Raw genomic sequence first — 57,671 nt, forward strand, 5'->3', positions numbered from 1 at the left:
CCTGGCGGCTTTAGCGCGGTGGTCCCACCTGACCCCATGCCGAACTCAGAAGTGAAACGCCGTAGCGCCGATGGTAGTGTGGGGTCTCCCCATGTGAGAGTAGGGAACTGCCAGGCATCAAATAAGTAAAGAGGCCATCCGAAAGGATGGCCTCTTTGCGTTTATACGCTGCACAAACTAATCCCCCAACGCCCTGCTTATACGGTAAACTACCTGCGTTTTTGCATCAGGATAGCGTCTATGAACCACTCCCTTAAGCCCTGGAATACCTTTGGCATTCAACGCAATGCTAATCAAATTGTACGTGCCGATAGTGCACAGCAACTGCTGGATGCATGGCAAAGCGCAACAGAAAATAACGAACCCGTACTGATTCTGGGCGAAGGAAGTAATGTCCTGTTTCTCGATGATTTTGCGGGAACGGTGATCGTTAACCGCATCATGGGGATTGATGTTGAAGAGCGTGCCGATAGCTGGCACCTGCACGTGGGGGCCGGTGAAAACTGGCATCATCTGGTGCAATTCACCCTCGAAAAAGGGATGCCGGGCCTGGAAAACCTTGCGCTTATTCCAGGCTGCGCCGGATCGTCACCTATTCAAAACATCGGTGCCTACGGCATCGAACTGAAACATGTCTGCGAATATGTCGACTGCATCGAACTGGCGACCGGAACGGCTAAGCGTTTAACGGCGGAACAGTGCCGGTTTGGCTATCGTGACAGTATCTTCAAACATGAATATCAGGATCGCTACGTGATTGTCGCCGTGGGTCTGCGTCTGTCGAAGAACTGGCAGCCCGTGTTGACCTACGGGGATTTAACGCGTCTCGATCCGGCTACTGTAACCGCCCGCGACGTTTTTGACTCGGTTTGCCATATGCGGATGACCAAACTTCCCGATCCAAAAGTAAACGGAAACGCCGGCAGTTTCTTCAAAAACCCGGTTATCAGCAGCGAAAATGCAAAAGTCTTTCTTGAAGGATGGCCAGCAGCGCCACATTATCCTCAGGCGGATGGCAGCGTGAAGCTTGCTGCGGGATGGCTTATCGATCAATGCCAGCTAAAAGGCACTTCAGTAGGCGGTGCTGCCGTTCACCAGCAGCAGGCTCTGGTTCTGATTAATCAACGCGATGCGACCAGCGATGATGTTGTACAGCTGGCTCATTATGTTCGTCAGCGTGTGGGCGAAAAGTTTAACGTCTGGCTGGAGCCAGAAGTTCGCTTCATTGGCCGCACAGGTGAAGTCAATGCCGTGGAGGCTATCGCGTGAAAGACAATACTATCCCCTTAACGCTGATTAGCATCCTTGCTGACGGTGAGTTTCATTCTGGCGAGCAGCTGGGTGAACAGCTTGGCATGAGCCGTGCCGCCATTAACAAGCATATTCAGACGCTTCGCGACTGGGGTGTTGATGTGTTCACGGTTCCCGGAAAAGGCTACAGCCTGCCGGAGCCGATTCAATTGCTGAATGAAGAAGCGATCCGCAGCCAGATTGGACACGGCAATGTTGCGGTGCTGCCGGTGATTGATTCGACGAACCAGTATCTTCTGGATCGTCTGCCTGAGCTGAAATCCGGCGATGCCTGCGTTGCTGAATATCAACAGGCCGGTCGCGGGCGTCGCGGACGCAAATGGTTTTCGCCCTTTGGCGCCAACCTCTATCTGTCCATGTACTGGCGACTCGATCAGGGCCCGGCCGCGGCCATTGGCCTGAGTCTGGTCATCGGCATCGTCATGGCGGAAGTGCTGCACGATCTGGGAGCGGATAAAGTCCGTGTAAAATGGCCTAATGACCTGTACCTCAACGATCGTAAACTTGCGGGTATTCTTGTCGAACTGACGGGAAAAACGGGCGATGCGGCACAGATCGTCATTGGCGCAGGTCTCAATATGGTGATGCGCAATGTACAAAATGATGTGGTGAATCAGGCCTGGACTAACCTCCAGGAGGCGGGGATCGTCATCGATCGTAACACCCTTTCCGTGCGTATGATTAAAGAGTTGCGCAGCTCACTCACGCTTTTTGAGCAGGAAGGGCTGGCACCGTTCCTGTCTCGCTGGGAAAAGCTGGATAACTTCATCAACCGCCCGGTGAAACTGCTGATTGGTGATAAAGAGATCTACGGTACTTCCCGCGGTATTGACGCACAGGGCGCGCTGCTCCTGGAGCAGGATGGCGTGATTAAACCCTGGATGGGCGGTGAGATTTCACTGCGAAGTGCCGAATAACCGGATCGAGTTAATTATGCGAAAACCCGTGTGCGCAACGCTGGCCGTCATGATGAGTCTGTTGTTCTCGCCTCTCTCTCATGCGGATCGGGCCTGGGAGAGTTACAAGGCCCGCTTTTTCAAACCCGAAGGTCGCATTGTTGATACCGGTAATGGCGGCGTGTCGCATACGGAAGGTCAGGGTTTTGCCATGCTGATGGCGGTGGCCAACGACGATAAAGCCACGTTCGATAAGCTCTGGCAATGGACAGACAGTCAGCTGAAGAACAAAGAAAATGGTCTGTTTTACTGGCGCTATAATCCCGCAGAGTCCAACCCGGTCGCCGACAAAAACAACGCTGCAGATGGCGACGTGCTGATTGCCTGGGCGTTGCTGAAAGCCGACGCCCGCTGGCATGACAAGCGCTACAGCGCCGCTTCAGATGCCATTACAAAAGCACTGATTGACCACAGCGTGATCCGCTATGCTGGTTACCGCGTGATGCTGCCCGGCGTCCAGGGGTTTAAGCTTGAGGGTGAAGTGGTCCTTAATCCTTCCTATTTCGTGTTTCCGGCCTGGCAGGCCTTCTCCAGACGCAGTCATTTGCCGGTCTGGCGCGATTTGATTAAGGACGGGAAACGCCTGCTGGGGAAAATGGGCTCGGGTAAAGCGAATCTGCCCACTGACTGGGTTTCACTGGCATCAGGTGGCAAGCTGGCTCCTGCAAAAGGCTGGCCGCCGCGAATGAGCTATGACGCGATTCGTGTTCCGCTGTACGTTGCCTGGTCTGATAAGCAAAGCCCGCTGCTGACGCCGTGGAAGGCCTGGTTCGGACAGTTTCCCCGGGAACAAACTCCCGCCTGGGTTAACGTCACGACCAACGAATATGCGCCCTACATGATGGAAGGTGGCCTGCTGGCCGTACGTGATTTCACGATGGGGCAGTCTTCCGGTGAACCCGAAATCACCTCTAAAGACGACTACTATTCGGCAAGTCTGAAAATGCTGGTGTGGATCGCCCAGCAATAATGTCGACATTGTCCCTCTCCCCCGATGGGAAGAGGGACGTCATACCGTGTTACTGCGGATACGGTACCCAATCCCCGCCGTTCAGGCGAACGTAAGGTTTGTTTTGGTATTGAATGACGACCGCATTAGCGTTCTCTGAGACTTCTGCCGTTTGCGGCAGGTTGCTGGTGAGCTGATCCCAGTTCACGCTATCTTCCACAAACAGCTTCCCGTCAACGGCACGGGCAACCAGTTCTGAAATCGCCAGATAGCTGGTTGGCTGTGTAATCTCAATCGGTGCGCCCTGATGCGGTGCCTTCATACCAAAGAATTTAATGCCTGCAGGCACGTTAGTGATGGACGGGCTTGGGATATCACGCAGACCCGACACCTGCATTCTGTCACCTTTCAGCGCTCCACCGTGCTCAGGTACTACAACCACCATCACTTTACGGCCCGATTTTTCCAGCTCCGTGAAGAACGCGTCCAGCTCGTCAAAGAACTTCTGCGCACGCACTTTATAATCTGCCGTTTTGCTCACGCCCGGGAAATGGTTACCGTCGTGGAGCGGCAGGGTGTTAAAGAACGTCGCGCTGCGCGGATTACTGTCTTTTTCGATGGTTTGCAGCCAGCGTTGCAGGACGGCAGTATCGTCATAAACGGGCGAACCGTCGAAGCCCAGCAGAGAGACAGGAAGACCGGTTTGATCCATCAGCGGTGCCTGCATGCCGCCCTGTTCGCGCACCTCTTTCAGGAAGTTACCGAACTGGCCGTTATGCCCCAGCATCAGGTGCTGCGTAAAGCCCAGCTTTGCGAGGTTATCGAACAGATAACACTGGTTGCCAGCGGGTTGATACAGGTTTTTATGCGATGTCTGACCGCAGCTTGCACGCAGCAGGCGGATCGCCGCCGGGCCGCTGTACGAGGTGGCAGAGTTGAAATCTTTAAACTGAATATCGAAGTGTGACCACAGCGGATGAGACATCAAACCGGCGGCGTCCACGTCGGCCCAGGAGAGGGAGCAGATGTTGATCACCAGCAGTTCAAACGGCTGAGCATCCGCCGGCAGCGCATCCGGGAATTTAGTCTGTCGCTTGTCTTCCGCGGTATAGAAACTGGAGAGCCAGGCGTTCAGGTTGGTAGAGGTCGGCGGTGCAGTCTGGGTTGGGATATCGCCCACCACAGGCGTATCGCCTGCCGTTGTGACGGTTGCCGCCGCGCTTCCCCCTGTGGTGGTCACCGTGGCGGTCGGTTGACCGGCAGGCCACAGCGAAAAGTTCGGCCCAGCCAGCGTCAGCACGTTAAGCCAGATCATAATCGCGACGACAAACACCGTGACGCGGATCCACTGTGACAGGAACAGCCAGGCAACCAGCAGCACAAATACCGCGCCAATCATTTGCCAGTTAATAAAGCGCTCGGTCAGATCGAGGACATAGCTGGCGCTAAAGCCCGCCACCTGCGACCCCTGGCTCATAATGCTGTCCGGCCCCGGTAGCCAGGTATCATGCCAGAACAGCGCAAAGCCGACAGGTATAGCGACCCAGTGGCGTAAGCGATGTAGCCTGATATTCGGCAGCGGCATCAGCAGGAAGGCCATAAACACCAGGTTGAGAAGGGGATGGAAATTCAGATAGCCTGCCCACAGCAGGCCAAACTTCACCAGAAAGTAGAAGTTCCAGCCGGAAAGGCCGCGCCAGTATTGCCAGAGCGGCGAGGGTGACGAAGCGGTATAGGTAGAATTAGTCATGTTTTCGGTCTGCCTTGACGTGTGATGCCCGTGTCAGTGTTCCGGCTGGTTTTACATAGCGAGGTTTAATAAACAGCACTCTGGCCGTATCACGGATACGGCGTATGGAATGGCGCGCATAGTAGCCAAGCGGGAAAAAGATCAGCGCACAGAATATAACCAGTTGAATGATATCGCTGATGTTCATGATGATGCGTTCTCCGCGTTGTCTGTTAATAAGCGAAGGGGTTCCGGAACCCGACGCCAGACGTGTCCATCATGCCTGGCATTGAGGATCGGTTTGGCATCGCTCTTGATGGCGAGCGGTTTGGCCCATTGCTCAGGCTGGAGCGCACGCATCTGCACCAGCTCCGCGCTAATCGTATTATCTTCGAACCAAATCATACGGTTCGAGAAAATATCCCCTGTAGGCAGGGGGAAGATGTGGTTAAGCGCCGTATCGAGATCGTTTACCCGGCAGAAGGACAAAAACAGCACCAGGCGATTGTCGCCAATGGTCATGATGTCCCCTGTACGGTTCGGGCGACATAAGGTGAGTGCCTGTTCAACGCGAATACCCGGTACAGGACGCAGGGCAACCATGACCCCTTTTCCGTCAGCAGGAAGAAGCGTGTTGTTCATCATGTTGCCCACAGCGTCGCAGAAGGTATCCCATTTTTGGTACCCACGCAGCTTCATCGGCTGCGTCATGGAGAGCAGCGTGGAAATATCTTCCGGTACGTGGCGGCTAAACTGCTGGCCCTGAACGCTTTCGATAAGCGTCAGGCAGCGTGACAGCGGCGCATTCCATGGAATGACCATATTGGCGCCGCAGCCCAGAAGCAGGCGCTCATCGGTGGCGCGCAGGCTGGTATTATTTTCGCGCACGATGATTTTCAACGCACTTCCGCGCTGGCGGCGTAAGGTGTGGATTTGCCGTGCCAGCGTCTCAATCTGGTTATTCTGCATCAGCGAGAAAATAAGGGTTGCCGCCTGGGTTGTGCGGGCTTCATGGAAAAGGGCTTCGTTAGAATCAAACAGCGTCCAGTTTTCCGACAGGGCGGGTGCCCCCTCTAAAACCGCGATATGGCTCAGGATGCGTTTTTCATCACTGCGCGGTTGCACCACGGTTTCTTCCTGCTGCGCCAGGTGCCACTCGCCCTCGATATGTTTCAGCGTAAGCTGTTGCCTGGCGCTCACGCCTTTTTCGTTACACCAGAAGGCAATATCGTAGAGATAGCTGCCCGCCTGGTCACGAACGCTTGCCAGGCCGAACAGGGAGCGATATTCGCCCATTAAAAGTGAAAACAGCTTGTCATTATTACTGCCGGGATTGACTATCAATAGCGTGCAATTTTGAAATTTTGCCCATTTATTGATTTTTTCAAGCCAGGGCAGGAGTTTTTCAGCGGGCATATTTTGCAGGACGTTATTTGCACATTTCAGAATCACTAAATAGTGATCCGGATCAATAGAACACTGAACGTCGCGGGACAAAAAGTATAGACTATCGGCTTCCGATGTCATGGAAAATAATCGCACCGTCTGGGGGCCGCGACCACTTTCAAGCGTAATAATTTTCTTCGGATCTTCGCCCATGCTAATGACGGCCACGCGGGAATCCTTATCCTGAGCAGCAATTGTCTGGTTTACCAGACTGATAGCATCTTCATTACGGTCCGTATTAATCCACCAGACTCCTCCGACTGGCATGTGGCTCAATTCGTCCCATAATGACTGGATGCCAATAGAAAATATGGAGTCCACGGTGTCCCTCTTTTCGTCTAATTTATCTGTATCTCAGTTTACTAGCGAAAGCGTAGAAATAAACCTAACATTGAAATTAAAGAACATCAGATTTAGCATGTAAATGAAATTTGTCAGGGCAGGAAGCCTCGCAAGTTCTTTAGCGTGCGATTTTCCTTAAAGGGATGGAAAAAGAATGGATAATAACGAACCTGGAACCCCAGTCGACTCGACTCTGGGTTACACATTCCAAAACGATTTTCTGGCGCTGACGCAGGCCTTTTCTTTACCTGAAATAGATTACACCGATATTTCCCAGCGGGAACAGTTGGCCGCGGCTATTAAACGCTGGCCGTTATTAGCTGAATTCGCCCATCAACAATAAGGGAGCCATTGATGGCCATACTCGGATTACAGGGTGTCCGTGGCGGTGTGGGTACCACATCAGTTACCGCGGCGCTGGCGTGGTCATTACAGCTTTTAGGTGAATCGGTGCTGGTTATTGACGCCTGCGCCGATAATTTGTTGCGTATGTCGTTTAACGTCGACTTTTCTCGCGAAGAGGGCTGGGCCCGGGCACTGCTTGATGATAAAAACTGGCAGGATGCAGGGATGCGCTATACCTCCCAGCTTGATCTGCTGCCGTTTGGTCAACTGACCACCACGGAACGCGAGAATGAAGCCGCGTATCAGCGTCTGTTTTCGCAGTTCACGCTGGCGCTGCAAACCCTGAAAGAAAAGGGGCACTACAAGTGGATCCTGCTGGATCTGCCGCACGGCGCCGGCACGCTGACCCGACAGCTTATCGCCCAATGCGATCATATACTTTCCATCGTCAACGTCGATGCGAACTGCCATATCCGCCTGCATCAGCAGGGGCTGCCTCAGAACGCTCACCTTCTGATTAACGATTTGCGCATTGGCAGCCAGATTCAGGACGATCTGTATCAGGTCTGGCTGCAAAGCCAGCGCCGTCTGCTTCCCATTGTCATCCATCGTGATGAGGGGATGGCGGAATGCCTTGCGTCTAAGCAACCGCTCGGCGAATACCGCAGCGACTCACTGGCGGCAGAAGAGATCCTGACGCTGGCTAACTGGTGTCTGCTGAACTTTGCCAACAGGGCGGAGCATGCAGGGAGTTCTGTATGAGTCGTCTCGCCAGCTGGTTACTCATCCCGCCGGTCAGTTCGCGTTTGAGCGAACATTACCGGCATTTCCGCCGGCACGGAGCTTCGGCATTTAGCGCCGCGCTCGGCTGTTTCTGGATGATTCTGGCCTGGATGTTTATTCCACTTGAACACCCGCGCTGGCAGCGCATACGTGCCCGGCACAGTGAGCTATATCCGCACATTAATCCCAACCGGCCGCGTCCTTTGGATCCGGCACGCTATCTCATTCAGGCCATCTGGCTGGTGGTCACGTCATCCCGCTCAGAGAAAATAACGCCGCACTGGCGCAGCTTCTCCCGCGTCCAGCAGTTACGTGAGCGCTACCACCAGTGGCTGGACAGACTGCCCAACAGCGTAAGCGATAAGACCAGCCATCTGGATAACCATAAAGAGCTCGGGCATCTTCACCCGGGCCTGCGGCGTTTTATCCTCGGCGTGATCGTGGTGTTCTCGCTCATTCTGGCGCTGGTCTGTATTACGCAACCTTTCAACCCTCTGGCGCAGTTCACCTTCCTGATCCTGCTGTGGGGCGTGGCGCTGCTGGTCCGCCGTATTCCGGGCCGCTTCTCGGCGCTGATGCTGATCGTGTTGTCGTTGACCGTCTCCTGTCGCTACATCTGGTGGCGTTATACCTCAACCCTGAACTGGGACGATCCGGTCAGCCTGGTGTGCGGCCTGGTGCTGCTGTTTGCCGAAACCTACGCCTGGATCGTGCTGGTACTGGGCTATTTCCAGGTCATTTGGCCGCTCAACCGCCAGCCGGTTCCGCTGCCAAAAGACACCGCGCAGTGGCCGTCTGTTGATCTCTTTGTACCGACCTACAACGAAGATTTGAGCGTGGTGAAAAATACCATTTATGCCGCGCTGGGCATCGACTGGCCGAAAGACAAGCTCAAGGTCTGGATCCTGGATGACGGCAACCGTCCGGCGTTCCGCCAGTTCGCAGAGGAGGTCGGCGTCGAGTACATCGCCCGTCCGACTCACGAGCATGCGAAAGCCGGGAACATCAACAACGCGTTGAAGTATGCCACAGGGGAGTTTGTCTCGATCTTTGACTGTGACCACGTGCCGACGCGCTCGTTCCTGCAGATGACCATGGGCTGGTTCCTGAAGGAGAAAGAGCTGGCGATGATGCAGACGCCGCACCACTTCTTCTCGCCGGATCCGTTTGAACGTAACCTTGGCCGCTTCCGCAAAACCCCGAACGAAGGCACCCTGTTCTATGGCCTGGTGCAGGACGGGAACGACATGTGGGATGCCACCTTCTTCTGCGGCTCGTGTGCGGTTATCCGCCGTAAGCCGCTGGATGAAATTGGCGGTATCGCCGTCGAAACGGTCACTGAAGATGCGCACACCTCTTTGCGCCTGCACCGTCGTGGCTATACCTCGGCGTACATGCGTATACCGCAGGCTGCCGGTCTGGCAACGGAGTCACTGTCGGCGCACATTGGTCAGCGTATTCGCTGGGCGCGCGGCATGGTGCAGATTTTCCGTCTCGATAACCCATTGATAGGGAAAGGGCTCAAGCTGGCGCAACGTCTCTGCTACGTCAACGCCATGTTCCACTTCTTATCCGGTATCCCGCGGCTAATCTTCCTGACCGCGCCGCTGGCGTTCCTGCTTCTTCACGCTTATATCATTTACGCCCCGGCGCTGATGATTGCGCTGTTTGTTCTGCCGCACATGATCCACGCGAGCCTGACGAACTCGAAGATACAGGGTAAATATCGGCATTCCTTCTGGAGTGAAATCTACGAAACGGTGCTGGCCTGGTATATCGCGCCGCCGACGATGGTGGCGCTGATTAATCCGCACAAAGGGAAATTTAACGTCACCGCGAAGGGCGGTCTGGTGGAAGAAGAGTACGTCGACTGGGTGATCTCCCGTCCGTATATCTTCCTGGTACTGCTGAATATCGTTGGCGTCATCGCCGGTATCTGGCGTTACTTCTACGGCCCGGAAAACGAAATCCTGACCGTCTTTGTGAGTATGGCCTGGGTCTTCTACAACCTGATTATCCTCGGCGGCGCGGTAGCGGTGTCGGTGGAGAGTAAACAGGTTCGTCGTGCGCATCGCGTTGAAATCTGCATGCCTGCGGCGATCGCCCGTGAAGATGGACATCTCTTCTCCTGTACAGTGCACGACTTCTCTGACGGTGGTCTGGGGATCAAAATCAACGGCCAGGCGAAGGTGCTGGAAGGCCAGAAGGTTAACCTGCTGCTTAAGCGCGGTCAGCAGGAGTATGTCTTCCCGACGCAGGTTGTTCGCGTGGCGGGCAATGAAGTCGGTTTGCAGCTGATGCCGTTGACCAAAAAGCAACATATCGATTTTGTGCAGTGTACGTTTGCCCGCGCGGACACGTGGGCTCTCTGGCAGGACAGCTTCCCGGAAGATAAACCTCTGGAAAGCCTGCTGGATATTCTGAAGCTGGGGTTCCGTGGCTATCGTCACCTTGCAGAATTCGCCCCGTCGTCGGTGAAATTAATTTTCCGGTCACTTACTTCGCTGGTTTCCTGGGTCGTGTCGTTCATTCCTCGTCGTCCTGAGCGGGATGAGGCGAAGCAGGCGGACCCGGTTATGGCTCAACAATGATGATAACGCGATGAAAACAAAACTTTCCTGGTTATGTGCAGTGGCAATGGGGATGAATGTCCTCCCCGCAACAATGGCTAACGCAGCTCCTGGTAACGCAGCGGCAACGCCTGCGCCAACGGTACCTGTCGTCGCGCAGGCAACCGATCCGGTTGTCACCGCGGCACCTGGTCAAACAGAAAATATCATGCCGAATCAGCCAACGGAGGGGAACACCCTACCGGCAGACGGCCAGGTTATCGGGCAGGTAATGCCGGGCGTCCGGGGGGCGAATGCACCCGTCGTTGCGGACAATGCGCCGTCGCGTGACGTGAAGTTGACCTTCGCGCAAATTGCACCGCCTCCGGGCAGTATGGTGCTGCGCGGCATCAACCCTAACGGCGGCATTGAGTTTGGCATGCGCAGCGATGAGGTCGTCTCTAATGCGGTGCTGAACCTGGAATACACGCCGTCGCCGTCTCTGCTGCCGACGCAGTCCCAGCTGAAGGTCTACCTGAATGATGAGCTGATGGACGTACTGCCGGTCACCAAAGAGCAGCTGGGCAAGAAAACCCAGGCTCAGGTGCCGATCAACCCGCTGTTCATCACCGACTTTAACCGTATCCGTCTGGAATTTGTCGGCCACTACCGCGATGTCTGCGAAAACCCGGCCAGCAACACGCTGTGGATGGACGTCGGGCGTAACTCCTCGCTGCAGATGACCTACCAGTCGCTGGCGCTGAAAAACGATCTCTCGGCATTCCCGGTTCCGTTCTTCGATCCGCGTGATAACCGTCCGCTCACGCTGCCGATGGTGTTTGCATCATCCCCGGACGTGACCGAGCAGCTGGCGGCCACCATTGTGGCGTCCTGGTTTGGTTCACGTGCCGGCTGGCGTGGACAGAGCTTCCCGGCGATGTATGACAAACTGCCGGACAGAAATGCCATTGTGTTTGCGACCAACGCGAAACGCCCGGCCTTCCTGCGCGATCATCCGGACGTCAAAGCGCCAACCGTTGAGATGATAAGCCACCCGGAAAACCCGTACGTGAAGCTGCTGGTGGTCTTTGGCCGTGATGATAAAGATCTGGTGCAGGCCGCAAAAGCCATTGCCCAGGGCAACGTCCTTTTCCGCGGTGACAGCGTGGTGGTGGATGAGGTCAAACCGCTGCTGGCGCGTAAACCTTATGATGCGCCAAACTGGGTGCGTACCGACCGTGCGGTGACATTTGGCGAGCTGAAAACCTATGAAGAACAGCTGCAGGCGACGGGGCTTGAGCCAGCGCCGATTAGCCTGTCACTGAATCTGCCGCCGGACCTGTATCTGCTGCGTACCAACGGCATTGATATCAATCTGAACTACCGTTATACCGCGCCAGCGACCAAAGACAGCTCGCGCATGGATATCAGCCTGAACAACCAGTTCCTGCAATCGTTCAGCCTGCAAAGCACGCAGGATACTAACCGCCTGATGCTTCGCCTGCCGGTGTTGCAGGGGCTGCTGGACGGTAAAACGGATGTCTCCATTCCGGCACTGAAGCTCGGCGCGATAAACCAGCTGCGCTTTGACTTCCAGTACATGAACCCGATGCCTGGCGGCTCGGCGGAAAACTGCATCACCTTCCAGCCCGTACAGAACCACGTTGTGATTGGCGATGAGTCGACCATCGACTTCTCGAAGTACTATCACTTCCTGGCGATGCCGGATCTGCGCGCCTTTGCTAACGCGGGCTTCCCGTTCAGCCGCATGGCCGATCTCTCTGAGTCCATCGTTGTGATGCCAAAAGCGCCTAGCGAAGGGCAGGTCACGACCCTGCTGGATACCATGGCGACCGTTGGGGGACAGACGGGATTACCGGCGATTAACGTCACGTTGACGGATGATGGCAGCCAGATCCAGAACAAAGATGCTGACATCATGGTGATAGGCACCATTCCGGATAAGCTGAAGGATGACAAACGTATCGATCTGCTGGTGAAAGCGGCCCAGTCCTGGGTTAACACGCCGCTGCGCCAGACCGAGTTCCCGAGCATTATGCCGGATGTGAACGACCGTCAGGCCAGCGCGCAGACGACCGTAACGTCTCAGGGGGCAATGGCCGCGGTGGTGGGCTTCCAGTCACCTTACAACGAACAGCGTAGCGTGGTGGCTCTCCTGGCGGACAGCCCGCGCGGTTATGAACTGCTCAATACGGCTATGAACGACAGCGGTAAACGTGCCGCGATGTTTGGTTCCGTTTCGGTGATCCGTGAGTCCGGCGTCAATAGCCTGCGCGTGGGCGATGTGTACTACGTAGGCCATCTGCCGTGGTTCGAACGCCTGTGGTATGCGCTGGCTAACCATCCGGTTCTGCTCGCCATCCTGGCGGCGGTCAGCGTGGTCTTGCTGGCATGGGTGCTGTGGCGTCTGCTGCGTATCATCAGCCGTCGTCGCCTGAACCCGGATGAGTAAGATGTGATGAAAGCCTTTCGCTGGTGTGCATTAGCAGCGTTGATGCTGGCGGCGCTTCCTCTTCGCGCCGCCTGTACCTGGCCTGCCTGGGAGCAGTTTAAAAAGGATTACATCAGTGAGGGCGGGCGTGTCGTTGATCCCAGCGACACGCGCAAAATTACGACCTCGGAAGGGCAAAGTTACGCCTTGTTCTTTGCCCTTGCGGCGAACGATCGCAGCGCGTTTGACCAGCTGCTGACCTGGACGCGCGATAATCTTGCCAGCGGCAATCTCAACGACCATCTGCCCGCCTGGCTATGGGGACAGAAAGATAAAGAGACGTGGGCGGTAATTGATACCAACTCCGCCTCTGACGCCGATGTCTGGATCGCCTGGTCTCTGCTCGAAGCGGGCCGGTTGTGGAAACATCCGGACTATACCCGCACGGGTAAGGCGCTGCTGAAACGCATTGTCAGTGAGGAAGTGGTGAAAGTGCCAGGGCTCGGCGCAATGCTGCTTCCCGGTAAAGTCGGTTTTGCCGATGAAAACGTCTGGCGTTTTAACCCCAGCTATCTTCCTCCGCAGCTAGCGAGTTATTTCACGCGTTTTGGTACCCCGTGGAGCCAGCTTCGTGAAACCAATCAGCGTCTGCTGCTGGAGAGCGCGCCGAAAGGTTTTTCGCCGGACTGGGTTCAGTATCAGAAAAACAAAGGCTGGCGGTTACAGCAGGATAAATCGCTGGTGGGCGGCTACGATGCCATCCGCGTTTATCTCTGGGTGGGAATGATGAGTGATAAAGATCCTCAGAAAGCCCGGCTGCTGACGCGCTTCCAGCCGATGGCGGCAAAGACAATGAAACGGGGTGTGCCGCCGGAGAAAGTGGATGTGGCGACGGGTAAACGCACCGGGAATGGCCCGGTCGGGTTCTCTGCCGCCATGCTGCCGTTTTTACAACAACGTGATGCCCAGGCGGTTCAGCGCCAGCGCGTTGCAGACCATTTTCCCGATAATAATGCCTATTACAGCTACGTGCTGACTCTCTTTGGGCAAGGATGGGATCAGCATCGTTTTCGCTTCACCGCAAAAGGTGAATTAATACCGGATTGGGGCCAGGAATGCGCAAGTTCACAGTAAATCTACTCACTTTATCGCTTGGCCTGGCCCTGATGCCGATGGCTGAGGCCGCCAACTCTCCGCAGCAGAAACAGCTGCTGGAACAGGTTCGGCTGGGCGAATCGACACAGCGTGAGGATTTGGTTCGTCAATCGCTTTATCGTCTGGAGCTGATTGACCCGAACAACCCTGACGTCATTGCCGCACGCTTTCGCTACCTGCTGCGCCAGGGCGATAACGCCGGTGCGCAAAAAGAGCTGGATCGTCTGAAAGGGATCGCGCCGGGCTCGAGTGCGTATCAGTCATCCCGCAACACGATGCTGCTGTCGACGCCGGATGGCCGCCAGCAGCTCCAGCAGGCGCGATTGCTCGCCACCACGGGACACACGCAGGAGGCGATTGCAGCTTATGACAAGCTGTTTGACGGCAACCCGCCGGGCGGCGACGTGGCGACGGAATACTGGAACGTCGTGGCGAAAGACCCCGCTCGCCGGAATGCGGCCATTAATCAGCTCAAGAAAATCAACACCAGCAGCCCCGGAAATACGCAGCTGCAGGCGACGCTGTCCCAGCTTTTGTTCCAGAGCGGACGCCGTGATGAAGGCTTTGCGGTATTGCAGGAGATGGCTAAATCGACCAACGGGCGCAGCCAGGCGTCTGATATGTGGTATGACCAAATCAAAGGCCAGCCTGCCAGCAGCGCCAGCGTCAGCGCGCTGCAAAAATACCTGAGCGTATTCAGCAGTGGTGATAGCGTCGTGGCGGCGCGTGCCCAGCTCGAAGAACAGCAAAAACAGCTCGCTGACCCGGCGTTCCGCGCGAAAGCGGAAGGGCTGGCGGCGGTAGATGCCGGGCAGGGGAGTAAGGCGGTGGCTGAGCTGCAAAAAGCCGTCAGCGCCAACCATGCCGACAGTGAAGCGGTGGGTGCCCTTGGTCAGGCCTATTCCCAGAAAGGCGACCGCGCCCGCGCGGTGGCGCAGTTTGAAAAGGCGATTGCCCTCGATCCCCAGAGCGATAACCGGGGTAAATGGGACAGTTTGCTCAAGGTTAACCGTTACTGGCTGCTGATCCAGCAGGGCGATGCGGCGCTCAAGGCGAATAACCCGGCGCAGGCAGAGCGTTACTATCAGCAGGCGCGCGGTATCGACAATACCGACAGTTATGCCGTGCTGGGGCTGGGCGATGCCGCCGCGGCGCGTAAAGATAACGACGCGGCGGAACGTTACTATCGCCAGGCGCTGCGTATGGACAGCGGCAACAGCAATGCGGTCCGCGGCCTGGCCAATATTTACCGCGCGCAGTCCCCGGAGAAGGCCTCGCAGTTTATCCAGTCTCTCTCCGCCAGCCAGCGCCGGAGCATTGATGATATTGAACGCAGCCTGACCAACGAGCAGCTCTCCGCTCAGGCAGAACAGCTGGAAAATCAGGGGAAATACGCCCAGGCGGCAGAGATTCAGCGTCGTCGTCTGGCGCTCTCTCCCGGCGACGTGTGGATAACCTATCGTCTCTCGCGCGATCTCTACAGCGCGGGTCAGCGCAGCCAGGCGGATACCCTGATGCGTCAGCTTGCCAGCCAGAAACCGTCCGACCCGGATCAGGTGTACGCCAGCGGGCTCTATCTTTCCGGCAACGATCAGGATCGTGCCGCGCTGGCGCATCTGGACACGCTGCCGCGCAGCAAGTGGAACGGCAATATTCAGGAACTTGCCGACCGTCTGCAAAGCAACCAGGTGCTGGAAACCGCCAACCGTCTGCGCGACAGCGGCAAAGAGCAGGAGGCGGAAAACCTTCTGCGTCAGCAGCCGACCTCCACCCGCATCGACCTGACGCTGGCGGACTGGGCGCAGCAGCGTGGCGATCTGGCGTCGGCGAAAACGACGTACAACGCCGTTCTGCAGCGTGAACCGCAGAACGAAGATGCGATCCTCGGTCTGACCGAGATTTATAGCGCGCAGGGGGACAAAGATGCCGCGCGCGCAGAGCTGGCGAAACTGCCCGCCGCGCAAAACGGCCAGCCGCTGTCGCTCAACATGCAGCGCCGGATCGCGATGGCGCAGGCAGGCCTGGGCGATTCCGCTGCCGCAGAACAGACCTTCAACAAAATCATTCCGCAGGCTAAATCGCAGCCCGGCTCCATGGAAAACGCGCTGGTGTTACGTGATGCCGCGCGTTTCCAGGCGCAAAACGGACAGCCTCAGCAGGCGCTGGAAACCTATAAAGACGCGATGGTGTCGTCCGGCGTCACGACGACCCGTCCGGCCGACAACGACAGCTTCACTCGTCTGACGCGTAACGATGAAAAGGACGACTGGCTGAAGCGCGGCGTGCGCAGTGATGCCGGTGACTTGTACCGTCAGCAGGATGTTAACGTCACGCTGCAGCACGACTACTGGGGCTCCAGCGGCACGGGCGGCTATTCCGACCTGAAAGCGCACACTACCATGCTACAGGTGGATGCTCCGCTGTCTGACGGGCGCATGTTCTTCAGAAGCGATCTGGTCAACATGGACGCCGGTTCATTTGATAACAATAACGGGACCTACGATCCAAAATGGGGGACCTGCTACGAAACGCCGTGTAGCGGCAACACCCATCAGTCCGACAATGGCGCAAGCGTCGCCGTCGGCTGGCAGAATAAAACCTGGGCGATGGACATTGGCACCACGCCAATGGGCTTTGACGTCGTCGACGTGGTGGGCGGTATCAGCTACAGCAGCGATCTGGGCCCCATCGGCTATACCGTTAACGCCCACCGCCGCCCAATCTCCAGCTCTCTGCTGGCGTTCGCCGGGCAAAAAGATACCAACACCGGCACCACCTGGGGCGGCGTACGTGCCACCGGTGGCGGCGTAAGCATGAGCTATGACAAAGGGGAAGCGAACGGCGTCTGGTCAAGCCTGAACGCGGAAACGCTGACGGGTAAAAATGTGGAAGATAACTGGCGCGTCCGCTGGATGACGGGTTACTACTACAAGCTCATTAATAAAAACAACGAGCGCCTGACGGTCGGCGTCTCCAATATGCTCTGGCACTACGACAAAGACCTGAGCGGTTATACCCTGGGTCAGGGCGGCTACTACAGCCCGCAGGAGTATGTCTCCTTCGCACTGCCGGTGACCTGGCGTAAACGCACGGAGAACTGGTCCTGGGAGCTGGGTGGCTCGGTGTCCTGGTCTCACTCTAAAACCAAAGACGAGCTGCGCTACCCGATTCAGAATCTGATCCCGACCGATGAGCCAGACCGCTATACCGACCGGGGCGCGATGGAAACCGGCAGCAGTTCCTCAGGCACGGGTTATACCGCGCGCGCCATTATCGAACGCCGCGTAACGTCCAACTGGTTTGTGGGCATGGGCGTGGATATTCAGGAAGCGAAAAACTATACCCCAAGCCATGCGCTCATTTATGTGCGTTACTCTGCTGCAGGCTGGCAGGGCGATATGGACTTACCGCCGCAGCCGCTTATCCCTTACGCGGACTGGTAATCGGATTTTCCTTAATCCATTTGTAAGTCTCTCTTAATAGCGCGGCAATCGGGTATACTCAGGCGCGCCAGGTTTACACCCTGGCGCGCCCTGCGCTTCGAGTTTTGTGGAGAGTCATTTTGCGTGTCAGCCGTTCCTTAACAATCAAACAGATGGCGATGGTTTCTGCCGTCACCATGCTGTTTGTACTGCTCTTCTGCGTAATTTTGCTGTTTCATTCCGTACAGCAGAATCGCTATAACACGGCTTCGCAGTTGGAAAGTATCGCCCGCTCGGTGCGTGGCCCGCTTTCTGCCTCTATCCTGAAAGGGGATATTCCCGAAGCGGAAACCATTTTAAAACGCATTCAGCCTGCCGGCGTCGTGAGCCGCGCCGACGTCGTCTTGCCCAACCAGTTTCAGGCGCTGCGGATGAGCTTTATTCCGGAGCGTCCCGTTCCGATGATGGTGATGCGCCTGTTTGAACTGCCGGTGCAGATTTCGCTGCCCGTTTATTCACTCGAACGCCCTGCCAACCCGCAGCCGCTGGCCTACCTGGTATTACAGGCGGACTCTTACCGCATGTATAAATTCGTCATGAGTTGGGTAGTTACGTTAGTGACCACTTGCTTACTTATGACGCTTATTCTCAGCGTGGCGCTCACCTGGTGCATTAACCGGCTGATTGTTCATCCGCTGCGCCGTATCGCCCGCGAGCTGAATACGCTTGCGCCGCAGGATCAGATGGGGCATCAGCTTGAGCTGCCGCGTCTGCATCATGACGATGAGATAGGCATGCTGGTGCGCAGCTACAACCTCAACCAGCAGCGCATCCAGCGCCAGCAGGATGAGTTAAACAGCAGCGCCACGCGCTTCCCGGTGTCGGAGCTTCCCAATAAAGCCTTCCTGATGGCGATGCTGGAGCAGACCGTTGCCCGTCAGCAAACCACGGCGCTGATGGTTATCGCCTGTGAAACCCTGCAGGACACGGCTGGCGTGCTCAAGGAGAGCCAGCGCGAAATGCTGCTGCTGACGCTGGTGGAAAAAGTGAAGTCTGTCCTTGCCCCGCGCATGGTGCTGACCCAGGTCAGCGGTTACGACCTGGTGGTGATTGCCAACGGCGTCAAAGAACCCTGGCATGCGATCACTTTAGGTCAGCAAGTACTCACTGTCATTAATGAGCGGTTGCCTATTCAGGGTATCCAGCTTCGTCCAAGCGCCAGTATCGGTATTGCGATGTACTATGGCGATTTAACGGCAGAGCAGCTTTATCATCGCGCGTTCTCGGCGGCGTTCACCGCCCGGCGCAAAGGCAAAAATCAGATCCAGTTCTTCGCGCCGGAAGAGATGGAAAAGGCGCAGCAGCGCCTGACGGAAGAGAGCGACATCCTGACCGCGCTGGATAACCGCCAGTTTGCCCTCTGGCTACAGCCGCAGGTGAATTTGCTGACGGGAGAAGTGAAAAGCGCCGAGGCACTGCTGCGCGTGCAGCAGCCGGATGGTTCATGGGAGCTGCCGGAAGGGCTGATTGAGCGCATTGAGTCCTGCGGCCTGATGGTTACCGTCGGCTACTGGGTGCTGGAGGAGTCCTGCCGTCAGCTTGCTGCCTGGCAGGAGCGCGGCGTGACGCTGCCGCTGTCGGTCAATTTGTCTGCCGTGCAGCTGATGCACCCAACCATGGTTTCAGAGATGCTGGAGCTGATCCATCGTTACCGAATCAAGCCTGATACGTTAACTCTGGAAGTGACGGAGAGCCGACGCATCGACGACCCTAATCAGGCGGTCGCAATTCTGAAACCGCTGCGTAATGCCGGGATTCGCATTGCGCTGGACGATTTTGGCATGGGATACGCCGGGCTGCGTCAGCTTCAGCACATGAAAACCCTTCCGGTGGATGTGCTCAAAATTGATAAAGCGTTTGTCGACGGTCTGCCGGGCGACAGCAGCATGGTGCAGGCGATTATCCAGATGGCGCGCAGCCTCAACCTGCATCTTATTGCCGAGGGAATTGAAACCGAAGCGCAACGCGCCTGGCTGGCAGAGGCGGGCGTGGAGAGCGGACAAGGCTTCCTTTTTGCCCCTGCTGTTCCTTCGGATGTCTTTGAAGAACGATACCTTTCTGGTGCTGACAATAACGCAAAAGTGTAATTTTGTTGCTGGCTTGTGCGAGCCAGCTCAAAGTTCTTAACATTTGTGTTTCAAATTTGAACTGAGTTTATTTCTGTCCTGTTATGTGGGTGTTATTTTAAAGCCGCAGGTTAACCATAACCTTACAAAGCCTGTGGTTTTTCTTCCCAAGGACACCTTATGAAAACCTCACTCTTCAAAAGTCTTTATTTCCAGGTCCTGACAGCCATCGCCATCGGTATTCTGCTGGGTCACTATTACCCTGAGCTGGGCGCGCAAATGAAGCCGCTTGGCGACGCGTTCGTTAAGCTCATCAAAATGGTCATCGCTCCGGTGATCTTCTGTACCGTCGTGACGGGCATCGCTGGCATGGAAAGCATGAAGGCGGTAGGTCGTACCGGCGCAGTGGCGCTTCTCTATTTTGAAGTGGTCAGTACCCTTGCGCTGATTATCGGTCTGATTATCGTCAACGTGGTGCAGCCGGGCGCGGGGATGAACGTAGACCCGTCAACGCTGGATGCCAAAGCGGTCGCGGTGTATGCCGAGCAGGCGAAGGATCAGGGCGTGGTGGCCTTCCTGCTGGACGTGATACCGGGCAGCGTTATTGGCGCGTTCGCCAGCGGTAACATCCTGCAGGTTCTGCTGTTCGCCGTGATGTTTGGCTTTGCCCTACACCGTCTGGGCAGCAAAGGCCAGCTTATCTTTAATGTAATTGAAAGCTTCTCGCAGGTGATCTTCGGCATCATCAATATGATCATGCGCCTGGCGCCGATCGGTGCCTTCGGCGCGATGGCCTTCACCATCGGTAAGTATGGCGTCGGTACGCTGGTGCAGCTGGGTCAGCTGATTATCTGCTTCTATATCACCTGTATCCTTTTCGTGGTCGTGGTGCTGGGCTCCATCGCCCGCGCGACGGGTTTCAACATCTTCAAATTTATCCGCTACATCCGCGAAGAGCTGCTGATTGTTCTGGGGACCTCCTCTTCAGAATCGGCGCTGCCGCGTATGCTCGACAAGATGGAAAAGCTGGGATGCCGTAAATCGGTGGTCGGGCTGGTGATCCCGACGGGTTACTCCTTCAACCTGGACGGCACCTCGATATACCTGACGATGGCGGCCGTGTTCATCGCGCAGGCGACCAACAGCCATATGGATATTTTTCACCAGATTACCCTGCTGGTGGTGCTCCTGCTCTCCTCTAAAGGCGCGGCAGGCGTGACGGGCAGCGGATTTATCGTGCTGGCTGCCACCATTTCCGCCGTGGGTCACCTGCCGGTGGCGGGTCTGGCGTTGATTCTCGGTATCGACCGCTTCATGTCAGAGGCGCGTGCGTTAACCAACCTGGTGGGTAACGGCGTGGCAACGGTGGTGGTGGCGAAATGGGTGAAAGAGCTGGATCACAAAAAGCTCGACGATACTCTGAATAATCGTTCAACTGACAGCAAAAATCCTGGCTTATCCTCTTAATCTTGTCACAAATGCCCGTATTCCCTTGTCGGGATGCGGGCTCCTGCGCATAATAACTGTTCGTACCTGTCATAATTCGACAAGATTTTTTTTGGGTATATTTCACTTCGGACCGTGACGTTTTGCCGAACGCGCGGTCTAATCGACGTGTTTTCATCGTCATCTTTAAGAGTGAAGCGCGTCGCGAAACACTCTTTTTTAACCAGGAATGTTGATCAGGGGTTCACATGCAGGGCACAAAAATTCGACTCTTAACCGGCGGTTTGCTGATGATGGCAGCAGCCAGTTATGTGCAGGCAGATGCGCTCCAGCCAGACCCGGCCTGGCAACAAGGGACATTAGCGAACGGTTTTCAGTGGCAGGTGTTAGCCACTCCGCAGCGCCCCAGTGACCGTATAGAAATCCGTCTGTCCATTAATACCGGTTCCCTCACGGAAAGCACTCAGCAAACCGGTTTTAGCCATTTTATTCCCCGGCTGGCGCTCACGCAGAGCGGCAGCCTGCAAGCGGTTCAGGTGCGTTCGCTTTGGCAGCAGGCCATCGATCCGAAACGCCCGCTTCCTCCGGCTGTGGTCTCGTATGACTACACCATGTTTAACCTGAGCCTGCCTAATAACCGTAATGACCTGCTTAAAGAAGCGCTTACGTATCTCTCCGATGCCTCTGGCAATCTGGCGATTACGCCGGACACCGTCAACTATGCGCTGAGCAACAGCGACATGGTGGCGACCTGGCCCGGGGATACCAAAGAGGGCTGGTGGCGTTACCGCCTGAAGGGCTCGACGCTACTGGGACATGATCCGGCTGAACCGCTGAAACAGCCGGTGGATGCCGAACAGGTAAAATCGTTCTACCAGAAGTGGTACACCCCGGACGCAATGACGCTGATCGTGGTGGGTAACGTGGACAGCCGCGCGGTGGTGGAGCAGATCAACAAAGCGTTTGGTGATTTGAAAGGCAAGCGTGAAACGCCAGCCCCTGTTCCGACGCTCTCTCCGCTGCGTGCAGAGCCCGTCAGCATTATGACGGACGCCGTGCGTCAGGATCGCCTCTCCATCATGTGGGATAACGCCTGGCAGCCAATCCGCGAGTCCGCGGCGATGTTGCGCTACTGGCGTGCCGATCTGGCGCGTGAAGCGCTGTTCTGGCACGTTCAGCAGACGCTGAGCAAGAACAACGTGAAGAATATCGGTCTTGGCTTTGACTGCCGCGTGCTGTTCCAGCGTGCGCAGTGCGCCATCAACGTTGAATCGCCGGGCGATAAGCTGAATGCCAATCTGGGCGTGGTCGCGAAAGAGCTGGAAAAAGTGCGTAAAGAGGGGCTTTCCGAAGAGGAATTCAACGCTCTCGTGGCGCAGAAAAAACTCGAGCTGCAGAAACTGTTTGCGACCTACGCTCGCGCCGATACCGATATTCTGATCAGCCAGCGTATTCGTTCCCTGCAGAATCAGGTGGTGGACATTGCGCCTGAACAGTACCAGAAACTGCGTCAGGACTTCCTGAACGGTCTGACCGTCGAGATGCTCAATCAGGACCTCCGTCAGCAGCTGTCGCAGGAGATGGCGTTGATCCTCCTGCAGCCGAAGGGCGAGCCGGAATATGACATGAAGGAACTTCAGACGACCTGGGATTCCATTATGGCTACCGCGCCGCAGCCCGCGCAGGCCGCCACGGCCGATGATTTACATCCAGACGCGACGGATATTCCGCAGGGGCAGTAATGCTTAAACATTCCCTCTCCCACAGGGAGAGGGTGTTCATCGTCCACTCTCCCTGTGGGGAGAGTAATTCCCAGTAATTTTTTACCTGAAGCGATGAATGTTGCTTCAGGAAAATGAATGACTTACAGCAATGCCCTGGTCCGGCTGTAAATCGCTGAGGCGTTTCCTGCAGGCCGGGGCGAGGCGCAGGGATGCGCCGAGAGGGCGGGCTTTACAGGGACGTTACCTCCGCCCGTACCCGACAAGCCGGAAGGAATAAGCCGAGGGCACCGCGAAGCGGCGATTTACCGCCGGGAGCCCGGGTCGCCAGGGCGGCGGCGACTGAGCCGCCATGGCACGTTCACCGGTCATGTTGTTACAGAGTAGCAAGGAACATAAAGTGAACGGAATGACCGCCAGAGCCGTATGTTCCCCCTCACCCCAACCCTCTCCCTCAAGGGAGAGGGGGTCGTCCGTGCTGGCATTATTTTGTGGGGAATCCTCAGCCCTGTGGGAGAGGGTTAGGGTGAGGGCATCAGCCCGCACCTTACTTAAACAGGCATCGCCTCACGCGGAATAATCGCCCCGCGATACTGAATCACCGTGCTGGCCGTCAGGTGCCCACGCTGTGCCGCCGCTTCCGGCGTTCCACCCGTCAGACGTACCGCCAGATACCCCGCGCTGAATGAATCGCCGGCCGCCGTGGTATCAATCACTTTCTCTTTGGCAAGCTTCACCGCCGGAACGTCAACCAGCGCTTCGCCCGCCACCGCGACCAGGCACGAATCTGCCCCGCGCTTAATCACCACTTCGCTCACGCCTGCCGCCTGTGTGCGTGCTATCACGTCCTCTACCGGTTTCTCACCCCACAGGGCGTCTTCATCGTCGAGCGTCAGGAAGGCAATGTCGGTGCACTGCAGCATCTGCTGATAGACCTGCTGCGTCTCTTCGCGGCTGGCCCACAGGCGCGGGCGGTAGTTGTTATCGAAAATAACCTTGCCGCCGTTTGCACGGCATTCGCGCAGCAGCGAGAGCAGCTTTTCACGGCTGGTGGGGCTCAGGATCGCCAGGCTAATGCCGCTCAGATAGAGATAGTCAAACGTCGCCAGCTCTTCGCAGATGGCCGCGGCCGCGTCGCTCTCCAGCCAGAATTTGGCCGCGGCTTCGTTACGCCAGTAATAAAACGTGCGTTCGCCGGTGCTGTCGGTTTCGATGTAATAAAGCCCCGGGAGGCGGTTTTCCATACGCTGAATCAGCGACGTTTCAATATGTTCACTCTGCCAGGCCTCCAGCATTTGCTGGCTGAAGCTGTCCGTGCCCAGGGCGGTAACGTAGTTCACGGTAAGCGCGTCAGGCGCGACCTGACGGGCAATATAAACGGACGTGTTTAACGTATCGCCACCAAATCCGCGGCTAACTTCCGCGCCTTTTTGTGACAGCTCAATCATGCATTCGCCAATCACGGCAATTTTTTTGGACATAGTCGTGAACCTGAACAGAAGAATTATCAGCAGTGTGCGCTGAGTGAATTAACCGGTCAACTATATTAAAACAACGTTCCATTATTTTATTTGAGCCAGCGCGTGTTCCCGCGCATTTCTGTCATCTTAATTTCATTTTCCCGGTGAATTGAACATAAAGTTCTCAATTGTCGCGCCGATAATCCTGTGACGAGTCCAGAAAGGCTATCCCAACAACAGGACATCTGAAATGAAGTCAGAGCAGGTTATCCAGCGGCTGAGCACTACGCCTGAGGCAAGTATTGAGAACTTGCAGGAGCATCGCTACTGGCTGCAATGTGAGCGTGCGTACACCTATCAGCCGATCTACCGAACAGATGGTCGACTGATGGCAATTGAAATTTTGACCGTCGTTACGCATCCCTCAAACCCTACTCAGCGCATCGCGCCGGATCGCTATTTTGCCGAAGTTGCCGTTCGCCAGCGCCTGGACGTGCTGGAAGAACAGCTTCGTATGCTGGCGACGAAGCAGCCCTTTTTCGAACAGCACGATATCCTCGCCTCGGTGAACGTTGATGGTCCAACCCTGCTGGCGCTACGCCAGAACGCGAAATTGCAGGAGCTGATCGCCACTCTTCCGTGGATGCGCTTTGAGCTGGTGGAGCATGTCCGCCTGCCGCAGGATTCCTCGTTTGCGTCGATATGCGAATACGGCCCGCTGTGGCTGGATGACTTTGGCACCGGCATGGCGAACTTCTCCGCCCTGAGTGAAGTACGCTACGACTACATCAAAGTGGCCCGCGACCTGTTCATTATGCTGCGTCAGACCCCGGAAGGGCGGAATCTGTTTACGCTGTTATTGCAGCTGATGAACCGCTATTGCCAGGGCGTGATTGTTGAAGGTGTGGAAACACTGGAAGAGTGGCGTGATGTGCAAAACTCTCCCGCAGCGGCGGCGCAAGGCTATTATCTCTCCCGCCCGGTACCCATGGATCGCCTCGATAGCGTTATAACGACCCTCTGATAAGCCCGCTTCCCTTTGTCTGGACTATAGTTTTACAGAACAGGTCATCAGGAAAGGGGATAAAAATGACGAGAACAACCAGGGTAATCTCCTGGACAGCAGGGATTTTCTTGTTGTTGATCGTGGTCGTCGCCATCATTATTGCGACGTTTGACTGGAACCGTCTCAAGCCGACCATCAACCAGAAAGTCTCAACCGAACTGAACCGTCCCTTCGCCATCCGCGGTGATTTAGGAGTGGTGTGGGAGCGTCAGAAAGAGGAGCCCGGCTGGCGCAGCTGGATCCCCTGGCCTCACGTCCATGCCGACGACATCATTCTCGGCAACCCGCCGGATATCCCGGACGTCACCATGATTCACCTGCCGCGCGTTGAAGCCACGCTGGCTCCGCTGGCGCTCTTCACCAAAACGGTCTATCTGCCGTGGATCAAACTTCAGCAGCCCGATGCGCGCCTGATCCGACTCTCAGAAAAAAACAACAACTGGACGTTTAACCTTGCCAGCGACAGCGAAAAAGATCAGAATGCCCAGCCTTCTTCCTGGTCATTCCGTCTCGACAATATTCTTTTCGATCGCGGACGGATCGCCATCGACGATAAGGTCAGCAAGGCGGACGTGGAGATCCTCGTCGATCCGCTGGGCAAACCGCTGCCGTTTAGCGAGGTCACGGGCACGAAAGCAAAAGGCGACGCGGCAAGCGTAGGCGACTATGTCTTCGGCCTGACGGCAAAAGGACGCTACAACGATCAGCCTCTCAGCGGTAAAGGGAAAATAGGCGGCATGCTGGCGCTGCGGAGCGAAGGCACGCCGTTCCCGGTGCAGGCGGACTTCCGTTCCGGTAACACCCGAGTGGCGTTCGTCGGCACGGTCAACGATCCGATGAATATGGGGGGCGTCGACCTTCAGCTCAAATTCGCCGGCGATTCGCTGGGCGAGCTGTATGAACTGACCGGCGTGCTGCTGCCGGATACCCCGCCGTTCGAAACGGACGGGCATCTGGTTGCCAAAATCGATACCGAAAAATCGTCCGTTTTTGACTATCGGGATTTCAACGGCCGCATCGGCGACAGCGACATTCACGGCACGCTGACCTACACCACCGGAAAACCGCGACCGAAGCTGGAAGGGGATGTTGAGTCCCGTCAGCTGCGTCTGGCCGACCTGGGCCCGCTAATTGGCGTGGACTCGGGTAAAGGTACCAAGTCGAAAGAGGTCAAAAAAGATGTTCAGCCTGCCGGCAAAGTGCTGCCATACGATCGCTTCGAAACCGACAAATGGAACGTGATGGATGCGGATGTGCGCTTCAAAGGCGGAAAAATTGAGCATGGCAGTACGCTGCCGATCAGCAATCTTTCGACCCATATCCTCCTCAAAAACGCCGACCTGCGCCTGCAGCCGCTGAAGTTTGGCATGGCGGGCGGGACGATCTCCTCGAACATTCACCTGGAAGGCGATAAGAAGCCGATGCAGGGACGGGCGGAGATCCAGGCGCGTCGATTGAAGCTGAAAGAGCTGATGCCGAACGTAGAGCTGATGCAGAAAACCCTCGGGGAAATGAACGGTGATGCCGACATTCGCGGCGTGGGGAATTCGGTGGCGGCGCTGCTCGGCAGCGGCAATGGTAACCTGAAGCTGCTGATGAACGACGGGCTGGTGAGCCGAAACCTGATGGAGATCCTGGGGCTGAACGTCGGTAACTACGTCATCGGGCAGATCTTCGGTGATGACGAGGTGCGGGTGAACTGCGCGGCGGCCAATCTGGATCTGGTTAACGGCGTGGCGCGTCCGCAGATATTTGCCTTCGACACGGAAAACGCGGTGATTAACGTGACCGGGACCGCCAGCATGGCCTCGGAGCAGCTTGATTTGACGATTGACCCGGAAAGTAAGGGGATCCGCATCATCACTCTGCGCTCTCCGCTTTACGTGCGCGGAACCTTCAAAAATCCGCAGGCGGGCGTGAAGCCCGGACCGCTTATTGCGCGCGGTGCGGTGGCCGCGGCGCTTGCGACGCTGGTCACCCCAGCCGCAGCGCTGCTGGCCTTGATTTCGCCGTCAGAAGGCGAGGCCAATCAGTGCCGGACTATTTTGTCGCAGATGAAGAGGTAAGGTGTGGCCTGTTTTTGCCGGGTGGCGCTGCGCTTACACGGCCTACGGGACTTCCTCCCTCTCCCTGTGGGAGAGGGGCGGGGTGAGGGCATCGGGCCGCAGTGAATTACAGAGCCTGGTGCTTTGTCTCGTGCGTCAGCAGCAGCGCAATCAGCGTCAGCGCCGCCATGGCCGCCAGATAGACCCCCACGTAGAACAGACCATAGTTCGCCTGCAGCCAGGTGGCGATATACGGCGCAACGGACGCGCCCAGAATAGAGGCAACGTTGTAGGAGAACGACGCACCGGTATAACGCACTTCCGTCGGGAACAGCTCAGGCAGCAGCGCGCCCATCGGGCCGAAGGTCAGCCCCATCAGGCTCAGGCCAATCAGCAGATAGGCCATCACCAGCGCCGGGCTACCTGAACCCAGCAGCGGCGGGAAGACGAACAGCGCGAACAGAATGATCAGCGTGGTGATCGTAATCATGCTCGCACGACGACCGAATTTATCCGCAAGCAGGCCTGCAATCGGCACCATCACGCCAAACCCGATCACCGCCATCATCAGCATCCACAGCACTTCGTTACGCGGCAGACCCAGGCCAACCGGCGCGGCGGCGGTACTGAACGTCATGGAGTAGACGGTCATGATGTAGAACAGCGTATAGGTTGCCAGCATGATGAACGTGCCCAGCACGGTCACGCGGACGTGTTTGGTCAGCAGCGTACCCAGCGGCACTTTCACCTGCTTGTTCGCCGCGGCCACTTTCGCAAAAACAGGAGTCTCATGCAGCGAAACGCGCACATACAGGCCAATCAGCACCAGCACGGCTGAGAAGATAAACGGGAGACGCCAGCCCCAGCTCATGAACTGTTCATCCGTCAGCAGCCAGGAGAGCAGCAGGAACGTCCCGTTGGCAAAGAAGAAGCCAATCGGTGCGCCCAGCTGCGGGAATGAACCGTACAGCGCGCGCTTGCGCGCCGGGGCGTTCTCGGTGGCCAGCAGCGCCGCGCCGCCCCATTCACCGCCCAGCCCCAGACCCTGGCCAAAACGCGCCAGCGCCAGCAGGACCGGCGCCAGAATGCCGATGGTTTCATAGGTCGGCAGCAGACCGATGGCCACGGTGGAGATGCCCATCGTCAGCAGCGAGGCCACCAGGGTGACTTTACGGCCAATGCGATCGCCAAAGTGTCCAAACAGCGCAGAGCCAATTGGACGCGCAACAAACGCGATGGCAAAGGTCGCCAGAGACTGCAGCGTGGCCGCCGTCGGATCGCCCTGCGGGAAGAAAATATGCGGGAAGACGATGACCGCGGCGGTGGCATAAATATAAAAGTCGAAGAACTCAATGGCGGTGCCAATCAGCGAGGCGACGACAACTTTATTGCGCGAGTTTACCGGAACGTTTTCCGTTCCTGAATCGAGTGTGGTGGCTGTTGCTTGCATAATATTTTCTTATTTTTGTCGAACGAAAGGCCATATTACGCACAGCAAAAGCGACATTTCAATCTGTAACAAAGCCGCGCGCTGGTGATAAAAGCAACAAAAAGCGGATAATTTTCAGGCCAGCGAAAACACGTCTATGAAATGCTTCACAGATTTTAAATATCAGTCAATTAAACTGGTTTTCAGTTAAATAAAAGTTACGGACTGGATTTATATGCTGAAATGATGAATCGGGCTGAAATTTCAGCCCGAGAGCGGAGCTAGCGGTGGGTTTTACCGGGCATTCGCGTGTCGCCTTTGTACTCGGCGGTGGCAATCCATGCCGCGCAGAACAGCGTCAGGCGGGCGAAGAAATAGAAGAAGGCCATCAGTCCCAGCACCGAGCCAAACGCCGCGCCGGAAGGGGATTTCACCAGCGACGGCAGCGTGTAGGTCATCACAATTTTGATCACCTCAAAGCCGATCGCCGCAATCAACGTGCCGCGGATCAGCGCCTTCTTGCGCGGACGATGGCGGGGCAAGCGCCAGAAGATCCAGAAGAACAGCAGGTAGTTGGCGAAGATGGAAATGGCCAGCCCAATGCCGCGCCAGGCGGGCTTCAGCCATTCTATGTAATCAAGGTAAAGCGCGGAGATGATCATCTGCTGCGCCGAGCCCGCCACGGAGGTAATGGAAAGCGTCACGATGAGCGCGACAAGCAGGCCAATCAGCGAAACAAAATCGCGGAGATACTTAACCCAAATTTTCTCCTGGTCCTGCGGCTTACGCTCCCAGACGTCGCGCGACTGGGCGCGAATGGCCTCGCGCAGGTTGCCCATCCAGTTAACGCCGGAGTAAAGGGCAATCAGCAAACCGACGATGCCGACGGTGGTACGCTGCTGAACGGCGGTATTTATAGTGCTTTTGAGCGTGCTGGCCAGGGTCGGGTCACTGACGTTATTCAGGATCTTACTGAAGATATCCTGCAGTAGCGTCGGGTGCGACGCGAGCACAAAACCTGCCGCTGCAAACGACACCATCAGGATTGGTATCATCGACAGGAAGGAAAAATAGGTGATGGCGGCACCAAACTGATTCCCCATGCGGTCATTAAAGCGCTCGGTCGCGCGGATCAGGTGCGCAACCATGGGAAACTGCTGAATTCTCGCGGCGATGCCGGTGACGGTCCCCAGCGCTTTGCTGGCGGTGCCTGGCGTTTTGGGCTCTTCGGGCCCGGTTTCCATCTTTTTGACGGGCTCATACTCTAAATGTTGGGTGGGTCGTTGCGGGTTGTTTTCCGGCGTCACGCGCATTTTCCTTTTCGTTGAGCTGGATGTGTTTTTGAATTATAGCTTGCGGCTAGTCCACGTAAGCTTTTGTGAGTTCGGTAAGCCACTCCATGAACAGATGGACCCGGCGGGAGAGGTTGCGGCGGTGAGGGTAAATCAGGGAGACGGGCATCGCTTCGGCCCGGTATTGCGGGAGGATCTCAATCAGTTTCTTCGCGCGCAGTAAATCGCGCACCCCAACCCGCGGAACCTGAATAATGCCTAGCCCGGCGAGACAGGCAGCCTGGTAAGTTTCCGTGCTGTTGACGGTTAACACCCCGCCCGTTTTTATCCACTGCGTCGCACTGCCGTTATAAAACTCAAAGCCCTGCGGTCGGGTTCCCAGCATCGCGGCGTAGTGGATCACGGCGTGCGAGCCTAAATCGTCCAGCGTTTCCGGGTAGCCGAATCGTGCCAGATAATCCGGGCTGGCGCAGTTAATCACCGACAGCTTGCCCAAGGGACGGGCAATCAGCCCTGAATCCTTCAGCGCGCCGACGCGGACGACGCAATCAAACCCTTCACGGATCACATCCACCAGGCGATCGCTGCTGCTGAGTTCCAGTTCAATGCCCGGATAGTGCTGCAGAAAAGCAGGCAGTTTGGGGATGACTAAATTTCGAGCAACGCCGACGGGCATATCCACGCGGAGCCGACCGCTGATGCTGGAGGGATCGTGCTGAAACATACCGTCGAGTTCATCAAGGTTTGCCAGCAGATCTTTTGCCCGTTCGTAATAGACCATGCCGTCCTGCGTCAGGCTGACGCGGCGCGTGGTGCGGTGCAATAGCTGGGTGCCAAGCCGGTTTTCCAGGGCCTGAATTTGCCGCGAGACGCTGCCTTTCGGCAGGGTTAATGTTTCGGCCGCGCGGGAAAAACTCTCCAGTTCCGCGACGCGGACGAACAACTGCATTGCGTGAATTTTATCCATAGAGAAAGCTCATTGTTGTTTCTGGTGAAACAGTGAAGCGTTTTAACCCATCTTTATTGATTTTCTATCACCTAATAAGCTCTTTCTCAATCTCCTTAACAGCCAAAACGAGGTTTATGATGAGTGAACGTATCGCATTAGTGACGGGTGGTAGCCGTGGTCTGGGTAAAAACGCTGCGTTAAAGCTGGCGGCAGACGGCACGGGAATCGTCCTGACATACAACCGTAGCCAGCAGGAAGCGCTGGACGTTGTGCATGAAATTCAGCAAAAAGGCGTCAACGCAGCGGCATTACAGCTTAACGTCGGGGATATCGCGAGTTTTGAACATTTTGCCCAACAGCTTCAGGAAACCCTTAAGACCGTCTGGCAGCGCGAAACCTTTGACTATTTATTGAACAATGCAGGAACGGGTTTATATGCGCCCTATGCCGACACGACGGAAGCTCAGTTTGATGAAGCGCTGAACATTCATTTCAAAGGACCTTTCTTCCTGACCCAGCGCCTGCTGCCGCTGCTTAACGACGGGGGACGTATCCTCAACGTCTCCAGCGGGCTGGCCCGTTTTACCCAGCCGGGCTCAGGGACCTACGCGGCCATGAAGGGGGCGATGGAAGTGCTGACGCGCTATCAGGCGAAAGAGCTGGGCGCGCGCGGAATTTCCGTCAATATCATTGCGCCGGGCGCGATAGAAACGGACTTTGGCGGCGGACGCGTGCGCGACAACGCGGAGCTGAATCAGCTGCTGGCGTCGCAGACGGCGCTGGGACGGGTGGGGCTGCCGGACGATATTGGCGATGCCATTGCGGCACTGCTCAGCGATAAGCTGGGCTGGATGAATGCGCAACGTATTGAAGTATCAGGCGGTATGTTCCTGTGATGCACGGGCTTAAGGGGAAGGAACCCCTTAAGGAAACCCTTAATATGGATGTGTCTGCATACTGACAGTGATAAAGAACGCAGGCAGCCATAGCCGATAACCCATTTTCATCACAATATTTCTCCAGAGAAAGACCGGGATGTTTTTTTATTAACGCAATGGCCGCCGAAAATATTTTCAGCGAATGACGTTTGATATTCGTTTCCTCTTAATAGCGACACTGAAGAGGAAACGACGTCCGGGAAATATCTGCTAAAAAGCGGTTGGTCAGGAATTAATATTCAGGTATTCCTGCTGTAATAAACCAAATAGCCAGTCATTTTGCCAGCGCCCAGAAAGGTAATAGCTCTCGCGTAATTCACCTTCCAGGCGAAAGCGGGCTTTTTCCAGCAGGCGTCTTGACGCGACATTTCCCGCGGTGACGGTGGCGGTGAGTCGCCGTATACCGCCCTGATGAAAAGCGTAATCGCAAAGCACTTTCAGGGATTCAAAGCCGTAACCTTTCCCCTGCGCCTCGGGTGCGAAAAGGAAGCCCACTTCTGCGCAGTCCTCCTCCCGATGAATATATCCGGTAACGCCCAGCGGGGCCTGTGAGGCGGTGTCACGTACGACGAGACAAAGCCAGTGCGCGCTGCCCGGTGCCCATGGGGTCAGGCGCGAATCAAACGCCTCGCGGATCGCCGCGACGGGACGGTCTTCCGCCACAAAGCGCATCACGTCCGGGTGCTGCTGTAGCGCCAGAAAAAAGGGCCAGTCTTGTTCCTGCAGGGGCGAACAGGTCAGGCGAGAGGTAATTAAAACCGGCATTCAGATTCTCCTGAAACATTTTAAATCATTTTAGGGTTGTCACTTTATTTCAACAGAAAGTCAGGTATGGTTAACCGCGTATAAATAAAAAGAAAAAAGGGCATCTCGTGCCCATTCCGGATGTCTTCGTTGTCGCTTAAGGAAAACAATGACTCTCAGCACATCACACCATATTCGCGAACAGTTTGAACACTGTCTGGCGGTCATTCGCCATGCGTCGGTGGAAATTTTACTCCTTCTGAATGTACATGCTTCTGAGGGAAAAGATCCACGCTGGTTCCTGGAACAACTCGACAGCGCGCGATTAGCTCTGGGCGGCTGGGGAGCCGTGGCGAAAAAACTCAACCTCAATGATGCCGAGATGTCGGAATTTACGCTCCAGCTGCGCCTGCTGCAGCAGCGCGTTCCGCAGTATGAAAGCGGACAGGATGTGAGTGAAAACCAGCTTATTGCGGCGATGCGGTTTGTGACCGCGCTGGAACATCTTCGCCTGCAGCAACCGCTGTTGACCTACAGCACTGACCTGGCACCGGGAAGCGAACTCCAGCAGCAGCAGGCGCACAAGCAGGTACGCGCGATTGAGCTGATGATTAAAGGGCTCATCCAGCAGGCCTGGCCCGATCAGGTGCGGCTGAACAACCATCTTAAGACCCTGTTTAACGCTGACCGCGTACGGCGCTGGCTGAAGCTTGGCGAGATCAATGATGTCCTCAGCGGCATGATGTTCAGTGAACTGGCGCAGATGCTGGTGGATAAAAAAGAGTTCAGCCGCTATTACGCTTCGCTGTTCAGCGACCCGTCCATGCTGACGCTGCTGGTTGAACCGCGCAAAACGCTGCAAACCTTCCTCGATGACATTCGGCAAATCCGCAACAGCATCACCGTTCAGAAAACGCTAAGCTCGGCGCAAATCCAGCTGCTGGATAACTACTACGCGCAGATCGCGCGGCCCGTTCAGCGCGCGTTTGAAGAGGGGAGAACGCGCGTCAATCCGGCCGGATTCATGGCGGTAGATGCCAGCGAATTGCATACCTTCTGGGAAAAGGCGCAGAAAATGGATCGGGTCACCGGTGGGGATCTGTTTGAAGTCCGGGACACCATTGAAAAGCCGACCCAGCGCGCGCCGCGAACGCCTGAACAACGCGAGCAGCTCATTTCCGGTGCGCTATGGGGGGCGGTTGGCGTCATGGTGATTGCCATCGTGGCGGGGGGCTTCTGGCTGGTGACCAGCAGCAAACCGCAGCCTGCAACCGCCAGCGCGGCTGAAGCGGCCCCTCCGCAGGAAATGCGCGAGACGCCTTCTTCGCGCGAAACGCTCACGCGCATGGGAGTCACCTGGGACGAAAATAATTTCCGCTCGGCCATTAACCGCAACGATACCCGAGTGACCCTGCTATTTTTGCAGGGCGGCATGGACTGGAAGCTGTCCTGGACCGAAGAGGCGATGTCGGCAGGCTATGACGATGTGCTGGAGCTGATGTTACGCTACCGGCAGAACATGGTGGAAGAGAAGCCGTGCCGTCGCTTCATCAACACGCTCAGCCACGCCATGTCGAACGGCGAGTCTCTGACCTCGGTACGTAAAGAGTATCTCAAAGCTTTCTGCACCGTGCCTGCCGTGGTGAAACGCCAGCAGCACGATCTCGACATGGCCACACGCCGCGCGCAGTCGCAGCCGGATGCCACCACGAAAAAATGGCAGTCCATTCAGACTGCCATTTATGAGGTGATTCGCTAAAATTATTCCCCTCACCCCAGCCCTCTCCCCATTGGGGCGAGGGAGATGGAGATGGAGAGCGCACCGTACAGTCCCCTCTCCCCTCTGGGGAGAGGGAGATGAAGAGCGCACAGTGCAGTCCCCTCTCCCCTCTGGGGAGAGGGTTAGGGTGAGGGGTGAGGGCACCAGACCGCACCCCGCTTAAGGCTCCCCATACAACCCAATCAGCCGCCGCACCACGCCGTTCGTCCAGCCGAAACCGTCCTGCAGCGGATACTCACCACCGCCACCTTCGCGCGGCGTGCTGCTGGCGATGTGATACTTCTCAATCAGCTTGTGATGCGTCTTATAAAAATGGTTCACCGTATGCAGCCAGCTCCAGGCGATCTCATCGCCCAGCGAGTCGTTGCCGTACTGCTTGAACCCCTGAATCGCCATCCACTGCAGCGGGGCCCAGCCGTTGGGTTTATCCCACTGCTCGCTGGTTTCGTACTCGGTCGCCAGAATTCCGCCCGGGGTCAGCAGCCGCGCCTTGACCGCATCCGACAAACGTTCTGCCTGCTCGTGCGTCGCCATTCCAACATACAGCGGCACAATGCTGGCGGCAGAAAACAGCGCCAGCTCTTCGCGTCGCCAGTCGTAATCGCGGTAGCAGCCGCTCTCCTCGTCCCACAGATAGCGGTTCACCGCCGCGCGGCGCTCGTTGGCTTTCTGGCGGAACGCCTCTGCCGTCTCTTTATCCCCTTTCGACGCGGAGATGTTGGCGATAGCGCTTTCCAGCTTGAACAGGAAGGCATTCAGATCGATGGGGATAAACTGCGTCGTGCGGATGCTGGCGAGCCGCGACGGATCGCGCAGCCAGCGGGACGAATAATCCCAGCCGGATGCCGCACCCGCGCGCAGATCGCGATACACCTCATTGGGCGGACGACCCGAGTGGCGGGCGGTTTCCACGTCCTCAATCCACGATTCGTCGCGCGGGGTATCACGGTCGTCCCAGTAGCGGTTGAGCAGTGAACCGTCCGGCATACGCACGGCGCTGCGGTAAGCCTGATTGAGCAGCAGCGACTCCGCGCCGTCCATCCAGAAGGCGTACTCCATTTTGAGGTGATCCAGATAGCGTTTCGCACCGCGCACGCCGTCCTCCTCGAACAGCTCCACCATCAGGGCAAAGACCGGCGGCTGCGAGCGGCTGAGATAATAGGTGCGGTTGCCGTTGGGGATATGCCCGTAGCGTTCAATCAGCCAGGCGAAGTTGTCCGCCATACACTTCAGCAGATCGTTACGGCCGCTCTCCGCCAGCCCCAGCATGGAGAAATAGGAATCCCAGTAGTAGGTCTCGCTGAATCGCCCGCCGGGGACGATATAGGCCTGCGGCAGCGCCAGCAGAGAAGACCAGGGAATATGATCCTGCGGCTCGCGCGTCAGCACCGGCCACAGGTTATCAATGTGCTCTTTCAGGGAGAGCCCCGGGTCGGAGACATATTCTGTGCCGTACGTTTCCGGCATCCAGAAGTGGTTCTCCACAAACTGGCGCAGGTCGAAATCCCGGTGGCGTCTGACCTTGCGGTAGCGGATCAGGATATCCAGCGGATCCATCTTCGGCGCGCAGTCGGGGAAGGTTTTACTGTCCGCAAACAGCCGCGTCGACTGCACATGCTCGAACAGTTCAAGATAGCGGTCTGCGGGCGTCAACGCATCGGAGGCGGGTAGCCCCTCGATCATTTCGGGTTCCGGCTCCGCCTCAATCATTTCATCCAGTTTCAACTCGCAGGGATCGGTCTCGTAGCGCAGCTCTTCTGCAATCTCGAACTCGATGTTCTCGGTAGCCTGTAGTTTCTGGTTGAACATGGTGATAGGGACCTCCGGTTGTGTGTTCAAAAGACAGGTTTATCCGGGCGTCCTATAAGCGTAGACATTCGCTTCGGTAGTTGGGGAGGGATATGTGCGGTAGATCACTATTTTCGGAGCATTCGTTTTGCAACGATTTATGTATGTTAAAAAAATGCCCCTCCGGGGAGGGGCATCAGGATTAACGCATGGTCACAAACTCTTCCGCGGCCGTCGGGTGGATGGCCACCGTGTTGTCGAAGTCTTTCTTCGTTGCGCCCATCTTCAGCGCCACGGCGAAGCCCTGCAGGATCTCGTCCATGCCGAAGCCGATGCCGTGGATACCGACAATCTTCTCGTCCGGGCCCACGCAGACCAGCTTCATGCGGCACGGCTGACGGTGTGAGGTGACGGCGGTGTACATCGCGGTAAACGCCGATTTATACACTTTCACCTGGTCGTCGCCATACTGCTCGCGCGCCTGCGGCTCGGTTAAGCCGACGGTGCCGATTGGCGGATGGCTGAAGACTACGGTTGGGATAAGGTTGTAATCCAGATGCTCGTCCGGCTTGTTGTTGAACAGACGTTCGGAGAGACGACGACCCGCCGCAACGGCCACCGGCGTCAGCTCAACCGCACCGGTATTATCGCCGACCGCATAAATGCCCGGTACGCTGGTGTTCTGGAATTTATCGACGACGATATAGCCTTTTTCGTCGGTTTTCACGCCAGTTACGCCGAGGTTGAAGTTATCGTTCGCAGGTTCACGGCCAATCGCCCAGATCAGGCAATCGACGGTCTGGCTGCGGCCATCTTCCAGCTCAAGGGTCAGGCTGCCGTCCGCGTTTTTCACGACCGCTTTTGGCACGGCGTTGGTGTGCAGGGTCGGGCCTTCGGTGTTCATCACTTCAACCAGCGTATCGACGATCAGCGGGTCAAAGCTGCGCAGCGGCGCGTGTTTACGTACGAACAGGTGCGCTTCCGCGCCCAGGCCGTTAATCACGCCAGCCAGTTCCACCGCAATGTAACCCGCGCCAACAACGGCAACGCGTTTTGGCAGGGCAGGCAGCTCGAAGAAACCGTCGGAATCAATGCCGTATTCCACGCCCGGGATGTTCGGGTGGCTCGGACGACCGCCGGTGGCGATCAGGATGCGATCGGCGGTGATCGTCTCGCCGTTCACTTCGATCGTTTTCGCGTCCACAAAGCGGGCGAAACCGTGGATAACGTCGACGTTATTTTTACCCAGCACGTTGTCGTACGAGGTGTGAATACGGTCGATATAGGCGGTACGGCTGGCGATCAGTTTGTCCCAGTCGAAGCGGTTGATGGTGGTGTCAAAGCCGTAGTCCGGGCCATACATATGGATAGCTTCGCGGATCTGCGCCGCATGCCACATCACTTTCTTCGGTACACAACCCACATTCACGCAGGTGCCGCCCAGCGCTTTGGCTTCAATCAGCGCGCACTTCTGGCCGTACATGGCCGCACGGTTGATGGAGGCGATGCCGCCGCTGCCGCCGCCGATTGCGATGTAGTCATAATGCTTAGTCATTGCTTTTGTCCTTAATCGTGAATTGCCGCGATTGTATACCTGAAATCAATAGTTTCCACCGATGGCTGCGATTACTCCGGCACGATCCAACTGACGGTGGCGTGGCCTGTACCCGCTGGCACCAGCGTTTTATGCAGCCACGGCAGCACGTTGTTCATCTGCGCTTCGAGCTTCCACGGCGGGTTGATCACAATCATGCCGGAGGCGGTCATGCCGCGCTGATCGCTGTCCGGACGAACTGCCAGCTCGATCTGCAGGATCTTGCGGATGCCGGTCGCTTCCAGGTCTTTGATCATGCGTTTGATTTGCGCGCGCAGCACCACCGGATACCACAGGGCGTATGTCCCGGTGGCGAAGCGTTTGTAGCCTTCGTGGATACCGGTCACCACCGCCTGATAGTCGGTTTTGATTTCGTACGGCGGGTCGATCAGCACCAGGCCGCGACGGGAAACCGGCGGCAGCTTGGCTTTCAGCTGCTGATAGCCGTCGGATTTTTCCACGCGGGCGCGGCTGTCTTTCTGAAATTCAGAACGCAGCAGCGGGAAGTCGCTCGGATGCAGCTCGGTCAGCTGGAGGCTGTCCTGCTCGCGCAGCAGCTGGCGCGCAATCAGCGGTGAGCCGGGGTAGTAGCGCAGCTGGCCGTTGCGGTTGAAGTGATTCACCACGCCGATGTACGGCTCCAGCTCGGCAGGCAGATCGTCCTGCTGCCAGATGCGGGCAATCCCTTCCAGATATTCACCGGTACGCTCGGCATGCTCGCCGCTCAGCTGATAACGGCCCGCGCCCGCGTGCGTGTCCAGATAGAGGAACGGCTTCTCTTTCTCTTTGAGCGATTCGATGATCAGGCTCTGAACGGTGTGTTTAAGGACGTCGGCGTGGTTGCCTGCGTGGAAGCTGTGGCGATAACTGAGCATGGGTAATGATATTCCGCTGAAGTGACGATTTGCCACAGTTTACAGCAGAACGGCGCAGATTACCCGTAGGCCCGGTAAGCGCAGCGCCACCGGGCTCTTTTCCGCCACGTCCGGCATTGAAATCCTCTACACTTAACCCCATTCTAGATCCCATATGCACAGCGCCGGATGCGCGCTTCATTCACCTATTTCAACAGGACAGCGTTTATGACCAATCCATTACTGACGCCTTTTTCGTTGCCGCCGTTTTCTAAAATCCTCCCTGAGCATGTGGTTCCAGCCGTTACGCAATCGCTGGACAACTGCCGCGCGGCGGTAGAAAGCGTGGTAGCGCAGGGCGCGCCGTACACCTGGGAAAATCTGTGTCAGCCGCTGGCCGAAGTGGACGACGTGCTGGGGCGTATCTTCTCCCCGGTGAGCCACCTGAACTCGGTAAAAAACAGCCCGGAATTGCGCGAAGCCTACGAACAGACCCTTCCGCTGCTCTCTGAGTACAGCACCTGGGTTGGCCAGCACGAAGGGCTCTACAAAGCCTATCGCGACCTGCGCGACGGCGACCACTATGCCGAACTGAACACGGCGCAGAAGAAATCGGTCGATAACGCCCTGCGTGATTTTGAACTGTCCGGGATTGGCCTGCCAAAAGAGAAGCAAACCCGCTACGGTGAAATCGCCGCGCGCCTGTCCGAGCTGGGCAACCAGTACAGCAACAACGTGCTCGACGCTACCATGGGCTGGACGAAGCTGATTACCGACGAAGCTGAGCTGGCCGGTATGCCGGAAAGCGCGCTGGCGGCGGCAAAAGCCCAGGCCGAGGCGAAAGAGCAGGACGGTTTCCTGTTAACGCTGGATATCCCGAGCTATCTGCCGGTGATGACCTACTGCGACAACCAGGCCCTGCGCGAAGAGATGTACCGCGCGTACAGCACCCGCGCCTCCGATCAGGGGCCGAATGCCGGTAAGTGGGACAACAGCCCGGTCATGGCGGAAATCCTCGCCCTGCGTCACGAGCTGGCACAGCTACTGGGCTTCGAAAACTACGCCGATAAATCCCTCGCCACCAAAATGGCGGAGAATCCGCAGCAGGTACTCGACTTCCTGACCGATCTGGCGAAACGCGCCCGTCCTCAGGGTGAGAAAGAGCTGGCCCAGCTGCGCGCCTTCGCGAAAGCGGAGTTCGGCGTGGACGAGCTGCAGCCGTGGGACATCGCCTACTACAGTGAAAAACAGAAGCAGCACCTCTACAGCATCAGCGACGAGCAGCTGCGCCCGTACTTCCCGGAAAACAAAGCCGTTAACGGCCTGTTCGAAGTGGTGAAACGCATCTATGGCATCACCGCCAAAGAGCGTACCGATATCGACGTCTGGCATCCGGACGTGCGTTTCTTCGAGCTGTATGACGAGAAAAACGAGCTGCGCGGCAGCTTCTATCTCGATCTCTACGCGCGTGAGAACAAGCGCGGCGGGGCGTGGATGGACGACTGCGTGGGCCAGATGCGTAAAGCCGACGGTTCTCTGCAGAAGCCGGTCGCCTACCTGACCTGTAACTTTAACCGTCCGGTGAACGGCAAACCGGCGCTGTTCACCCACGATGAAGTGATCACCCTGTTCCACGAGTTCGGTCACGGTCTGCACCACATGCTGACCCGCATCGAAACCGCAGGCGTGGCGGGCATCAGCGGGGTGCCGTGGGATGCCGTCGAGCTGCCAAGCCAGTTTATGGAAAACTGGTGCTGGGAGCCGGACGCGCTGGCGTTTATCTCCGGCCACTATGAGACCGGCGAACCGCTGCCGAAAGAGCTGCTGGATAAAATGCTGGCGGCGAAAAACTACCAGGCGGCGATGTTCATCCTGCGTCAGCTGGAGTTCGGCCTGTTCGATTTCCGCCTGCACGCCGAGTTTAGCCCGGAGCAGGGCGCGAAAATCCTTGAGACCCTGGCCGAGATTAAAAAGCAGGTTGCCGTTATTCCTGGGCCAACCTGGGGCCGCTTCCCGCATGCCTTCAGCCACATCTTCGCTGGCGGCTACGCGGCGGGTTACTACAGCTACCTGTGGGCAGACGTGCTGGCGGCAGATGCCTTCTCTCGCTTCGAAGAAGAGGGGATCTTCAACCGCGAAACCGGCCAGTCGTTCCTCGATAACATCCTGACCCGCGGCGGGTCTGAAGAGCCAATGGTGCTGTTCAAACGCTTCCGCGGCCGCGAGCCGCAGCTGGATGCGATGCTTGAGCATTACGGGATCAAAGGCTGATTGTTACGTGAAGATCTGCTTAGTTGATGAAACAGGCGCCGGAGACGGCGCCTTATCTGTTCTGGCGGCCCGCTGGGGGCTGGAGCACGATGAAGAAAACCTGATGGCGCTGGTGATGACGCCGGAACATCTCGAATTACGCAAGCGCGACGAACCGAAGCTCGGCGGGATTTTCGTCGACTTTGTCGGCGGCGCGATGGCGCACCGGCGCAAGTTTGGCGGCGGTCGCGGCGAGGCAGTGGCCAAAGCGGTCGGCATTAAAGGGAGCTACCTCCCGGACGTGGTCGATGCCACGGCGGGGCTGGGGCGCGACGCGTTTGTGCTGGCGTCTGTCGGCTGTCGCGTGCGGATGCTGGAGCGTAATCCGGTGGTCGCTGCGCTGCTCGACGACGGGCTGGCGCGGGGCTATGCGGACCCGGAAATCGGCCCGTGGCTGCAGGATCGTTTGCAGCTGATCCACGCCTCCAGCCTGACGGCATTGACGAATATCACCCCGCGCCCGCAGGTGGTCTATCTCGACCCTATGTTCCCGCATAAGCAGAAAAGTGCGCTGGTGAAGAAAGAGATGCGGGTGTTTCAGTCGCTGGTGGGGCCGGATTTGGATGCCGATGGTCTGCTGGAGCCGGCTCGTCAGCTCGCGACGAAGCGGGTGGTGGTAAAGCGTCCGGATTATGCGCCGCCGCTGGCGGACGTTGCGACCACTAACGCGGTGACCACGAAAGGGCACCGGTTTGATATTTATCCGGGGACGCCGGAATAGTGCGGGTTGATGCCCTCACCCTAACCCTCTCCCACAGGGAGAGGGAACAAACATTAAAAACGGCAACCATGTTGCCGTTTTGCTTTTACCTTGTAGGCCCGGTAAGCGTTAGCGCCACCGGGCTTTTTTGCACTTACTCGTCTTCTTCGTCACGCAGTGGAACAATCAGCATATCCACGTGAACTGTGTTTATCAGCTGGCGCGCTGAAGACATCAGCTTGCTCCAGAAGTCCTGATGGTGACCGCAAACCACCAGGTCCATGTCGTATTTCTTGATCGCATCAACCAGCACCTGGCCCAGATCGCCGCTGCCGCTCAGGGTTTCGGTAATTGGATAGCCCGCGTTGGTGGAGAGTTCGCTCAGGGCATGGTGAGTCTCTTCGGAAATGCGTTTTTGCATATCGCCAAGATTCACGTCGATCAGACCGGTGTAGAGGTCGGAGTAATTCACGTCAACGTGAATCAGCGAAACTTTCGCGTTGTAGGGACGTGCCATGGATACCGCTTTATCAACCAGCACTTTGCTCTCAGGGGAGAGGTCAACCGCGATGAGAATGTGTTTGTAAGCCATAGTGTTACTCCTTCCTTAAGTTATCGATGACTAAGTGAGAATGCCGTCGTCTGATACTTTCATTACGGCCCAGTTAAACATATTTTTCAAGCTTTGGTGTTGATAACGATTAACCTTGTGGCAAAAAAATTAACGGATCTCCTACACTATAAAATGAGCCGTTCGGATATTAAAACGCGAACCGGATCGACTTCTGGTCATTCTTTCACTGAACTGTCTGTCAGGGCATTGGGGTGCGGTAGCTCAGGAGCCTTGCTTCGTGGGCGGACGCCGGGGAGGATGTATGATTAGCACCGTCGCATTGTTTTGGGCGTTATGCGTGGTTTGCATAGTGAATATGGCGCGCTACTTCTCATCGTTACGTGCGCTGTTAGTGGTACTTCGTGGTTGCGATCCGTTGCTTTATCAGTATGTGGACGGTGGAGGGTTCTTCACCTCGCATGGACAGCCCAGCAAGCAGATGCGTCTGGTGGGATACATCTACTACCAGCGCTACCGCGATCATCACGATGAAGAGTTTATTCGTCGCTGCGAGCGCCTGCGTCGTCAGTTCATTTTGACCAGCGCCCTGTGCGGGCTGGTCGTGGTCAGTATGATTGCATTGATGATTTGGCACTGAGCATCACAGCAGGCGGGGAATGCCCCGCCTTCTTTCATCTGGCTCAGGGCTTAACTGAGAACCGGAGACTGGAGATATTGTTCTCAATCGAAATAACCTTTCCGCTATAGGCAATGTTCACTTCCCCGCTTGTATCAATACTGGCCGAGGTTATCGTGCCTGTACCTTCGATTACCGGATACTTCATAGCAAGCTGATGGATAATATTAGTGTCTTTCCCTGCAAGCGCCCCCGAGAGATAGTAACGGTAGATTGGTTGTACGGTTGTGCCAGCCTGATTGTTCACGGTCATATAGAGCCAGACGCTATCGGATAATTTATAAACGTGCTGTAGCTCATCGCTATTTCGCTGATTGGGCTGATGGTTTAACCAGAGAAATCCAATGACCAGAACCAGAAGCGAAACGGTAACAAGGCGATGAATCCATTTAATAGCCGTTTTGAATGGCATAGTCTATTCCGTCATGGGTGTTGTTTGGACTGAGAACATTCGCGAGGATAATAGTTATTTGTGCAGTAAAAATCTGAACAGATAGTGTTCAGATTGTCCTGATTACAGCACTGGATTGAGTAAAAAAAACAGCCATAAAAAAAGCGGGTCAGTTTCCTGACCCGCTTTTTTGTCGTCTTCAACCGATTAAATCAGCTTCAGCGAAATCCAGTACAAACCGCCAGACAGCAGGATGGATGCCGGAAGGGTGAACACCCAGGCCATCAGAATGTTGGTCACGGTTTTGCGCTGCAGACCGCCACCGTCAACAATCATGGTACCTGCCACGGACGAAGAGAGTACGTGGGTGGTGGATACCGGCATACCTGTGTAGCTCGCCAGACCGATAGACACTGCCGCCGTCATCTGCGCGGACATACCCTGCGCATAGGTCATGCCTTTCTTACCGATCTTCTCGCCGATGGTGGTCGCCACACGACGCCAGCCAATCATCGTACCGATACCGAGCGCCAGCGCGACGGCCATGATGATCCAGATTGGCGCGTACTCGATGGTGTTGAGCATATCGCCTTTCAGTTTCTTCAGGAGACGCTGGTCGTCCGCATTCACGTCAGGCAGCTTCGCCACTTTATCCGTCACATCAGAGATGCACAGCATAATGCGACGCAGCTGACCACGCTGCTCAACGGTCAGTTTGTCATAACTTTCGATATTGCCCAGCATGCCTTTCGCACGTTCCAGCGCGTTAATCGCGTTTGCCGGATGGCAGTGGAACTCGCCTGGTGCAGTCGTGGCACCGGCTTCCGGAGAAGGGATTAACTGGTCAACGCCCGTCGCCTTCTTCAGCAGTTCAGGATGCTGCTGGAAATAGGTTTCGACGTTATTTACCGCATCGCGGGTACGGGTGATTTCGTAGCCGGAGGCATTCATGTTGACCACGAATCCTGCCGGTGCAACGCCAATCAGTACCAGCATCACCAGACCAATGCCTTTCTGACCATCGTTCGCGCCGTGTGAGAAAGCCACGCCGATAGCGGAAATGATCAGGGCAATACGCGTCCAGAATGGCGGCTTTTTCTTGCCGTCTTTCTTTTCACGCTCTGCCGGCGTCAGGTGAATACGGGAGCGTTTTTTGGTATTGCTCCAGTAACGACGCAGGATGAAGATCAGCCCGCCAGCCACCACCAGACCCACGATAGGGGAGACGATGAGTGAGGCAAAGATCCCCAGTACTTTCGGGATATTTAACGCATCAACAACCGAGGTACCGGTCATGAGGGCATTCGTTAACCCGATACCGATAATCGCGCCGATGAGGGTGTGAGAACTGGATGCAGGCAGGCCGAAATACCAGGTACCGAGGTTCCAGATAATTGCAGCAAGCAGCATTGAGAACACCATAGCGAGGCCATGGCCAGAACTAACGTTAAGCAGCAGATCCGTTGGCAGCATATGCACGATGGCATACGCAACGCTCAGTCCGCCCAGGAGGACACCAAAAAAGTTAAATACCGCCGCCATAACAACCGCAAGCTGCGATCGCATTGCGCGAGTGTAGATAACCGTCGCTACTGCGTTTGCAGTGTCGTGGAAGCCGTTGATCGCTTCGTAAAACAGTACAAAAACCAGAGCAAGCAATAATAAAAGCCCGGTATGTAAATCCAGGCCGGCAAACAAATGTAGCATAGGACGTTACGCCATTTTGAGGACATGAACGCGGCGCATTATCCAGGACAAATGCGCGGCGGGCAAAGTGAAATATAGACTTTTTTTGACATACCACCTGATTTGAGAAAAGCACCAGAAAGGATATTCTTTAAATTTCAATGGAATGGCTTTGTAATATCTTTTTACGCTGGTGTGACCACAGAGGAAACTTTACAATCCGCGGCAGTTAACAAAGAGGGTTTTGACGTGGAAAGGTTTGATGCCGTGGTAATTGGCGCCGGTGCGGCGGGTATGTTTTGTGCGGCAATGGCCGGACAGGCGGGTCGTCGCGTGCTGCTGCTGGATAACGGTAAAAAGCCCGGCCGTAAGATCCTGATGTCCGGCGGCGGGCGCTGCAACTTTACTAATCTGTATGTTGAACCCGCGGCCTATTTGAGCCAAAACCGTCATTTTTGTAAATCTGCGCTGGCGCGCTACACCCAATGGGATTTTATCGACCTGGTGGGTAAGCACGGCATCGCGTGGCATGAAAAGACGCTGGGACAGCTGTTCTGCGACGACTCCGCGCAGCAGATTGTCGATATGCTGGTGGCCGAGTGCGAGAAGGGCGGCGTTGTCATGCGCCTGCGCACGGAAGTGCTGGAGGTCGCCCGCGACGACCAGGGCTATACGCTGCAGCTGAACGGTGAAACCGTCAGCGCGGATAGCCTGGTGATCGCCAGCGGCGGCCTGTCTATGCCGGGACTGGGCGCCTCCCCGTTCGGCTATAAGATTGCCGAACAGTTTGGCCTTAAAGTCTTGCCCACTCGCGCCGGGCTGGTGCCGTTTACGCTGCACAAACCGCTTCTTGAACAGCTTCAGACGCTGTCTGGCGTGTCTGTTCCCTCGGTCATTACCGCCGAAGACGGGACGGTGTTCCGCGAAAATCTGCTCTTTACCCATCGCGGCCTCTCCGGCCCGGCGGTACTGCAAATCTCCAGCTACTGGCAGCCGGGGGAGTTTGTCACGGTGAATCTGCTCCCCGATTGCGATCTCGACGCGTTCCTTAACGAGCAGCGTACCGCGCACCCGAATCAAAGCCTGAAAAACACCCTGGCAATGCAGCTGCCAAAACGTCTGGTGGAATGTTTGCAGGCGCTGGGGCAGATCCCGGACGTGTCGCTTAAGCAGCTTAACAGCCGCGAGCAGGAGATGCTGGTGGAAACCCTGACAAACTGGCGCGTTCAGCCAAACGGCACCGAAGGCTACCGTACGGCGGAAGTGACGCTGGGTGGCGTTGACACGAATGAGCTTTCGTCCCGCACTATGGAAGCACGCAACGTGCCGGGGCTCTATTTTATTGGCGAAGTGATGGATGTGACCGGCTGGCTCGGCGGGTACAACTTCCAGTGGGCATGGGCAAGTGCCTGGGCGTGTGCTCAGGCGCTGGCAGAAGACAAGTGACATAAGATCACTGCCACTCGTCGCGGATGGCTTTACGGACCGACGGGGGGGACGTCCGTCACGGCCAGAATATTGCTCGCGGCCACGGTCCCCATCTTGATATATGACGCTGCGGTAACGCCGCCAATATGCGGTGAAATAACCACGTTTTCTACGGACTGCCAGAGGTGCGGCGCGGTTAGCGGCTCGTGGGTAAAGCTGTCCAGCGCTGCGCTGTGCAGCGTGCCATCCCTGAGCGCCGCCAGTAACGATTCACTGTCGATCAGCCCACCGCGTGCCGTATTGACCAGAATTGCGTTCCGCTTGCAGTGTGCAAGCGTCTCGCTATTGATCATCCCCCGATTCTCATCGGTCAGCGGACAGTGTAAAGAGATAACATCGGAACGGGAAAGAAGTCCGTTCAGCGTCTCTGCGCGTTCGCACAGGGCAGGCATGGACTTCGCGTAAGGATCGTAAGCCAGCACCTTCATGCCGAAAGCGTGACCAATAGCCGCCACGCGCGAGCCGATGGCACCTAATCCGATGAGCCCTAGGGTTAAGCCCTCCAGTTCAATGGATTTATGCGTCGCCTTATCCCAGTGCCCGTCTCGCAGCCGCTTGTCCAGAGGCACCACTGACTTTGCGCAGGCGAGGATCAGCGCCCAGGTATGTTCAGCCACTGCCGCCGCGTTTGCGCCTGGCGCAGCCCGGACGGCGATGTTGCGCTCGGCCGCTGCCGTCTGGTCTATCACATCGATCCCGCTTCCGTGCTTGGAAATAACCTGCAGAGCCGGGGCGGCATCCATAACTTTCGCGGTGATCCTGCCGTAACGTACCAGGATCGCCACAGGATTGTGTCGTTTACACAGCGCGATCAGGTCATCTTCTGTGGGCTGGCGGCCCGCAAACACTACCTCAAAGCCCTGTAACATGACCATGGCCTGCTCCGCCAGGTCGCTTCCTGTAACCAGAACTACGTCTTTGCCCCCCATCACAGCGTCTCCCCGTCGCTCAACATACCTGCCTTACGAAGCGCGTCATCAAGCCAGTGTGGACGTAAATCGCCTTCACGGATGGCGGCAAGACGCCGGGTCTCCATCTCCAGCTTTTCTTTTGCCAGAGCGATAACCTCCTGAACCTCATCGCGCGGGATAACGACCACGCCGTCGATATCCGCGACAACCAGATCCCCGGCCTGAACCGTCGCCCCGGCGACTGAAATGGGATGATTCACCCGGCCAGAAATTAACTTTGTCGGGCCGCAGGGGTTCAGACCGGCAGAAAAGACGGGGTAGAGACCTTTGCTCAGGGTATCGGCGTCACGTACAGCCCCGTCAATAATAATGCCCGCAATGCCGCTCGCCTGAGCCTGAGTGGCCATGATTTCCCCCAGCAGCGCGCAGCTCAGGTCGCCTTTGCCATCGACGATCAGGACATCGCCGGGCTGCGCCACCGCCATCGCGGCATGAATCGCCAGATTATCACCCGGACGGACTTCAACGGTGATGGCCGGACCCGCAACGGACATGTGTGGGGCCAGCGGTTTGATGCGGCCATGAAGCGTACCGCGGCGACCGGCCACGTCGGCCAGAATAGCTGCCTGATACTCGGCAGCCCGACGAACGTCCTCAGCAGAAACGCGCTCGAACTGGCGATTAATCGGTTTTTTATCAGTAACGGACATAAATGCCTCCATATTGTTTTACTGAGTACAATGCAGGTGTACAGAACAAAACAACTATAGCGGTGTTGCTTTCCTTTTAGCCAGATCCGAGATGGCGTTTGTGATGTAAACACGAAGTGACTCACAAAATTTGAGGTACACTCACTGCCGGGCTAACAAGGAGATAATGATGGGGAATGAAGGCGTTGTAGCGGTTGAAAAAGCGCTGGCTTTACTGGATTGCTTCCGTCCTGGGGATGAGAGCCTGACGCTGACCGCGCTGGCACAGCTGTCGGGTTATCACAAAACCACGGTTTACCGCTTGATGAATTCTCTTGAACGGATGAATTACGTCGTCAGGCATGAAGACGGCAATTATGCGCTGGGCCCACGTCTGCTTTACCTCGGCAAGCTGTATGAACAATCTTTCCATCTTTCCCGGGTGGTTCAGCCAGAGCTTCAGGCCTTATCCCTGGCGTCTCAGGAAAGTGCCAGCTGGTATGTGCTGGAGGGAGGGCAGCGGCTTTGCCTGTTTCGCGCTGAAGCGTCGCACGGCCTGCGACACAGCAATCTTCCCGGCAGCCAGTTCCCGCTCGATAATTCGGCCATCAGTAAGGTATTGCGTCATTGGGGGCTCAATGAAAGCCTGCCGGAGGAAGACGCTGAACTCCCATTCTACACGTCAGGCGCACGCGATCCCCACACCGCTGCGTTTGCGATGCCTGTCTTCGGCGTTCACGACAAGCTGGTTGCGGCGTTAGCCCTGACCGGCCCCATCTCGCGGTTGACGGAAGATCGTCGTGAGAAGGAGATAGGGCAGTTGATGAAGGCGGCTGCAAGCCGTCTGTCGCAGAAAATGGGTGCCAGCAAGCCCTTCTGTCAGCAGTTCTTTGGTGAAACGAGCGACGCGGCGGAAGAAAATCTTTAAACGCAGAAGCGGGACAAATGTCCCGCTTCTGTCATCGCTAATGCGTAACCTGTTTTTCGTGTAGCTGAGCGCGGCGGGCCTGTCGGCCCATAATGAGCACCGCGATGCCCCCGGCCACGCACAGCGCGGCCAGCGGAAGCATAGCCAGCGTGTAGCTGCCCGTCCGCTCATTGATAATGCCGTACGCGTTTACCATCACCGCCCCGCCTATCAGGTTTGCGATGGCGCCGATCGCGGCCAGTCCCGCCGCCGCTGAGGTACTGCTCATCCAACCGGACGCCAGCGCCCAGAAAGGCCCTTTCATTGAATAAGCGCCTATCAGCATAATGCTGAGGATAACGATCGTGGCAGACAGCGAGACGCTTACAAAGGCGGCGAACACGCCGGCGGCAATCATGAACAGCGTGAGCGCGGTATGCCAGCGGCGTTCGTTGGTACGATCGGAATTCCGTCCCCATACAATCATCAGAACCGATGCCAGACCGTAAGGAATGGCGTTAAACAGACCTGTCTCAAGGTTATCGAGATGGAAGGATTTAAGCAGTTGAGGAGACCAGACGCTGATGGTGGTGCCCGCGGACGATGCGCCCGCGTAAATCAGCGCCATCAGCCAGATTTGGCGATGCTTCAGCAGCTGCCACGTGGTCTGGTGTCCAATGTTCTTTTGCTGGCTACGCTCGGTCTCAAGCGTGGTTTCCAGCCACTGTTTCTGTTCTCTGCTAAGCCAGCTCGCCTGATGAGGGCGATCCCGAAGAATAAACCAGGCTGCAATACCCAGCAGCACCGCCGGCAAGCCTTCAATAATGAACAGCAGATGCCAGCCGCGAAGACCCAGCCAGCCATCCAGTGACAGTATCAACCCGGAAAGCGGCGAGCCGATGAAGTTAGCGAGCGGAATAGCGACCATAAAGGACGCAATAATGCGTGCGCGATAGCGGGACGGGATCCACCAGGTCAGATACAGCACGACGCCCGGGAAGAAGCCCGCCTCTGCAGCACCGAGAAGAAAACGGACGATATAGAGCGACGTAGTGTTCTGCACCAGGGCCATACACATGGAGACGATGCCCCAGCTGATCATAATGCGCGGGATCCACAGCCGGGCGCCGACTTTCTGCATGGCCAGGTTGCTGGGTACTTCAAACAAAAAATAGGCCACGAAATAAAGGCTGCTGGCGAAGCCAAACGCGGCTTTGCTGAGGCCAAGGTCCTCATTCATCTGCAGCGAAGCCATGCCGATATTCCCGCGATCGATAATGGAGACCAGGTAACTGACAATCAGAAACGGGAGAATACGCCAGATCACCTTCCGCATCGTCTCTCTTTCTATGTCCTCGGTGGCGGTAGCGCCGTTACGTAAATGTTCTGTCATTGTGTCCTCGCAGGGTTTGTTCTTTTGTTTTATTAGGTACAACTTAGTTTTATTAAACAAAACCACTATAGCGACGGCGCGTGATTTTTATCCAGTTAATGGAAGGTTTAAATGATGTAAATAAGAGGTGACTCACAGATAGTGCGCTTCAGATATATCGCTCAAAGCAGTCGAACCAGCCGCAAAGAGGGCACGCTGCAAGGGGAATAATCACGCAGCGCAATTATTGCACCAACTTTTCCTCGCCATTCAACTAAGCTTCGACCAGATGCCCCGCCTCGTTCGCGGGGCCATATCCCTTTTGGTCGAGCACGCATCATGCAGCTACTCAGTATTATTATTTTGCTTACCCTCACCGTGGTGATCCATTCGCTGTGGATGTTTGGCGTTTTAAAATTCATTACGTTAGAAGTCGATTCTGCGGTACGTATTGTGTTACGCAACGTCGGTATCGTCATCTCCATGATCTTCGCCCATCTTCTTGAGGCCGGACTGTTTGCTGCGTTTTATTCTGCCATCGACGCGTTTAATGACTGGAACACCAGCTTCTACTTTTCGCTGGTGAGCTACGCGACGGTAGGATACGGCGACGTCACGCTACCCCAGCACTGGCGGCTCATCGGCGGCGTGGAAGGGCTGGTGGGCGCGTTGATGGTGGGCTGGTCCGTGGCGGTTCTGGTGGCGGTGCTGCAGCGTTTGCGCGGCATGAGCGCCTAAACGGCAGATGCACGAACCCCGTCGGGTAAGGTAAAGTACCCCTCCTTGCGCGGCCAGAAGGCTGCGATTTTGAGGGCGAAGAGGCTGATTAACGGCCCGCCCTTTTCTGTTCCTGGTTTACGCCAGTTTGCATGGTGTTGTGTTTTGTCTGCCAAAAGGGTTTTGTATGTCTGCTGCTCATCTCGGTTTCCCGACGGAAACCGTTGTTGTCTTTGTGGTGATGGCCGTTGGGGCGATGTTTATCGACCTCTTTATGCACCGTCACGATAAACCCGTCTCGCTGAAAAGCGCGGCGATGTGGTCCATTTTCTGGGTCATGATGGCGATGGCCTTCGCCGGATTCCTGTATGTTCACCACGGCGCCGAAATGGCGAGCCTGTTCCTCACCGGCTATGCGCTGGAAGAGGTGCTCTCCGTCGATAACCTGTTCGTGATGATGGCGATCTTCGCCTGGTTCGGCGTGCCGGATAAGTACCGTCACCGCGTGCTCTACTGGGGCGTGCTGGGGGCGATTGTCTTCCGCGGCATCTTTGTGGCTATCGGCACCAGCCTGTTAAGCCTGGGGCCGTACGTTGAGGTGATCTTCGCGCTGGTCGTCGGCTGGACGGCGGTGATGATGCTCAGGCGCAATGAAGAGAGCGACGAAGTGGAGGATTACTCGGGTCATCTCGCCTATCGCCTGGTGAAGCGCTTCTATCCGGTCTGGCCGAAAATCAGCAGCAACGCCTTTATTCTGACCCAGAAAGAGGTGGATGCGGAGCTTGAAAAACCGGAAAACCAGGACGTGATGGTCGGACGCGTGAAGAAGGCGAAGCGCTATGCGACGCCGCTGCTGCTTTGCGTAGCCGTCGTCGAGCTCTCTGACGTCATGTTCGCTTTTGACTCCGTGCCGGCCATTATTGCCGTGAGCCGCGAGCCGCTGATTATCTACAGCGCAATGATGTTCGCTATTCTCGGCCTGCGTACGCTTTACTTCGTGCTGGAAGCGCTGAAGCAGTATCTGGTGCACCTCGAGAAAGCCGTGGTGCTGCTGCTGTTCTTCGTGGCGTTCAAGCTGGGGTTAAATGCCACCGACCACTTCTGGCATCACGGTTACAGCATTGGTGCCACGGCCAGCCTGTTTGTGGTATTAGGCGTGCTGGCGCTGGGGATTATTGCGAGCGTGATGTTCCCGGGGAAACGTACTGCCTGATGCATCGCCCGGTGGCGCTTCGCTTACCGGGCCTACGGTTTGATTTTCTCCCTCTCCCTGTGGGAGAGGGCCGGGGTGAGGGCACCAGACCGCACCTAACCCTTAATCGGTGAATTCCGGCGCTTGCGCGGGTGATGGAAGTGTCGCCAGTGCGGATCCTGCGCCGCCGCCAGCAGCTCGTGGTCGCCGCGGGTGTCGCCCCAGGCGCGCAGGTGATAGGCGTTCAGATCGCCATACACTTTTTCCAGCCTTGCCACCTTCTGGGCGCAGCGGCAGTTATTGCCCGTGATGCGCCCCGTCAGCTTGCCGTCTTTCACTTCCAGCTGCGTGCCAATCAGCTTAATGCCGAGCTTATCAGCCCACGGCTGGAGCACCAGCGCCGGGGACGCGGAGCAGATGGTCACCTCCGCACCGGAATTTACCTCAGCCGCCACCGCCAGAACCCCTTCAGGGCGCATCAGCTTGTTCCAGTATTTTTCGCAAAAGGCTTCCGCCTGCTGGCGCAGCCAGTGTTCATCCACGCCCGTCAGGAACGTTTTGATCAGCACTTCCTTCAGCTCATCGCGCGTCAGCTTGCGGCGCACGCAGTGGAGCGTAGGCAGCGCCATGCGCACCAGGCGGCCCGCGAAGTAACGTTTACCGAAGGCAAAACGCAGGAAAGGAATAAAGCTGTCGTGGTGCGTTAATGTCCCGTCAAAGTCAAAGACAGAGAGCACGCTGGATTTAGCCACCGTCTCGTCGGCAATCATATTGGTCATAAATACGTCTTAGCTGAAATACACATTCTGCGGATCAGTTTACCTGCTTTAGCTGGACAGTCCTTATATCAACACTCTTTTTTTCTCGATCTTGCGATCTCAAAGTGAGTCCATTTTTGGCCTCGATAACAATTGGTGAAAAAACGAGCTGTCTATATTATCGCCACATCGCAAGATATTTAGGGGAACCATTGGCCCCCACAGGTAAGGAAAAACTCACTCACTACTTCTTTCTTGATATGACTCTTAGATCGCTTATTTCAATCCTCACGTTAAGTTTTGCTTCGTTTTCTGCGTTCAGCTTTCAACTTCCAGCGTCGATGTTATCGATGAACAGCGAGCTGGCAGCATCACCGGCGAAATCTGCGCTGGCGCATCAGGAAACAGGCCCGCTGCGCTCGCGTATTCTCGATCAATACCAGAAGTGGAAAGGCACCCAGTACCAGTGGGGCGGAACCACGCATCGCGGGGTGGATTGCTCCGCGCTCGTGCAGCACCTGTTCACCGATGCGGCGCATCTTAATTTGCCGCGCACGACGAGTGAACAGATCCATCGCGGCGTGCAGGTGGCACAATACCGCCTGAGAGCCGGCGATCTGGTCTTCTTCCAGACGGGCCCGAACCGCAAGCACGTCGGCGTTTATATTGGCAAAAACCAGTTTATTCATGCCTCAACCAGTCAGGGCGTAACGGTTTCAACCCTGACGGATGATTACTGGCAGGCACACTACATTACCGCCCGTCGCATTGCAGGCAGTGCGGCCTGACAGCATCAGATGATGTCATCCACTACGCCACCATCGACGCGCAGCGCCGCGCCCGAGGTGGCGGAGGCCTGGGTCGAACAGACATAAATCACCATATTGGCTACCTCTTCAACCGTGGCCGCGCGCTGGATAACCGAGCTGGGGCGGTTGGCCATCACAAACTCTTTCGCCAGCTGCTCCAGCGATTTGCCGGTTTTTTCGATTCCATCTTTCATCATCTCTGCGAAACCGTCAGACATCGTCGGGCCCGGCAGGACGCTGTTCACCGTCACGCCGCTCCCCGCCACGAACTTCGCCAGCCCGCGCGCCAGCGAGAGCTGCGCCGTTTTGGTCACGCCGTAGTGGATCATATCCGCCGGGATATTGCAGGCCGACTCGGAGGAGATAAACACCACGCGTCCCCAGCCTTTCTGCACCATGCCCGGCAGCAGGGCGCGGGAAAGGCGCACGCCGGACATCACGTTGGTCTGCCAGTAACGCTCCCAGGTCTCATCGTCGGTGGCATAGAAATCCTGAGGACCGTAAATCCCGGCGTTGTTGACCAGAATATCGACGTTATTCGCCACCTTCAGAAGCGACTCGACCCCTTCCGCCGTGCTGAGATCGGCAATCGCGGCGCGCACCTGCACGCCCGGCACCACCTGCTGGAGCTGCTGAATGCCTTTATTCACCGATTCCGTGCTGCGGCCATTGACGATCACTTCCGCACCGCTTTCTGCCAGACCTCTGGCAATGGCGAACCCGATCCCGCCGGTTGAGGCGGTCACCAGCGCCACTTTCCCCGCAAAGTCGATTTTCATCATCTGCTCCTTCTCGATTTAACGTTCGGACCTTAAAGCGTAGCAGGTGAGGATGACGGCTCCTGGCTAAAAAGGCGCAATAGCGTCTCAACCTGTTCATCAAGCGGGGCGAGGGAACGCTTAACAATCAGGTGTAGCGGCGTTGCCCTGCGCGCGCCGTGGCTCAGCGGCAGGCGTTTCAGTACGCCCTGATCCAGCTGGGTCTGGATGCGTTCCTCTGGCAGCCAGCCGTAGCCGACCTGAGAGACGACGGCCTCTATGGCGGCGTCGATGGTGGAGAAGGTCCACGACTCGCCGGCCGCACGCGCGGCGGGCTGGCTGTCCGCAATCTGGATGAGCGGCCACGGGCGCAGCATCTCATCATTGAGCGGCGCGTCGAGGTGAAAGAGGGGATGCCGGGAATGGGCCACGGCAACAAAGTCGATATTCATCAGCCATTCGCCGAGCCCGGTGATATCCTGGCGGCGGGTTAAGACCATCACATCGGCTTCGTCGTTAATGGCGTCGGCGCGGGTATTTTCCAGCACCTCGGTGAGACGGACCTGGGTCTGAGGATACTGCTGCTGGAACTGACGCAGGATAGCGAACAGGCGGCGGCGCGGGAAAATGGAGTCCACCACCAGATCTAACCGCGTGCGCATCCCGTTGCGAAGGGTTGCTGCGCGCGTCTCAACGTACGAAAAAGCTTTCAGCAGCGGTTTAACCTGGTTGAGAAGAAGCTCTCCGGCCGGGGTTAACACCGCCCGTCGCCCCTCCGGCACCAGCAGCGCCACGCCGAGTCGCTCCTGCAGCAGCGACAGGTTATAGCTCACCGAGGACTGGCTGCGGTGGGTTTCTTCCGCGGCTTTGGCAAAGCTGCCCGCTTCCACCACTCTTTCCAGTAAAGCCCATTGTTCCAGCGTCGTCTTATGCATGATTTATCTAAAATTTGGATGAATTTGATTAAAACATAGCGTTATTCATTCATTTTTTGAAGGGGTACGATCGTCTCATCAAAACAAAGGAGACATCTTATGAACACCTTCGACAAACACGACTTAAGCGGCTTCGTTGGCAAACATCTTGTATATACCTACGATAACGGCTGGAACTACGAGATTTACGTAAAAAATGAGACTACGCTTGATTACCGTATTCACAGCGGTCTCGTGGCCAACCGTTGGGTGAAAGATCAGCAGGCTTACATCGTGCGGGTAGGGGAAAGCATCTATAAAATTTCCTGGACCGAGCCAACCGGTACCGACGTCAGCCTGATCGTGAACCTGGGCGACAAGCTGTTCCACGGCACCATCTTCTTCCCACGCTGGGTCATGAACAATCCGGAAAAAACCGTCTGCTTCCAGAACGATCATATTCCGCTGATGAACAGCTATCGCGATGCGGGTCCGGCGTATCCAACGGAAGTGATTGATGAATTTGCTACGATCACCTTTGTGCGCGACTGCGGTGCCAATAATGAAAGCGTTATTGCCTGTGCGGCCAGTGAATTGCCGAATGATTTTCCTGCTAATCTTAACTAAGCGCGACAGTTGATTCCGCGACAATTGATATTAATAGAAAGTTCCCGGAGGATGACGGAATTCCCTCCAAACCTCCGGGATTTTTATTTTGGTTGAGTATTCATTTACTTTTCTTATAATTTTAATGTAAACGAAATGAAATAGTAGAGTAATCGCTGTGAGTCCACCCGCAAAAAACAAAAAAATAGTTAGAATCACTATCTTGCTGTTGTAAAACGATTTTCTATTCCCTTCTATGTGCTGTTTCCCTTCTGCTTCTCACCTGTCTTAATTTTTTCCTAAGAAAACGACGCTACTTTTGCTTCAGTTGATGGTTTGTTGACATAACTGTAATAGCGACTTAATTTTATTTGGTCTTTATTTAATAACCATCTTGCATGATTCCATTGAGCTGCCCATTACGACAGCGCAGTAAAAGATGACGCCTTTAATACAGCAAGGAAATTAATAATGAGTGATTTTCTGCCTTTTTCGCGACCGTCGATGGGCGCTGAGGAAATTGCGGCGCTTCAGGACGTTTTGATGTCGGGCTGGATCACCACTGGGCCAAAGAATCAGGAACTTGAAGAGGCATTCTGTCAGCTTACCGGGAATCAGCATGCGATTGCCGTCTGTTCAGCCACCGCGGGTATGCACGTCACGCTGATGGCGCTGGATATTGGCCCGGGCGATGAAGTTATTACCCCTTCCCAGACCTGGGTATCTACGCTGAATATGATCGTGTTGCTGGGCGCCACGCCGGTCATGATCGATGTGGACAAAGATACATTAATGGTGACGCCAGAAGCCGTTGAAGCCGCCATTACCCCGCGTACCAAAGCCATTATTCCCGTTCATTATGCCGGCGCGCCGTGTGAAATCGACGCCATTCATGCCATCGGTGAACGTCACGGTATTCCGGTTATTGAAGATGCGGCCCATGCCGCCGGAACCTACTACAAGAACCGTCATGTGGGCTGGAAAGGAACGGCGATTTTTTCCTTCCACGCCATTAAAAATATGACCTGCGCGGAAGGGGGTTTAGTCGTCACGGATAATGCCCAGCTGGCGCAGCGGATCCGCAGCCTGAAATTCCATGGCCTGGGCGTAGATGCCTATGACCGCCAGACGCACGGCCGCGCGCCGCAGGCGGAAGTGATCGCGCCGGGCTATAAATACAACCTGGCGGACATCAACGCCGCGCTGGCGCTGGTGCAGTTAGGCAAGCTGAAAGAGGCCAACAGGCGCCGCCAGGAAATTGCTGAACGCTATCTGCGTGAGCTTGCCGATACGCCGTTCCAGCCGCTCACCATTCCGTCATGGCCGCACGTGCACGCCTGGCACCTGTTTATTATTCGCGTTGACGAAGCGCGCTGCGGAATTTCCCGCGACAGCCTGATGGCGGCGCTGAAAGAGAAAGGCATCGGTACTGGCCTCCACTTCCGCGCGGCGCACACCCAAAAATACTACCGCGAGCGTTTTCCTGATGTATCGCTCCCGAATTCTGAATGGAATAGCGCGCGTATTTGTTCTCTCCCTCTT

General features: G+C 56.4%; 46 protein-coding genes, 1 rRNA gene and 1 pseudogene (1 of these 48 running past the window's edge). 27 read left to right on the plus strand and 21 right to left on the minus strand.

The annotated features are described in order from the left end of the window. The 4 genes from rrf (at position 1) to P346_RS03660 (ending at position 3,237) form a co-directional block, all read left to right on the plus strand. A 5S ribosomal RNA gene (gene rrf / locus P346_RS03675) occupies positions 1-116 on the plus strand. Positions 117-240: 124 nt separating this feature from the next. Continuing rightward, positions 241-1,269: a UDP-N-acetylmuramate dehydrogenase gene (murB, locus tag P346_RS03670; RefSeq protein WP_032662111.1), complete on the plus strand. Its 1,029-nt coding sequence runs from the start codon at positions 241-243 to the stop codon at positions 1,267-1,269. Beyond that, positions 1,266-2,228: a bifunctional biotin--[acetyl-CoA-carboxylase] ligase/biotin operon repressor BirA gene (gene birA, locus P346_RS03665; protein WP_032662113.1), complete on the plus strand. Its 963-nt coding sequence runs from the start codon at positions 1,266-1,268 to the stop codon at positions 2,226-2,228. Before murB ends, birA begins: the two co-directional genes overlap by 4 nt. 16 nt (positions 2,229-2,244) lie before the next feature. Continuing rightward, on the plus strand, positions 2,245-3,237 hold the full coding sequence (locus tag P346_RS03660) for a glycosyl hydrolase family 8 (RefSeq protein WP_032662115.1): 993 nt from the start codon (positions 2,245-2,247) through the stop codon (positions 3,235-3,237). Positions 3,238-3,286: 49 nt separating this feature from the next. Here P346_RS03660 and bcsG read toward each other — a convergent pair whose 3' ends face one another. Genes bcsG through bcsE form a run of 3 tightly spaced genes read right to left on the minus strand, consistent with a single transcriptional unit; the run spans position 3,287 to position 6,712 of the window. Further along, complete coding sequence (bcsG, locus tag P346_RS03655; RefSeq protein WP_032662117.1) at positions 3,287-4,966, minus strand: cellulose biosynthesis protein BcsG; 1,680 nt, start codon at positions 4,964-4,966, stop codon at positions 3,287-3,289. Next, complete coding sequence (gene bcsF, locus P346_RS03650) at positions 4,959-5,156, minus strand: cellulose biosynthesis protein BcsF (RefSeq protein WP_024908822.1); 198 nt, start codon at positions 5,154-5,156, stop codon at positions 4,959-4,961. The genes bcsG and bcsF overlap by 8 nt, the downstream gene beginning before the upstream one ends. After that, positions 5,150-6,712, minus strand: a complete 1,563-nt coding sequence (gene bcsE, locus P346_RS03645; RefSeq protein WP_029740464.1) for a cellulose biosynthesis c-di-GMP-binding protein BcsE — start codon at positions 6,710-6,712, stop codon at positions 5,150-5,152. The genes bcsF and bcsE overlap by 7 nt, the downstream gene beginning before the upstream one ends. Positions 6,713-6,887: 175 nt before the next feature. Between bcsE and bcsR the strand changes: the two genes are divergently transcribed. The 9 genes from bcsR to P346_RS03600 all read left to right on the plus strand — a co-directional run bounded on the left by bcsR (position 6,888) and on the right by P346_RS03600 (position 22,753). Further along, positions 6,888-7,076: a cellulose biosynthesis protein BcsR gene (gene bcsR / locus P346_RS03640; RefSeq protein ID WP_008503237.1), complete on the plus strand. Its 189-nt coding sequence runs from the start codon at positions 6,888-6,890 to the stop codon at positions 7,074-7,076. 11 nt (positions 7,077-7,087) lie between these two features. Beyond that, positions 7,088-7,840 carry a cellulose biosynthesis protein BcsQ gene (bcsQ, locus tag P346_RS03635; protein WP_032662119.1) on the plus strand — a complete coding sequence of 251 codons (753 nt, stop codon included), beginning with the start codon at positions 7,088-7,090 and terminating at the stop codon, positions 7,838-7,840. Continuing rightward, entirely contained in the window at positions 7,837-10,452 is a 2,616-nt protein-coding gene (bcsA, locus tag P346_RS03630) for a UDP-forming cellulose synthase catalytic subunit (protein ID WP_029740462.1), read from the plus strand. Before bcsQ ends, bcsA begins: the two co-directional genes overlap by 4 nt. 10 nt (positions 10,453-10,462) lie before the next feature. Then, positions 10,463-12,883, plus strand: a complete 2,421-nt coding sequence (bcsB, locus tag P346_RS03625) for a cellulose biosynthesis cyclic di-GMP-binding regulatory protein BcsB (protein WP_050583714.1) — start codon at positions 10,463-10,465, stop codon at positions 12,881-12,883. Between the two features lie 6 nt (positions 12,884-12,889). Next, positions 12,890-13,996, plus strand: a complete 1,107-nt coding sequence (gene bcsZ / locus P346_RS03620; protein ID WP_032662121.1) for a cellulose synthase complex periplasmic endoglucanase BcsZ — start codon at positions 12,890-12,892, stop codon at positions 13,994-13,996. After that, entirely contained in the window at positions 13,978-17,460 is a 3,483-nt protein-coding gene (gene bcsC / locus P346_RS03615; RefSeq protein WP_032662123.1) for a cellulose synthase complex outer membrane protein BcsC, read from the plus strand. Before bcsZ ends, bcsC begins: the two co-directional genes overlap by 19 nt. A 119-nt stretch (positions 17,461-17,579) precedes the next feature. Then, positions 17,580-19,586, plus strand: a complete 2,007-nt coding sequence (hmsP, locus tag P346_RS03610; RefSeq protein ID WP_032662125.1) for a biofilm formation regulator HmsP — start codon at positions 17,580-17,582, stop codon at positions 19,584-19,586. 159 nt (positions 19,587-19,745) lie between these two features. Continuing rightward, a complete protein-coding gene (locus tag P346_RS03605; RefSeq protein WP_032662127.1) occupies positions 19,746-21,032 on the plus strand; it encodes a dicarboxylate/amino acid:cation symporter in 1,287 nt (428 codons plus the stop codon). 227 nt (positions 21,033-21,259) lie between these two features. Further along, positions 21,260-22,753, plus strand: coding sequence for a M16 family metallopeptidase (locus tag P346_RS03600; RefSeq protein WP_032662129.1), 1,494 nt, complete (start codon positions 21,260-21,262; stop codon positions 22,751-22,753). Positions 22,754-23,283: 530 nt separating this feature from the next. Here the strand turns inward: P346_RS03600 and P346_RS03595 are convergent. Further along, positions 23,284-24,213: a sugar kinase gene (locus tag P346_RS03595; protein WP_032662131.1), complete on the minus strand. Its 930-nt coding sequence runs from the start codon at positions 24,211-24,213 to the stop codon at positions 23,284-23,286. 229 nt (positions 24,214-24,442) lie between these two features. Here P346_RS03595 and pdeH point away from each other — a divergent pair, with 229 nt between their 5' ends. Beyond that, on the plus strand, positions 24,443-25,216 hold the full coding sequence (gene pdeH, locus P346_RS03590) for a cyclic-guanylate-specific phosphodiesterase (protein WP_023309584.1): 774 nt from the start codon (positions 24,443-24,445) through the stop codon (positions 25,214-25,216). Positions 25,217-25,281: 65 nt separating this feature from the next. Continuing rightward, positions 25,282-27,324, plus strand: coding sequence for an AsmA family protein (locus P346_RS03585; protein WP_032662133.1), 2,043 nt, complete (start codon positions 25,282-25,284; stop codon positions 27,322-27,324). Positions 27,325-27,430: 106 nt separating this feature from the next. Here P346_RS03585 and P346_RS03580 read toward each other — a convergent pair whose 3' ends face one another. The 3 genes from P346_RS03580 to P346_RS03570 form a co-directional block, all read right to left on the minus strand. Beyond that, positions 27,431-28,753, minus strand: coding sequence for an MFS transporter (locus P346_RS03580; protein ID WP_023309582.1), 1,323 nt, complete (start codon positions 28,751-28,753; stop codon positions 27,431-27,433). A 260-nt stretch (positions 28,754-29,013) separates the two neighbouring features. Beyond that, entirely contained in the window at positions 29,014-30,039 is a 1,026-nt protein-coding gene (yhjD, locus tag P346_RS03575) for an inner membrane protein YhjD (protein WP_032662351.1), read from the minus strand. 52 nt (positions 30,040-30,091) lie between these two features. Then, positions 30,092-30,991, minus strand: a complete 900-nt coding sequence (locus tag P346_RS03570; RefSeq protein WP_032662134.1) for a LysR family transcriptional regulator — start codon at positions 30,989-30,991, stop codon at positions 30,092-30,094. 119 nt (positions 30,992-31,110) lie between these two features. On the opposite strand from P346_RS03570, the gene P346_RS03565 reads away from it, so the two are divergent. Continuing rightward, positions 31,111-31,869 (plus strand): SDR family NAD(P)-dependent oxidoreductase, encoded by a 759-nt coding sequence (locus tag P346_RS03565; RefSeq protein ID WP_032662136.1) that lies wholly within the window; start codon positions 31,111-31,113, stop codon positions 31,867-31,869. Between the two features lie 97 nt (positions 31,870-31,966). On the opposite strand, the pseudogene P346_RS23760 reads toward P346_RS03565, so the two are convergent. After that, positions 31,967-32,065 (minus strand): annotated as a pseudogene (locus P346_RS23760) (lysozyme); the annotation flags it as partial. Positions 32,066-32,136: 71 nt separating this feature from the next. Then, a complete protein-coding gene (locus P346_RS03560) occupies positions 32,137-32,676 on the minus strand; it encodes a GNAT family N-acetyltransferase (protein ID WP_032662138.1) in 540 nt (179 codons plus the stop codon). 148 nt (positions 32,677-32,824) lie between these two features. Between P346_RS03560 and P346_RS03555 the strand changes: the two genes are divergently transcribed. After that, positions 32,825-34,414, plus strand: a complete 1,590-nt coding sequence (locus P346_RS03555; RefSeq protein WP_032662140.1) for an STY4199 family HEPN domain-containing protein — start codon at positions 32,825-32,827, stop codon at positions 34,412-34,414. A gap of 180 nt (positions 34,415-34,594) precedes the next feature. Here P346_RS03555 and P346_RS03550 read toward each other — a convergent pair whose 3' ends face one another. The 3 genes from P346_RS03550 to P346_RS03540 form a co-directional block, all read right to left on the minus strand. Further along, positions 34,595-36,244: an alpha,alpha-trehalase gene (locus P346_RS03550; protein ID WP_032662142.1), complete on the minus strand. Its 1,650-nt coding sequence runs from the start codon at positions 36,242-36,244 to the stop codon at positions 34,595-34,597. 181 nt (positions 36,245-36,425) lie between these two features. Next, positions 36,426-37,778 (minus strand): glutathione-disulfide reductase, encoded by a 1,353-nt coding sequence (gorA, locus tag P346_RS03545; RefSeq protein ID WP_032662144.1) that lies wholly within the window; start codon positions 37,776-37,778, stop codon positions 36,426-36,428. Positions 37,779-37,849: 71 nt separating this feature from the next. Next, the gene (locus P346_RS03540; RefSeq protein WP_023333753.1) at positions 37,850-38,692 is read right to left on the minus strand and encodes a 23S rRNA (adenine(2030)-N(6))-methyltransferase RlmJ; all 843 of its coding nucleotides are present in this window, start codon (positions 38,690-38,692) and stop codon (positions 37,850-37,852) included. 207 nt (positions 38,693-38,899) lie between these two features. Between P346_RS03540 and prlC the strand changes: the two genes are divergently transcribed. Both prlC and rsmJ read left to right on the plus strand, forming a co-directional pair. Continuing rightward, positions 38,900-40,942, plus strand: a complete 2,043-nt coding sequence (gene prlC, locus P346_RS03535; protein WP_032662146.1) for an oligopeptidase A — start codon at positions 38,900-38,902, stop codon at positions 40,940-40,942. 7 nt (positions 40,943-40,949) lie between these two features. Beyond that, entirely contained in the window at positions 40,950-41,702 is a 753-nt protein-coding gene (gene rsmJ, locus P346_RS03530) for a 16S rRNA (guanine(1516)-N(2))-methyltransferase RsmJ (protein ID WP_032662148.1), read from the plus strand. A 133-nt stretch (positions 41,703-41,835) separates the two neighbouring features. Here the strand turns inward: rsmJ and uspA are convergent, their stop codons facing one another. Continuing rightward, the gene (uspA, locus tag P346_RS03525) at positions 41,836-42,273 is read right to left on the minus strand and encodes a universal stress protein UspA (RefSeq protein WP_003861223.1); all 438 of its coding nucleotides are present in this window, start codon (positions 42,271-42,273) and stop codon (positions 41,836-41,838) included. A 283-nt stretch (positions 42,274-42,556) separates the two neighbouring features. Here uspA and uspB point away from each other — a divergent pair, with 283 nt between their 5' ends. Further along, the gene (uspB, locus tag P346_RS03520; RefSeq protein WP_003861224.1) at positions 42,557-42,892 is read left to right on the plus strand and encodes a universal stress protein UspB; all 336 of its coding nucleotides are present in this window, start codon (positions 42,557-42,559) and stop codon (positions 42,890-42,892) included. Positions 42,893-42,935: 43 nt separating this feature from the next. Here uspB and P346_RS03515 read toward each other — a convergent pair whose 3' ends face one another. Both P346_RS03515 and pitA read right to left on the minus strand, forming a co-directional pair. After that, the gene (locus tag P346_RS03515) at positions 42,936-43,343 is read right to left on the minus strand and encodes a hypothetical protein (protein WP_032662149.1); all 408 of its coding nucleotides are present in this window, start codon (positions 43,341-43,343) and stop codon (positions 42,936-42,938) included. Between the two features lie 186 nt (positions 43,344-43,529). Beyond that, on the minus strand, positions 43,530-45,029 hold the full coding sequence (gene pitA, locus P346_RS03510; RefSeq protein WP_008503116.1) for an inorganic phosphate transporter PitA: 1,500 nt from the start codon (positions 45,027-45,029) through the stop codon (positions 43,530-43,532). Between the two features lie 228 nt (positions 45,030-45,257). On the opposite strand from pitA, the gene P346_RS03505 reads away from it, so the two are divergent. Continuing rightward, positions 45,258-46,454, plus strand: coding sequence for an NAD(P)/FAD-dependent oxidoreductase (locus P346_RS03505; RefSeq protein WP_029740248.1), 1,197 nt, complete (start codon positions 45,258-45,260; stop codon positions 46,452-46,454). 32 nt (positions 46,455-46,486) lie between these two features. On the opposite strand, the gene P346_RS03500 is transcribed toward P346_RS03505, so the two are convergent. Further along, a complete protein-coding gene (locus P346_RS03500; protein ID WP_032662150.1) occupies positions 46,487-47,425 on the minus strand; it encodes an NAD(P)-dependent oxidoreductase in 939 nt (312 codons plus the stop codon). After that, positions 47,425-48,117, minus strand: coding sequence for an RraA family protein (locus tag P346_RS03495; protein WP_032662151.1), 693 nt, complete (start codon positions 48,115-48,117; stop codon positions 47,425-47,427). The genes P346_RS03500 and P346_RS03495 overlap by 1 nt, the downstream gene beginning before the upstream one ends. 169 nt (positions 48,118-48,286) lie before the next feature. Here P346_RS03495 and P346_RS03490 point away from each other — a divergent pair, with 169 nt between their 5' ends. Beyond that, complete coding sequence (locus tag P346_RS03490; protein ID WP_023309548.1) at positions 48,287-49,024, plus strand: IclR family transcriptional regulator; 738 nt, start codon at positions 48,287-48,289, stop codon at positions 49,022-49,024. A 37-nt stretch (positions 49,025-49,061) separates the two neighbouring features. On the opposite strand, the gene P346_RS03485 is transcribed toward P346_RS03490, so the two are convergent. Next, the gene (locus tag P346_RS03485) at positions 49,062-50,396 is read right to left on the minus strand and encodes an MFS transporter (RefSeq protein ID WP_032662152.1); all 1,335 of its coding nucleotides are present in this window, start codon (positions 50,394-50,396) and stop codon (positions 49,062-49,064) included. Between the two features lie 318 nt (positions 50,397-50,714). On the opposite strand from P346_RS03485, the gene P346_RS03480 reads away from it, so the two are divergent. Next, a complete protein-coding gene (locus P346_RS03480; RefSeq protein WP_032662153.1) occupies positions 50,715-51,113 on the plus strand; it encodes a potassium channel family protein in 399 nt (132 codons plus the stop codon). 166 nt (positions 51,114-51,279) lie between these two features. Further along, complete coding sequence (locus P346_RS03475) at positions 51,280-52,305, plus strand: TerC/Alx family metal homeostasis membrane protein (RefSeq protein ID WP_023333744.1); 1,026 nt, start codon at positions 51,280-51,282, stop codon at positions 52,303-52,305. 95 nt (positions 52,306-52,400) lie between these two features. On the opposite strand, the gene P346_RS03470 is transcribed toward P346_RS03475, so the two are convergent. Then, entirely contained in the window at positions 52,401-53,063 is a 663-nt protein-coding gene (locus P346_RS03470) for an HAD family hydrolase (RefSeq protein ID WP_014885577.1), read from the minus strand. A gap of 239 nt (positions 53,064-53,302) precedes the next feature. Between P346_RS03470 and P346_RS03465 the strand changes: the two genes are divergently transcribed. Continuing rightward, a complete protein-coding gene (locus tag P346_RS03465) occupies positions 53,303-53,830 on the plus strand; it encodes an NlpC/P60 family protein (protein ID WP_032662154.1) in 528 nt (175 codons plus the stop codon). Positions 53,831-53,835: 5 nt separating this feature from the next. Here the strand turns inward: P346_RS03465 and P346_RS03460 are convergent, their stop codons facing one another. Both P346_RS03460 and P346_RS03455 read right to left on the minus strand, forming a co-directional pair. Further along, a complete protein-coding gene (locus tag P346_RS03460; protein WP_032662155.1) occupies positions 53,836-54,630 on the minus strand; it encodes an SDR family NAD(P)-dependent oxidoreductase in 795 nt (264 codons plus the stop codon). Between the two features lie 32 nt (positions 54,631-54,662). Then, positions 54,663-55,544: a LysR family transcriptional regulator gene (locus P346_RS03455; protein ID WP_032662157.1), complete on the minus strand. Its 882-nt coding sequence runs from the start codon at positions 55,542-55,544 to the stop codon at positions 54,663-54,665. Between the two features lie 99 nt (positions 55,545-55,643). On the opposite strand from P346_RS03455, the gene P346_RS03450 reads away from it, so the two are divergent. Both P346_RS03450 and arnB read left to right on the plus strand, forming a co-directional pair. After that, positions 55,644-56,150, plus strand: a complete 507-nt coding sequence (locus tag P346_RS03450) for a phenolic acid decarboxylase (RefSeq protein ID WP_024908855.1) — start codon at positions 55,644-55,646, stop codon at positions 56,148-56,150. Between the two features lie 450 nt (positions 56,151-56,600). Next, positions 56,601-57,671, plus strand: partial view of a UDP-4-amino-4-deoxy-L-arabinose aminotransferase gene (gene arnB, locus P346_RS03445; protein ID WP_032662159.1) — the 5' portion only. The gene runs 69 nt beyond the window's last position; only the first 1,071 of its 1,140 coding nucleotides appear in the window; it begins with the start codon at positions 56,601-56,603; the stop codon falls past the right edge of the window.

Origin of the sequence: Enterobacter sp. DC1, assembly GCF_000568075.1 — a bacterium.
GTDB classification, from domain to species: Bacteria; Pseudomonadota; Gammaproteobacteria; order Enterobacterales; family Enterobacteriaceae; genus Enterobacter; species Enterobacter asburiae.

Bases quoted from the DNA above. Each gene is read 5' to 3' on its own strand.
- P346_RS03540 (WP_023333753.1), bottom strand. From the start codon at position 38,692: ATGCTCAGTTATCGCCACAGCTTCCACGCAGGCAACCACGCCGACGTC.
- P346_RS03485 (WP_032662152.1), bottom strand. From the start codon at position 50,396: ATGACAGAACATTTACGTAACGGCGCTACCGCCACCGAGGACATAGAA.
- bcsG (WP_032662117.1), bottom strand. From the start codon at position 4,966: ATGACTAATTCTACCTATACCGCTTCGTCACCCTCGCCGCTCTGGCAA.
- P346_RS03585 (WP_032662133.1), top strand. From the start codon at position 25,282: ATGACGAGAACAACCAGGGTAATCTCCTGGACAGCAGGGATTTTCTTG.
- murB (WP_032662111.1), top strand. From the start codon at position 241: ATGAACCACTCCCTTAAGCCCTGGAATACCTTTGGCATTCAACGCAAT.
- P346_RS03595 (WP_032662131.1), bottom strand. From the start codon at position 24,213: ATGTCCAAAAAAATTGCCGTGATTGGCGAATGCATGATTGAGCTGTCA.
- P346_RS03450 (WP_024908855.1), top strand. From the start codon at position 55,644: ATGAACACCTTCGACAAACACGACTTAAGCGGCTTCGTTGGCAAACAT.
- bcsA (WP_029740462.1), top strand. From the start codon at position 7,837: ATGAGTCGTCTCGCCAGCTGGTTACTCATCCCGCCGGTCAGTTCGCGT.
- P346_RS03570 (WP_032662134.1), bottom strand. From the start codon at position 30,991: ATGGATAAAATTCACGCAATGCAGTTGTTCGTCCGCGTCGCGGAACTG.
- P346_RS03490 (WP_023309548.1), top strand. From the start codon at position 48,287: ATGGGGAATGAAGGCGTTGTAGCGGTTGAAAAAGCGCTGGCTTTACTG.
- P346_RS03515 (WP_032662149.1), bottom strand. From the start codon at position 43,343: ATGCCATTCAAAACGGCTATTAAATGGATTCATCGCCTTGTTACCGTT.
- P346_RS03500 (WP_032662150.1), bottom strand. From the start codon at position 47,425: ATGGGGGGCAAAGACGTAGTTCTGGTTACAGGAAGCGACCTGGCGGAG.
- P346_RS03555 (WP_032662140.1), top strand. From the start codon at position 32,825: ATGACTCTCAGCACATCACACCATATTCGCGAACAGTTTGAACACTGT.
- P346_RS03560 (WP_032662138.1), bottom strand. From the start codon at position 32,676: ATGCCGGTTTTAATTACCTCTCGCCTGACCTGTTCGCCCCTGCAGGAA.
- uspA (WP_003861223.1), bottom strand. From the start codon at position 42,273: ATGGCTTACAAACACATTCTCATCGCGGTTGACCTCTCCCCTGAGAGC.
- prlC (WP_032662146.1), top strand. From the start codon at position 38,900: ATGACCAATCCATTACTGACGCCTTTTTCGTTGCCGCCGTTTTCTAAA.
- bcsR (WP_008503237.1), top strand. From the start codon at position 6,888: ATGGATAATAACGAACCTGGAACCCCAGTCGACTCGACTCTGGGTTAC.
- P346_RS03660 (WP_032662115.1), top strand. From the start codon at position 2,245: ATGCGAAAACCCGTGTGCGCAACGCTGGCCGTCATGATGAGTCTGTTG.
- P346_RS03550 (WP_032662142.1), bottom strand. From the start codon at position 36,244: ATGTTCAACCAGAAACTACAGGCTACCGAGAACATCGAGTTCGAGATT.
- pdeH (WP_023309584.1), top strand. From the start codon at position 24,443: ATGAAGTCAGAGCAGGTTATCCAGCGGCTGAGCACTACGCCTGAGGCA.
- P346_RS03605 (WP_032662127.1), top strand. From the start codon at position 19,746: ATGAAAACCTCACTCTTCAAAAGTCTTTATTTCCAGGTCCTGACAGCC.
- P346_RS03470 (WP_014885577.1), bottom strand. From the start codon at position 53,063: ATGACCAATATGATTGCCGACGAGACGGTGGCTAAATCCAGCGTGCTC.
- P346_RS03580 (WP_023309582.1), bottom strand. From the start codon at position 28,753: ATGCAAGCAACAGCCACCACACTCGATTCAGGAACGGAAAACGTTCCG.
- bcsQ (WP_032662119.1), top strand. From the start codon at position 7,088: ATGGCCATACTCGGATTACAGGGTGTCCGTGGCGGTGTGGGTACCACA.
- gorA (WP_032662144.1), bottom strand. From the start codon at position 37,778: ATGACTAAGCATTATGACTACATCGCAATCGGCGGCGGCAGCGGCGGC.
- P346_RS03480 (WP_032662153.1), top strand. From the start codon at position 50,715: ATGCAGCTACTCAGTATTATTATTTTGCTTACCCTCACCGTGGTGATC.
- P346_RS03465 (WP_032662154.1), top strand. From the start codon at position 53,303: ATGACTCTTAGATCGCTTATTTCAATCCTCACGTTAAGTTTTGCTTCG.
- pitA (WP_008503116.1), bottom strand. From the start codon at position 45,029: ATGCTACATTTGTTTGCCGGCCTGGATTTACATACCGGGCTTTTATTA.
- P346_RS03460 (WP_032662155.1), bottom strand. From the start codon at position 54,630: ATGAAAATCGACTTTGCGGGGAAAGTGGCGCTGGTGACCGCCTCAACC.
- uspB (WP_003861224.1), top strand. From the start codon at position 42,557: ATGATTAGCACCGTCGCATTGTTTTGGGCGTTATGCGTGGTTTGCATA.
- P346_RS03565 (WP_032662136.1), top strand. From the start codon at position 31,111: ATGAGTGAACGTATCGCATTAGTGACGGGTGGTAGCCGTGGTCTGGGT.
- bcsZ (WP_032662121.1), top strand. From the start codon at position 12,890: ATGAAAGCCTTTCGCTGGTGTGCATTAGCAGCGTTGATGCTGGCGGCG.
- P346_RS03600 (WP_032662129.1), top strand. From the start codon at position 21,260: ATGCAGGGCACAAAAATTCGACTCTTAACCGGCGGTTTGCTGATGATG.
- bcsB (WP_050583714.1), top strand. From the start codon at position 10,463: ATGAAAACAAAACTTTCCTGGTTATGTGCAGTGGCAATGGGGATGAAT.
- P346_RS03495 (WP_032662151.1), bottom strand. From the start codon at position 48,117: ATGTCCGTTACTGATAAAAAACCGATTAATCGCCAGTTCGAGCGCGTT.
- P346_RS03455 (WP_032662157.1), bottom strand. From the start codon at position 55,544: ATGCATAAGACGACGCTGGAACAATGGGCTTTACTGGAAAGAGTGGTG.
- P346_RS03475 (WP_023333744.1), top strand. From the start codon at position 51,280: ATGTCTGCTGCTCATCTCGGTTTCCCGACGGAAACCGTTGTTGTCTTT.
- bcsC (WP_032662123.1), top strand. From the start codon at position 13,978: ATGCGCAAGTTCACAGTAAATCTACTCACTTTATCGCTTGGCCTGGCC.